Source organism: Hoeflea sp. CAU 1731, from assembly GCF_039888615.1.
Lineage (GTDB): Bacteria > Pseudomonadota > Alphaproteobacteria > Rhizobiales > Rhizobiaceae > Flavimaribacter.
The window spans coordinates 1-57671 of the sequence record NZ_JBDQQS010000023.1 but is presented as its reverse complement, the minus strand read 5'-3'; the positions used below and the strand labels follow the sequence as shown (position 1 = coordinate 57671).

General features: G+C 60.1%; 49 protein-coding genes (1 of these 49 running past the window's edge). 23 read left to right on the top strand and 26 right to left on the bottom strand.

The window, feature by feature from the left end; all coding sequences use genetic code 11:
* Both AAFN47_RS25295 and AAFN47_RS25290 read left to right on the top strand, forming a co-directional pair.
* Positions 1-58, top strand: the 3' portion of a protein-coding gene (locus AAFN47_RS25295; protein WP_420406570.1) for a multicopper oxidase domain-containing protein. Its footprint begins 1073 nt before the window's first position; 58 of the gene's 1131 nt are visible here — the last part of the coding sequence; its start codon lies beyond the left edge, outside the window; its stop codon occupies positions 56-58.
* On the top strand, positions 55-1263 hold the full coding sequence (locus tag AAFN47_RS25290; protein WP_420406569.1) for a ZIP family metal transporter: 1209 nt from the start codon (positions 55-57) through the stop codon (positions 1261-1263). The genes AAFN47_RS25295 and AAFN47_RS25290 overlap by 4 nt, the downstream gene beginning before the upstream one ends.
* 165 nt (positions 1264-1428) lie before the next feature.
* Here the strand turns inward: AAFN47_RS25290 and AAFN47_RS25285 are convergent, their stop codons facing one another.
* The 5 genes from AAFN47_RS25285 to traA all read right to left on the bottom strand — a co-directional run bounded on the left by AAFN47_RS25285 (position 1429) and on the right by traA (position 9688).
* Entirely contained in the window at positions 1429-1593 is a 165-nt protein-coding gene (locus AAFN47_RS25285) for a hypothetical protein (RefSeq protein ID WP_420406568.1), read from the bottom strand.
* Between the two features lie 116 nt (positions 1594-1709).
* Positions 1710-4262, bottom strand: coding sequence for an NAD-dependent epimerase/dehydratase family protein (locus AAFN47_RS25280; protein ID WP_420406567.1), 2553 nt, complete (start codon positions 4260-4262; stop codon positions 1710-1712).
* A gap of 446 nt (positions 4263-4708) precedes the next feature.
* On the bottom strand, positions 4709-5848 hold the full coding sequence (locus AAFN47_RS25275) for a conjugal transfer protein TraB (RefSeq protein ID WP_499812040.1): 1140 nt from the start codon (positions 5846-5848) through the stop codon (positions 4709-4711).
* A 1-nt stretch (position 5849) separates the two neighbouring features.
* Positions 5850-6380: a conjugative transfer signal peptidase TraF gene (traF, locus tag AAFN47_RS25270; RefSeq protein ID WP_420406565.1), complete on the bottom strand. Its 531-nt coding sequence runs from the start codon at positions 6378-6380 to the stop codon at positions 5850-5852.
* A complete protein-coding gene (gene traA / locus AAFN47_RS25265; RefSeq protein ID WP_499812039.1) occupies positions 6377-9688 on the bottom strand; it encodes a Ti-type conjugative transfer relaxase TraA in 3312 nt (1103 codons plus the stop codon). Before traA ends, traF begins: the two co-directional genes overlap by 4 nt.
* Positions 9689-9944: 256 nt before the next feature.
* Between traA and traC the strand changes: the two genes are divergently transcribed.
* The 5 genes from traC (at position 9945) to AAFN47_RS25240 (ending at position 13276) form a co-directional block, all read left to right on the top strand.
* Complete coding sequence (gene traC / locus AAFN47_RS25260; protein WP_420406563.1) at positions 9945-10208, top strand: conjugal transfer protein TraC; 264 nt, start codon at positions 9945-9947, stop codon at positions 10206-10208.
* Between the two features lie 4 nt (positions 10209-10212).
* Positions 10213-10428: a type IV conjugative transfer system coupling protein TraD gene (traD, locus tag AAFN47_RS25255; RefSeq protein WP_420406562.1), complete on the top strand. Its 216-nt coding sequence runs from the start codon at positions 10213-10215 to the stop codon at positions 10426-10428.
* A complete protein-coding gene (gene traG, locus AAFN47_RS25250; protein ID WP_420406561.1) occupies positions 10415-12322 on the top strand; it encodes a Ti-type conjugative transfer system protein TraG in 1908 nt (635 codons plus the stop codon). The genes traD and traG overlap by 14 nt, the downstream gene beginning before the upstream one ends.
* A 133-nt stretch (positions 12323-12455) precedes the next feature.
* Entirely contained in the window at positions 12456-12893 is a 438-nt protein-coding gene (locus AAFN47_RS25245) for a VOC family protein (RefSeq protein WP_499812038.1), read from the top strand.
* 116 nt (positions 12894-13009) lie between these two features.
* Positions 13010-13276 carry a WGR domain-containing protein gene (locus AAFN47_RS25240; protein ID WP_499812037.1) on the top strand — a complete coding sequence of 89 codons (267 nt, stop codon included), beginning with the start codon at positions 13010-13012 and terminating at the stop codon, positions 13274-13276.
* 53 nt (positions 13277-13329) lie between these two features.
* On the opposite strand, the gene AAFN47_RS25235 is transcribed toward AAFN47_RS25240, so the two are convergent.
* The 4 genes from AAFN47_RS25235 to AAFN47_RS25220 form a co-directional block, all read right to left on the bottom strand.
* A protein-coding gene (locus AAFN47_RS25235) for an IS3 family transposase (RefSeq protein WP_499812036.1) occupies positions 13330-14714 on the bottom strand; the annotation gives its coding sequence in 2 pieces (ribosomal slippage) (positions 13330-14237 and positions 14237-14714; 1386 coding nt in all).
* Between the two features lie 75 nt (positions 14715-14789).
* Positions 14790-15110, bottom strand: a complete 321-nt coding sequence (locus AAFN47_RS25230; RefSeq protein WP_420406558.1) for a DUF736 domain-containing protein — start codon at positions 15108-15110, stop codon at positions 14790-14792.
* A gap of 620 nt (positions 15111-15730) precedes the next feature.
* Positions 15731-16597 (bottom strand): hypothetical protein, encoded by an 867-nt coding sequence (locus AAFN47_RS25225; RefSeq protein ID WP_420406557.1) that lies wholly within the window; start codon positions 16595-16597, stop codon positions 15731-15733.
* Positions 16597-17526: an ArdC family protein gene (locus AAFN47_RS25220; protein WP_420406556.1), complete on the bottom strand. Its 930-nt coding sequence runs from the start codon at positions 17524-17526 to the stop codon at positions 16597-16599. The genes AAFN47_RS25225 and AAFN47_RS25220 overlap by 1 nt, the downstream gene beginning before the upstream one ends.
* Before the next feature lie 121 nt (positions 17527-17647).
* Between AAFN47_RS25220 and AAFN47_RS25215 the strand changes: the two genes are divergently transcribed.
* Positions 17648-17791 carry a hypothetical protein gene (locus AAFN47_RS25215; RefSeq protein ID WP_499812035.1) on the top strand — a complete coding sequence of 48 codons (144 nt, stop codon included), beginning with the start codon at positions 17648-17650 and terminating at the stop codon, positions 17789-17791.
* 13 nt (positions 17792-17804) lie between these two features.
* Here AAFN47_RS25215 and AAFN47_RS25210 read toward each other — a convergent pair whose 3' ends face one another.
* The gene (locus AAFN47_RS25210) at positions 17805-17990 is read right to left on the bottom strand and encodes a hypothetical protein (RefSeq protein ID WP_420406555.1); all 186 of its coding nucleotides are present in this window, start codon (positions 17988-17990) and stop codon (positions 17805-17807) included.
* Positions 17991-18418: 428 nt separating this feature from the next.
* Here AAFN47_RS25210 and AAFN47_RS25205 point away from each other — a divergent pair, with 428 nt between their 5' ends.
* Positions 18419-19066: a VOC family protein gene (locus AAFN47_RS25205; RefSeq protein WP_499812034.1), complete on the top strand. Its 648-nt coding sequence runs from the start codon at positions 18419-18421 to the stop codon at positions 19064-19066.
* 108 nt (positions 19067-19174) lie between these two features.
* Here AAFN47_RS25205 and AAFN47_RS25200 read toward each other — a convergent pair whose 3' ends face one another.
* The 8 genes from AAFN47_RS25200 to AAFN47_RS25165 form a co-directional block, all read right to left on the bottom strand.
* On the bottom strand, positions 19175-19762 hold the full coding sequence (locus AAFN47_RS25200; protein ID WP_420406554.1) for a hypothetical protein: 588 nt from the start codon (positions 19760-19762) through the stop codon (positions 19175-19177).
* 356 nt (positions 19763-20118) lie between these two features.
* Positions 20119-20466, bottom strand: coding sequence for a hypothetical protein (locus AAFN47_RS25195; RefSeq protein WP_499812033.1), 348 nt, complete (start codon positions 20464-20466; stop codon positions 20119-20121).
* Complete coding sequence (locus AAFN47_RS25190) at positions 20463-20924, bottom strand: UCP036055 family protein (RefSeq protein ID WP_420406552.1); 462 nt, start codon at positions 20922-20924, stop codon at positions 20463-20465. Before AAFN47_RS25190 ends, AAFN47_RS25195 begins: the two co-directional genes overlap by 4 nt.
* Before the next feature lie 86 nt (positions 20925-21010).
* Entirely contained in the window at positions 21011-22690 is a 1680-nt protein-coding gene (locus AAFN47_RS25185) for a ParB/RepB/Spo0J family partition protein (RefSeq protein WP_499812032.1), read from the bottom strand.
* Positions 22691-22959: 269 nt separating this feature from the next.
* Positions 22960-28065 carry a helicase-like domain-containing protein gene (locus AAFN47_RS25180; protein WP_499812031.1) on the bottom strand — a complete coding sequence of 1702 codons (5106 nt, stop codon included), beginning with the start codon at positions 28063-28065 and terminating at the stop codon, positions 22960-22962.
* 86 nt (positions 28066-28151) lie between these two features.
* A complete protein-coding gene (locus tag AAFN47_RS25175) occupies positions 28152-28550 on the bottom strand; it encodes a DUF3085 domain-containing protein (RefSeq protein ID WP_499812030.1) in 399 nt (132 codons plus the stop codon).
* Between the two features lie 8 nt (positions 28551-28558).
* Positions 28559-29155 carry a DUF1419 domain-containing protein gene (locus AAFN47_RS25170; RefSeq protein ID WP_499812029.1) on the bottom strand — a complete coding sequence of 199 codons (597 nt, stop codon included), beginning with the start codon at positions 29153-29155 and terminating at the stop codon, positions 28559-28561.
* A gap of 208 nt (positions 29156-29363) precedes the next feature.
* Positions 29364-30257: a DUF3991 and toprim domain-containing protein gene (locus AAFN47_RS25165; RefSeq protein WP_499812028.1), complete on the bottom strand. Its 894-nt coding sequence runs from the start codon at positions 30255-30257 to the stop codon at positions 29364-29366.
* A gap of 309 nt (positions 30258-30566) precedes the next feature.
* Between AAFN47_RS25165 and AAFN47_RS25160 the strand changes: the two genes are divergently transcribed.
* Positions 30567-31550: an IS110 family RNA-guided transposase gene (locus tag AAFN47_RS25160; protein ID WP_499812027.1), complete on the top strand. Its 984-nt coding sequence runs from the start codon at positions 30567-30569 to the stop codon at positions 31548-31550.
* A 623-nt stretch (positions 31551-32173) separates the two neighbouring features.
* Here AAFN47_RS25160 and AAFN47_RS25155 read toward each other — a convergent pair.
* Entirely contained in the window at positions 32174-32797 is a 624-nt protein-coding gene (locus tag AAFN47_RS25155; protein ID WP_499812026.1) for a hypothetical protein, read from the bottom strand.
* Positions 32798-32824: 27 nt separating this feature from the next.
* A complete protein-coding gene (locus AAFN47_RS25150; protein WP_499812025.1) occupies positions 32825-33784 on the bottom strand; it encodes a DUF2971 domain-containing protein in 960 nt (319 codons plus the stop codon).
* Positions 33785-34022: 238 nt separating this feature from the next.
* Here AAFN47_RS25150 and AAFN47_RS25145 point away from each other — a divergent pair, with 238 nt between their 5' ends.
* The 8 genes from AAFN47_RS25145 to AAFN47_RS25110 all read left to right on the top strand — a co-directional run bounded on the left by AAFN47_RS25145 (position 34023) and on the right by AAFN47_RS25110 (position 43356).
* A complete protein-coding gene (locus AAFN47_RS25145) occupies positions 34023-34766 on the top strand; it encodes a DUF6088 family protein (protein WP_499812024.1) in 744 nt (247 codons plus the stop codon).
* On the top strand, positions 34747-35856 hold the full coding sequence (locus AAFN47_RS25140; protein ID WP_499812023.1) for a nucleotidyl transferase AbiEii/AbiGii toxin family protein: 1110 nt from the start codon (positions 34747-34749) through the stop codon (positions 35854-35856). Before AAFN47_RS25145 ends, AAFN47_RS25140 begins: the two co-directional genes overlap by 20 nt.
* A gap of 171 nt (positions 35857-36027) precedes the next feature.
* Positions 36028-36678 carry an RNA polymerase sigma factor gene (locus tag AAFN47_RS25135; RefSeq protein ID WP_499812022.1) on the top strand — a complete coding sequence of 217 codons (651 nt, stop codon included), beginning with the start codon at positions 36028-36030 and terminating at the stop codon, positions 36676-36678.
* On the top strand, positions 36668-37216 hold the full coding sequence (locus AAFN47_RS25130) for a hypothetical protein (RefSeq protein ID WP_499812021.1): 549 nt from the start codon (positions 36668-36670) through the stop codon (positions 37214-37216). Before AAFN47_RS25135 ends, AAFN47_RS25130 begins: the two co-directional genes overlap by 11 nt.
* Positions 37140-40634 (top strand): UvrD-helicase domain-containing protein, encoded by a 3495-nt coding sequence (locus tag AAFN47_RS25125; protein WP_499812020.1) that lies wholly within the window; start codon positions 37140-37142, stop codon positions 40632-40634. Before AAFN47_RS25130 ends, AAFN47_RS25125 begins: the two co-directional genes overlap by 77 nt.
* Positions 40635-40683: 49 nt before the next feature.
* On the top strand, positions 40684-41538 hold the full coding sequence (locus AAFN47_RS25120) for a multiubiquitin domain-containing protein (protein ID WP_499812019.1): 855 nt from the start codon (positions 40684-40686) through the stop codon (positions 41536-41538).
* A complete protein-coding gene (locus tag AAFN47_RS25115) occupies positions 41538-42929 on the top strand; it encodes a ThiF family adenylyltransferase (protein WP_499812048.1) in 1392 nt (463 codons plus the stop codon). The genes AAFN47_RS25120 and AAFN47_RS25115 overlap by 1 nt, the downstream gene beginning before the upstream one ends.
* 1 nt (position 42930) lies before the next feature.
* Positions 42931-43356, top strand: a complete 426-nt coding sequence (locus tag AAFN47_RS25110; RefSeq protein ID WP_499812018.1) for a ubiquitination-like system serine protease family protein — start codon at positions 42931-42933, stop codon at positions 43354-43356.
* On the opposite strand, the gene AAFN47_RS25105 is transcribed toward AAFN47_RS25110, so the two are convergent.
* The gene (locus tag AAFN47_RS25105) at positions 43331-43576 is read right to left on the bottom strand and encodes a WGR domain-containing protein (RefSeq protein ID WP_499812017.1); all 246 of its coding nucleotides are present in this window, start codon (positions 43574-43576) and stop codon (positions 43331-43333) included. The two genes, AAFN47_RS25110 and AAFN47_RS25105, sit on opposite strands and share 26 nt — an antisense overlap.
* On the bottom strand, positions 43576-44385 hold the full coding sequence (locus tag AAFN47_RS25100; protein ID WP_499812016.1) for a BrxR family transcriptional regulator: 810 nt from the start codon (positions 44383-44385) through the stop codon (positions 43576-43578). Before AAFN47_RS25100 ends, AAFN47_RS25105 begins: the two co-directional genes overlap by 1 nt.
* 71 nt (positions 44386-44456) lie before the next feature.
* On the opposite strand from AAFN47_RS25100, the gene AAFN47_RS25095 reads away from it, so the two are divergent.
* The 4 genes from AAFN47_RS25095 (at position 44457) to AAFN47_RS25080 (ending at position 53521) form a co-directional block, all read left to right on the top strand.
* Positions 44457-45599: an exonuclease SbcCD subunit D gene (locus AAFN47_RS25095; RefSeq protein ID WP_499812015.1), complete on the top strand. Its 1143-nt coding sequence runs from the start codon at positions 44457-44459 to the stop codon at positions 45597-45599.
* Complete coding sequence (locus AAFN47_RS25090) at positions 45599-48658, top strand: AAA family ATPase (RefSeq protein ID WP_499812014.1); 3060 nt, start codon at positions 45599-45601, stop codon at positions 48656-48658. The genes AAFN47_RS25095 and AAFN47_RS25090 overlap by 1 nt, the downstream gene beginning before the upstream one ends.
* A gap of 57 nt (positions 48659-48715) precedes the next feature.
* Positions 48716-49417, top strand: coding sequence for a competence protein CoiA (locus tag AAFN47_RS25085; RefSeq protein WP_499812013.1), 702 nt, complete (start codon positions 48716-48718; stop codon positions 49415-49417).
* 126 nt (positions 49418-49543) lie between these two features.
* Complete coding sequence (locus tag AAFN47_RS25080; protein WP_499812012.1) at positions 49544-53521, top strand: NACHT domain-containing protein; 3978 nt, start codon at positions 49544-49546, stop codon at positions 53519-53521.
* A 31-nt stretch (positions 53522-53552) separates the two neighbouring features.
* Here AAFN47_RS25080 and AAFN47_RS25075 read toward each other — a convergent pair whose 3' ends face one another.
* Both AAFN47_RS25075 and AAFN47_RS25070 read right to left on the bottom strand, forming a co-directional pair.
* Positions 53553-54161, bottom strand: a complete 609-nt coding sequence (locus AAFN47_RS25075) for an RES family NAD+ phosphorylase (RefSeq protein ID WP_499812011.1) — start codon at positions 54159-54161, stop codon at positions 53553-53555.
* Positions 54161-54850: an XRE family transcriptional regulator gene (locus AAFN47_RS25070; RefSeq protein ID WP_499812010.1), complete on the bottom strand. Its 690-nt coding sequence runs from the start codon at positions 54848-54850 to the stop codon at positions 54161-54163. Before AAFN47_RS25070 ends, AAFN47_RS25075 begins: the two co-directional genes overlap by 1 nt.
* 80 nt (positions 54851-54930) lie before the next feature.
* Here AAFN47_RS25070 and AAFN47_RS25065 point away from each other — a divergent pair, with 80 nt between their 5' ends.
* On the top strand, positions 54931-55899 hold the full coding sequence (locus AAFN47_RS25065) for an HNH endonuclease (protein WP_499812009.1): 969 nt from the start codon (positions 54931-54933) through the stop codon (positions 55897-55899).
* 102 nt (positions 55900-56001) lie between these two features.
* On the opposite strand, the gene AAFN47_RS25060 is transcribed toward AAFN47_RS25065, so the two are convergent.
* Both AAFN47_RS25060 and AAFN47_RS25055 read right to left on the bottom strand, forming a co-directional pair.
* Complete coding sequence (locus tag AAFN47_RS25060) at positions 56002-56952, bottom strand: hypothetical protein (RefSeq protein WP_499812008.1); 951 nt, start codon at positions 56950-56952, stop codon at positions 56002-56004.
* A 140-nt stretch (positions 56953-57092) separates the two neighbouring features.
* Positions 57093-57671: hypothetical protein (locus AAFN47_RS25055; protein WP_499812007.1), on the bottom strand; the 579-nt coding region annotated here is incomplete at its 5' end.

Here is a 57671-nt window from a genome sequence, read left to right as displayed (position 1 = left end):
GGAATTTGCCGAACTTGGCTGGATGAGCTTTTTTGATGTCCGGGAGGCTGTGGCATGAACGACGCGCATCCCTTCGACGAAGCAGCATCGACTTCGACCGAGGCGCCGCGATCCCGCGCGACTCTCGTCTGGCTTCTGCTGCCGCTCATGGCGCTGGCGCTTGCAACTGCATGGCTCGTTACGGCTGACCCGCTGAGAAGTTTCGACAACGGTGCGCCACCAGTAGAGAACCTGACATTCGAGCGAACGGTCTTGTCGCAGGAAGGTATCGACATCCTCGTCCGCGCTGGCGGATCGGAGCCGATGATCATCGCGCAGGCGCTGGTCGACGATGCCTACTGGGAATTTGTTCAAGAGCCGTCTGGACAACTAGCGCGGGGTGAAACCGCCTGGATCCAACTGCCCTATCCTTGGGTTCAGGGTGAAGCGCATGTGATAAAGATCATCACGAGCACGGGCGCGACCTTCGAGCACGAGATTCCTGTCGCCGTTCCGACGCCGGTGCCCACCACCGGAAGCCTTGTCAATCAGGCGTTCCTCGGCGCCTTTGTCGGTATCGTCCCCGTTGCGATCGGGCTCATGTTCTATCCGGCGCTGCGCGGTGTCGGGCGCGCCGGCATGAACTTCCTTCTCGCCATGACGGTGGGCATGCTCGTCTTCCTGATGATCGACGCTGCGGGCGAGGCGTTAGAGCTTGCAAGCGAAGCCGCAGCCATCTTCCAGGGCCAGGTGATGGTCGTCCTTGCGGGCGCGGCGAGCTTCCTGCTGCTCATGGCCGTCGGCCGCCGCAGCGGTACACCGGCCGGTTTGACACTTGCGACGTTCATTGCGCTCGGTATCGGCCTCCACAATCTCGGTGAGGGACTGGCCATCGGCGCCGCCTTCGCTTCGGGAGCGGCCGGGCTCGGCACGTTCCTGGTGCTCGGCTTCACCATCCACAACATCACCGAGGGCATCGGCATCGCGGCCCCAATACTCAAGTCGCGGCCGGCCCTGTGGGTGTTTCCGGCACTAACGCTGCTCGCCGGCGGCCCGGCAGTGCTCGGGCTTTGGGTCGGGAGCCTCGCCTATGCGCCGCAGTGGTCTGCACTTGCGTTGGCCATCGGTGCGGGTGCTATCCTGCAGGTGGTCGTCGAAGTCATAGCCTATCTGATGAAGGCTGACGGGCGCGGTGTTGTGGCACTCTCTTCCTGGCCGGTCGTCTCGGGTTTGGCCTTCGGTGTGGTGTTCATGTATGCAACGGCGATGCTGGTAAAAATCTGATCGGACCTTGAAGAAGGAATGCGCCCGACCTGCGAGCCGGCTCCACCTGTCCATGTCAGCAACCGTATCGCACTCATAGTGTCAAGCACCGTTGCCCCATGTCGATCAAAATTGCTGTTCAGAAATGAGCGACGTCCGCCACGGGCGTCATCAGGGATAGAGCTTTCAATCCGAGAGCTCTCCCGATGTAATGTTGTGCATCAGAGCATGGGACAGGCCGATCATCAGGGCACCGTCCATCACCGGCCATGCAATGGCCGACTCAAGGGCCACGTCCGCGCGGTGCGCCACCATGGCGATGCCGATAAACGAATACGAATGCGAACACACTTCGCTTCATTCATCGTGCCCAGAAACTGAGATTGCGAAAGATGTACGCCGGCTCCTGGGAGTGTGGAAGAATGACGTTTCGGGCGTAGTCACGCTTCAAAGCTTTGTCGGGTACACTATGCGATGATGCGGTCCCAGCTTCCGTAGTGTTCCTCGCTCCTGCGGCCGCGGGGCAGGCTGAGCGCCACGAGGACGATCCCGGAGATGACACCGATCAGGCTGCCCGCAACCGCCCCGCCATCGAGCAGCAGCGGTGCCACAATCAGCCAAAGACCGAACAGGATATTGAGAAACCTCAGCGGCCGGGCCACTTCGGCCCAGGCGATGACCGCGGTCGTCAGGACCAGCGCACCCACGAGGTGATCGCTGCCTGCCAGCGGCATCGTGTTGCCAAGGATCGCGCGACTAAGCATTAGGAAGGCACCGATCGCAGCAGTCAGCGCAAGCGTCCACGGCACCGTTACGCCCCGCGCACTCTGCCGGAAAATTGCCAGCGGCCGCGCGTCAAAGCTCATCTCGCCCCCGGTGGACGAGCCCGGCAACGCATCGCCCCGGAAGAAGGCGCGCCAGAATGGCCGACCCCGGCGCGTGTTCCAGACCATGAATTGGACCATGGCAACGATCTCGTCCAGCGAGAAGGGAATCATAATCAGCATCGCCAAAGCGGCCAAGAGACAGATCGTGCAATAGGTGCCGATGGCGATCGGCTGAATGATGATGAAATAGATGCTGACGACACCGAGAGGTCCCACGACGATGCCGAACAGTGCCACCATCCACGGCATGGTGCGCCAACGCAGCCGGCTGCCCATAACGCCCATCAGAATTTCGAACATGTAGCTCAAGGCGCCCAGACCGCCATCGGCTATTGGCCACGCCTTGGAGACATCCGAGGTGATGATGTACTCGGTCCCGTTGAGCGCCGAAGGGGACGAGAAGAACGGTTCCCAGACACTATCGATATGGCCAAGTTGGTAGGCCGACAGGATGCGCGACAGGATGAAGCCGACGACGCCGAGCGCGATGATCGGCAGGCGCTGAACATAGGTCGAGGGGCAATAGGTCCAGCCGGGCGGAATATCGCCGTCGTCCATCATCCCTTCCCGCGACATCCCCGGCATCATCGGAATGAGGATCGTCAGTGCGATCACCAAAGCGCCGACAAGGGTATCGTTGGCATAGACTCCAGCATCCGGCGTCCAGAAGACCAGCGGGGCGGCCAACAGCCAGACGCCGAGCGCGGCATTGGCCCATTGCGCCCAGCCGTTGCCGGGCCGCAGCGACAGGGCCGCAAAGAACATGATCGCCAGGCCGGTGAACACGTCGTTCCAGGCCGTCATCCAGCTTCGGGTTGCCGCCTCCATGAGGCCGCGATCTTCAGTAACGCGCTGCACCGCGGCGCTGAAGGCTGTCTGGTCGAACGTGCCGAATATCGAAGGCGCGGTAGCCAGCCAGAGACCAAGCGCCATGACCAGCCAATGCACCCAGAGCATCGAGAAATGCATCTGCTGCATATGGGCGTCGTGTTCGCGCTCGGCTTCGTCCGCTTCGGCCTTGGACGGATTTTCCTCTGTCGCTTCCTTCGCAGCTTCTAACGCGACTTTCTGCCCTGAAACCCTGGCGGCGTTCAAACCGTTTTCGCAGTACCACGCGTGGGGATCGTCTTTCAGGCGTGCAAGGATGCGTGGCATGTCCTCGCGCAAGGAATGTTTCGGTTTCCAGCCGAGCTCCTTGCGGGCTCTGGACAGATCCAACTCGTAGTGATCGCTTGAGATGTCGACCATCCAGGCACGGATAAAGGCTTCTTCGCCAAATACCTTGTTCTCTGTCCAGGCACCCAGTTTGGCCAGCTTCGGCGGCACGTTCCAGGTGATCCAGTCCTCGCCGTGCAGTTCCCCCCCGATCAGGCGCTGCAATTCGCCAAACGGGATCGGTTGTGCCTCACCGAGCAGAACCGGAAACGTGTCCGGCAGGTCGGCGCGCCGGTGAACGACACGCTCCACCGCGTCGAGAAGATCATCCAAGTGCAGAAATGCCTGACCGCGCTGCAGATCGCCGGGGTAGACCTTGCCGCTGAACCGTCTCTCGTAAATGCGCGCGATTTGATGCGCGAGGAACGTCGAATGCCCTTCGTCGTCGTAAATGCCGGCCGGGCGAAGGAGGACATGCTTCTCGTCTCCCTTCTCATCCCGCAGCATCGCCTCGGTCCGAATTTTCGACGCACGATAGGGCAGCTTCGGATCCAAGGGATCGTCTTCCGAGATCGGCTGCCCAGGCTCGGTTGGAGCGTGCGCCAGCATAGTCGAAGCGAATACAAACTGCTCAAGATCGAACTTCTGCAGCCCTTGAAGAAGTCGCTTCGTGCCCTCGACCGTCACTGCCTCGTAAGCCGGATGTTGTTCGCCGGTCAGGTCGAAATAGGCGGCAAGATGGATGCAAGAGGCGATCCTGTTTCCGTAGGCGTACCGGATCCGCTGCAGCGCCTTGTCTACGCTCGCTTGGTCCGTGATGTCGAAGCACACGCATTCGGCCATGTGGGGTGGGTGGGGCGGCGTGTAGCGATCAAGGCCGACGACCAGATAATTTTCGCTCAAGCGGCCCGTGATGGCCGCGCCGAGATATCCGCTCGAACCGGTGACCAGAACGACCGGTTTTTGCTCTTGGTTCAAGACTGAACTCCAAAATCAGTCCTGCGTCATTTACGCAGATATTTAATGAGGGCGGCAATGACGAGTATCAGTGCAACTACGATCAGTATCCACACCAACCCCATTCCGATCATCATTCCGCCGCCCATGCCTTCACCCATCATCATTATTGAGTCGTGCTCCAGAATCGGTTGGCTGGCCCATTTTCTTCAAACACCTGAGCACAGTATTCGTTCCAGTCTTCTTCGACGGGTTGGTGAGGCAAGTCGACGCCTCCAGAGGGGATTCACGCAACACCATCGAGCGAAGAGGCATCCAATGGCGTTCGGTGACGAAATCCATTTGCGACGCTTCGTGGCGTCACCAAGGCTACGCACAGCAGCATATAGCCGTCGTTGGAAACACCGCTCCGAATTGTTTGGGAGCTCCCTTCACTCAGCAGCACTTGCGACCAGATGCCCGCGCTTTCACAAATTGAAGGCGGTAACCAAAGGCACATGGAACAGCGACGCCCACGCCTTGGCGGTCGCCTTCTGGATCGCGACGACGTTAGTGCCACCGGTCCACCAGCCATTGCCTGTCGCCACGATGACATCCGGCCCAAACAGCATGGACTGCAGGATCGGCCACACGATGAGCTGCTCATAGCAGATCAAGGGTGCGATCGTCGTCCCGGCAAATTTGCCGGTTGGATTGCCGAAGAACTGCGCCGATGCACCCCCAGATGCCCAAGGCCGCCACATCGAAACCGGAACCGGCATTCGTTCCCGGTAGAGTATGCGGGCTCCCTCGCCCATCACCTCGATCATCACATTGTCATAACCGCTCTCGTTGACGACGACGGCCCCGCCGATAATGACGACATCAAGTGTGGCGAGGTTCCGGACCCAGAGGCGCTCGGTGATCGGCGTCCAGATTCCGAGCGCGCTTTCGGGAAGGATGATTGTCGTGGCGCCGTCCAATGCTGCACGCCTGACAAGCGCGATCGTGGCCAGATGCTGAGCATAGTCGGCATGGTTTCCGGCAACCTGGTAATCGAACTTTGTGTCAATTCCGACCCATCCATTTGGTAGCTCAGGATCTGTCCAGGTGATTGCTGAAAGGGCAAAGGCCACGCCCATTGCGACACCGGCGAGCGGCCAGGCGCGTGTGGTCATGGCCGAAATGCCGGCGGCTGTAGCCGCCAACCCAACCCAACCCCAACCGGGAAAGAGCACGCCAGCCGCGGTGATCGGGCTGGCCCACCCCACGATCCCGAAAGGCGGCACGCTCATCAGCACCGACGCCACCAGATATCGCAGCGGCCGATGCCACCCAGGCTTCGGCGACCAAAGGACCGTATGCACCACAACGAACAGCAGTGACGCGGCGAACCAGAGTCCGAGCCCGACCCAGATATCGCTCGCGTAGAAAATCGATACGCCGACAGGCAAGCCTCTCGACGCCGCCATGAAATATGCCATCGAGACCAGGCCTGCGGCCAGCCGCGTCGGGGCGAACGCCCAGAGCGCGGGAAAGAAACACGCGACCGGGAGGAGACGCACTTCGCCGCTCCATCCGATTGCGCCCACGATGGTGGCGGCGATGAACATGACCGCGGTGACCATGCTACGGCGCGAAGGTGAAAACCGGTTTCGCCAACCCGAGAACGCCGGCGGCCGGGATCGGCCCAAAATATCGTGAGTCATAAGAACCTCTGAATGTCGAAAGAAGAAACAGCGTGTCTGGCGGCACAACACCGCCGGGGTCGGGCGTCAGCTCCCGACCCGATCCGTCACGCGATTGAATCGTCGATTGGGGCATCGCGAGACCGTCGATCGCGACGGACCTGCCGATCTCAACCGACTGCCCGGGCAGCGCCATGACGGTCTTGATCAAGGGGCTGAGCCAGCCGGGGCAGAGGCCCCGCCGCACATAGCCGCGCTCACGTGCCTGGCGAAACGCGTCGGTCAGTGGCGGGCAAATGAACACCCGATCCCCGGCCCGCACATCGCGGTTCAGTGTTTCGATCCGCCAGAGACCGAGCGGATAGCTCGGTGTCAGATTGATCCGAAAGCCGGCACCATATCCCAGGCCGAACAGCGCAAGTGGGATGCAAGCGAGAGCGGCGACGATGACGGTCCGGCGCCGCCAGCTCACTGTTTCAGCCCCTGGCTCTTGGTCTGGGTTTGCCGCATCGCCTCGGACTGCTTCAGGGCCTGCTGGGTGCGCTCGTGCGCGGCAAGTTGCTGGCCGGCACGCATGGTCGGCCAGGCGGTGCTGAGTTTTTCCCGGTCACCGGGCGACATGCCTGCTGCGGCCTTGTCAAAGGTCGCCCCCGACGGAGTCTTGGCTGCATTGCCGAGCAACGTCCGCTCCCCGAACCGCTCAGAGACCGCCTTGTTGAAGGTGTCGAGTTCGGCCTTCACCATGCGGTCGGCCAGCGCAAATCCGAGCGCAGCCGGCAGATCGTTGCGATCGATGGCGTCGCGGACCTTTTCCATGGCGCGCGCCGCCGCGGGCGACAGGGACGGGATGTCGATCGAGGTGCGTTTGCGATGCCCTTCCTCTTCCAACCTGTACTTGGCGGTCGCCCTCTCCCTCATGTCGAGATAGCGTTCGAGGTCCTTGCGCAGTGCTGGCACGTTGACTTCTGCCACACGACGATCCTCCCGATCCGAGCGGCTCGCCAGCAACCCTTCCCGACCCTTGAGCGCGCCGAAGCTCGCCGCATTCCGTTCGATCTCGCCGAGGCGCTGCCTCGCAACGTTCGGGTCTTCGACAACGGCCTCCATGCGCATCGCCTTGAAGGCGCTTTCGGGATCCGCATAGACGAGACGAATGCGGTCGGAGAAATTGTCCCACTGCGTTTGCAGGGCCGGATCGGTCTGCAGTTTTTCGTCCGCTGCATCGGTCACCGACATGGTGAAACTGGATATGCCCTTGACCATCGGCTCGGCCTTTCTGACTGATTGCGGGGATTGATGAAGCGGTCGATCGGCAAGCCCAAGGCGCGCGCCGGCGGTCCGAAGCCGGAGGCCGAGATCGACGAGTTTCTGTTTCTGCCGGATCGTCCATTGAACCCGGTCGCGCATCAGCGTTCGCGCGACACGCACGAGGTGCAGACCGCGATTATTGGCGAAGCGAAGCGCATGGGCGTAGAAGCGCCCGCCCGCATAATCGAGCGTGACCTCCTTGGCGTTCTTGCGGGAGAGCAGCTTCTCGAGCCCGCCGGCGAGATGGAAGGACCGGCTGCCGTAATAGAGCGCCATGTCTTCCCGATGCCGGGTCATCGCAACGTAGGTCAGGTGCCGGTCGAGCGAGAGCGAGGCGAGCACTTTCACGCGGTCGACGGTCGCGCCCTGCGACTTGTGGATCGTCGTGGCATAGCCGTGATCGAGGTTGCGATAGAAGCGCTGGTCGACAGTGACGCGGGATGCGCCCTCCCCGTCTCCAATCGTCGCGATGATACGGCCGGGCGCCGCTTCCACGACCTTTGCAATCATGCCATTCTTGACGCCGAGCGAGCCTTCGTTCTTGAGGAAAACAATCTGATCGCCGGCGGCAAACTGCCTGGTTCCATCCTCGGTCCTGAAGGCGTGGCCGGTTTCGATCAAGCCGCGCTCGACGAGCTTTTCACGCGCCATCGTGTTGAGCTGACGGACATCGCGGCGCAGATGCGCGAGGATCAAAGTCGACTTCTCCGGATCGTAGTCACGGTTCCAGTCGGCAATCAGCGTTCCGATGGCATCGGCTTTCAGCGTCTGCGCGATTAGATTGCCTTTCGCGCGATACGCGGCGAGCGCTTCCTTCACCCGACCCCGCGCCAGATCGAGTGATGCCGCTCGCATCCAAGGTTCATTCTGGCGATAGATGGTTTCGAGCTCGGCATAGCCGGTGCGCTCGACGATCGCCCGGAATGCCGCGCCCGCCTCGATCGGCTGCAGCTGCTCAGCGTCACCGACAAGGATCAGTTTGGCGCCGGTCTTGGCGGCCGCTTCAACGAAAGTCGCCATCTGCCGGGACGAGACCATGCCCGCCTCGTCGAGAACGAAGACGGTCTTGTCATCGAGACGCCGGCGGCCCTGTTGCCAACCGAGCTCCCAGGAGGCGAGCGTGCGGGACGGAATGCCGGCTTCCTTCTCCAGACCCTCGGCCGCCTTGCCCGCAAGCGCGCCGCCGACCACTTTGTAGCCGGCCAGTTCCCAGGCTTCGCGGGCGGCCTTCATCATCGTGGTCTTGCCGGCCCCTGCCCGGCCGACGACCGTTGCGATCCGCTCCGGACCCGCCACATGCTCGATGGCCGTCCGCTGCTCCTCTGACAGCCGCTCATGGTGCCCAAAGACGGCTTCCAATACCTTCGCCCGGACCGCAAACCCGCTCTTTCCCGAAAGCCAGTCCGCGCGGCTGACCATTTCGGCCTCGAGCCGAATCATCGCCCGGGTGGTCAGCCGCGCCGGAACACGCGCGCCTGTCGCGAAATCGATGGTTTCATCGGCGAGCTTCAGGCATTCAGGGCTCTCCGTGATCCGCGCGAGAAGCCGCTGGAAGCGTTCGGGATCGTCGATGTAGCGATGCAGGACCTTGGCGATGTCGCGCTGATCGAAGACGCTTTTTTCCGAGGTGAGAATGTCGAGCACCAGCTCGGGACGGGCCTCGATCCGCACCGCGTTCTTCTGCCGTTGCGCCTCATGAAGGGCGAGACGTTCAAGATCGATGGCGCTCGCCTTGGTCTCGGCCTTGCGCTGCAGCGCCTTTGCCGCAACACCGATATGGGTGGTCGGCTCAATGTCGATGCCCCGCTCGGCATAAGAGCGGCCATCGACCCGTACCTCCAACCCGGCAAGTGCCAGATGGTGGTTCTGAAGATCGAGCCATCTTCGCCGTTGCTCGAGGAATTCAGGCTTCTCACCGGACCAGAGCTTGTACTGGATTTTGCCGGTCTTGGTCCGAACCGGCTGCCCGTCCGGTCCGAGCACGGCGACCTTCTTGGACCCGAACCCGTCTTCGGTCAGGGGGCGCAGCGTGGTCATCAGGTGGATATGCGGATTGCCCGGATCGTCGTGGAAGACCCAGTCCGCCACTTGCCCTCGCGAAAGCACCTGCTCGGAGACAAATTGCCGGACCAGTGCGATGTTCTGGTCCCGGCTGAGCTCGACCGGCAGCGCAATGATGAATTCCTTGGCGAGCTGGGCATCGCTGCGTTTCTCGAAGGCTTCGACCGTGTTCCAGAAGGCTTCCGCGGCGGCCGCCACGGACCGATCCGCGATCATGTCGCAGGCCCATTTCGGGGCATTGGGCGGCAGGAGAAATTCTTCGTGGGCCAGGTTCTTCTTGTTGGAATAGTCGACCGTGCGAGCTTCCGCCTCGTGGCTCATTTTCGCGCAATGCCGATAGGCAGCGGACAGCACCGCGCTGCGGCCATTTCCGCGCGAAATGAGCTGAGGTGTGAAATGCGTGATCGCCACGGGCCATCGAGCTCCTGAGAAACAAGTCCAACTTGTTCCGCAGAACGGCGGCCTACCCCCCGGAAGGGCCGCCAGCAGCACGTCGCGGTTCGCGACGTATTACTGCGCCCTTGGACGCATTCCTTCGGAACGCTGGGATGATCTCCCAAAGAGACGGGTCTCTCGACCCGGCATTTCTGCCGGGATGCGCTGAACGCGCACCCGGGCGATTCTGCTCATGGCTTTCAGCCATTCGCCAGAACAGGGAGCACACGGAATGAGAAAACCCTCATCTAAGATCAAGGAAGACATCGCCAAACTGCAGGAGCAGCTCAAAGTCGCCGAAACGCGCGAGGCCGAACGGATCGGACGGCTCGCGCTCAAGGCCGGTCTCGGAGAAATCGAGATCGACGACGCCCAGCTCGTCCAAGCCTTTGAGGATTTGGCGAAACGGTTTCGTGGCGGCGGTAGCGAGACCCGGAAATCTCCCCTCACGCAAAACCCGGCTGGCGCGTCTTCGGGCGCGAATAGCGAGGCTTGAGCGCATGCGACAGGCAAGCCGGTCCGACGCGCGCAAGAAGGACACGCGCGAGAAAATCCAGCTTGGCGGCCTGATCGTCAAAGCTGGTCTTCGCTACGAGAAGCGGGCGCTGCTGCTCGGACTGCTGATCGACGGCGTCAGCCGGATAACAGCGGACGAAGCGGAGCGGGAGCGGCTGACGGCGATCGGAGTGGAGGCGTTTTCCAATGACCCTGAATAAGCTCCTCCTCGTGATCGCTCCGGTCGGTTTGATGATCGCTGTGTGTCTTGGGCTTACTGGCTCGGAAACCTGGCTGGCACGGTTCGGCAATTCGGCCGAGACGCAGCAAACGCTGGGGCGGATCGGCATTGCCTTGCCCTATGTGTCTGCCGCGGCTATCGGGATCGTCTTCCTCTTTGCAGCGCGCGGCGCCATGGCGATCAAATCGGCCGGCCTTGGTGTCCTGGCGGGCGCGGCCGGCGTGATTGCCGTTGCGGGATTGCGCGAGTTTTCGCGTCTCAGCGGCTTCGCGGACGCGGTCCCCGATGGGCACCGGCTGATCGAATATGCCGATCCTTCGACCGGTATCGGTGCGATGGTCTGCTTTGTTGCCGGCATGTTCGCGCTTCGGGTTGCGCTGCGCGGCGATGCCGCCTTCGCGAGCATGAAGCCACGCCGTCTGACGGGCAAGCGCGCCATTCACGGATCGGCGGACTGGATGTCACTCGGCGAGGCGAAACGGATGTTCGGAGAAGATGGCGGGATTGTCGTCGGCGAGGCCTATCGCGTCGACAAGGACAGCGTTGCGAGCCACACGTTTCGGGCTGATGGCAAACAGTCCTGGGGGGCTGGCGGGAAGTCGCCGCTCCTGTGTTTCGACGCCTCTTTCGGATCGACCCACGGCCTGGTGTTCGCCGGGTCGGGCGGTTTCAAGACGACGTCCGTCACGATCCCCACAGCGCTCAAATGGGGCGGCGGACTTGTGGCGCTCGATCCATCCAACGAGGTCGCGCCCATGGTCATCGATCATCGGCGCAAGGCCGGGCGTGAGGTCTTCGTGCTCAGCCCGAAGGATGGCTCGGTCGGCTTCAATGTGCTCGACTGGATCGGCCGCTATGGCGGCACGAAGGAAGAGGATGTCGTCGCGGTGGCGAGCTGGGTCGTCACCGATGTCGGCAGGCAGACGTCCATGCGCGACGACTTCTTCCGCGCCTCCGCCCTGCAGTTGATCACCGCGCTGATCGCCGATGTCTGCCTCTCGGGGCATACAGCAAAGGAAAAGCAGACGCTGCGCCAAGTGCGCATGAACCTATCGGAGCCGGAACCGAAACTGCGCGAGCGCCTGCAGACGATCCATGACAATTCGGAATCCGAGTTCGTGCGGGAGAACGTCGCCGCCTTCGTCAACATGACGCCGGAAACCTTTTCCGGCGTTTATGCAAACGCGATCAAGGAAACCCACTGGCTGAGCTATCCTAATTATGCGGCGCTCGTATCCGGTTCGAGCTTGTCGACCGACGATCTGGCGAATGGAAAAACCGATATCTTCGTCAATCTGGACCTCAAAACACTTGAGGCCCACCCGGGCCTTGCCCGCACGATCATCGGCGCACTGCTCAACGCGATCTACAATCGGAATGGAGAGACGAAGGGCCGGACGTTGTTCCTGCTCGATGAGGTGGCGCGGCTTGGGTATCTGCGCATTCTGGAAACCGCGCGGGACGCCGGCCGCAAATACGGGATCAGCCTGCTTCTTCTCTTTCAGTCGATCGGACAGATGCGCGAGACCTATGGCGGCCGCGACGCCACATCGAAATGGTTCGAGAGCGCGTCCTGGGTCTCCTTCGCCGCGATCAACGATCCGGAAACCGCCGAATACATCTCGCGGCGATGCGGCAATACCACGGTTGAAGTGGATCAACTCAGCCGGACATCGCAGATGTCAGGATCGTCGCGAACACGCTCCAAGCAGCTTGCGGCCCGACCCCTGATTTTGTCCGAAGAAGTGCTGCGCATGCGCGGTGACGAACAGATCGTGTTCACTTCGGGCAATGCGCCGCTTCGGTGCGGGCGTGCGATCTGGTTCCGGCGCGATGACATGAAGAGCGTCGTGGCTAGCAACAAGGTTTCATGAGAGCTCGAAATCATGTTCGTGATGCCGGCTACCACCATCTGCGCGGGGCCATGCTGTGCAGATGATGCCATTGCGGCTTGCGGAAGGAAGCTGCTCGCTTGTTGAGCGGAACCACTCCTTGTAGTCTGACGAAATGGCACTCAAACGGATGGACAATGTCGGCATCGTCGTCGAGGACCTCGACAGGTCGATCGCTTTCTTTGTCGAGCTCGGTCTCGAACTCGAAGGACGAGCCATGATTGAGGGGGAGTGGGCCGGACAAGTCACCGGGCTCGGCGACCAACATGTCGAGATCGCCATGATACGGACGCCCGACGGCCATAACCGCCTCGAACTTTCGCGCTTCCTTAGGCCGACCGTTGTCGCGGATCACCGCAACGCGCCAGTCAATGCCCTGGGCTACCTCCGCGCGATGTTCACAGTGGACGACCTTCGCGAAACACTTGAAAAACTCGGCAAGCACGGTGCCGTACTTGTCGGCGACATCGTTGATTATCAGGACGTGTATAGGCTCTGCTACGTCCGAGGGCCTGAAAGGCTGCTAATCGGGCTGGCTCAGGAACTCGGCTGAGCCCCATAGACGCCCATCCCGGGCTTTGTTCCGCCATCAATTTTATGAATCGATCCGTGACTAACGATTCACGGAATTCGTTGGACGCCGCTTCCGCAGGAAGCGAGACTCCTCCCATGCCTTCACGCGAACCCGAGCCGGTCCATCTTCGCCGCATCGACCCCGCACAGAACATGCGGCGCTTTTATAGCCTGAGTGTTCAGCCGACGCTGTTCGGCGGTGCATCTCTTATCCGCGATTGGGGAAGGATCGGCACGCGCGGCCAGACAATGATGGAGACCTTCGACACCGCCGATGATGCCGACCTGGCCTTCAATCGCATCGAGAGAAGCAAGCGTCGCCGGGGATACCGCGATGCCTTTCTGGTCGAGCGGCGCCGGTAGCCGCGATCGATGGGCGTGAACATGAAAAAGGCCCCGCCTTGTGAACTGACCCCTTAAAGTTGGACAGTTTGAAGCAAGGTCTGATTTAGGGGCTGGGTCCTGTATTGTACAGGGCTCAGCCCTTTGAGTTTCAGTTTTATGCGGTCATTGTTGTAATACCGGATGTATTCGCCGATGCCTGCCTCCAGAGTGTCGATGTCGTCAAAGCGGTCGGGATGGAAGAACTCTGATTTGAGGATGGCAAAGAAGCTTTCCATGGCGGCATTATCCAGACAGTTTCCCTTTCGCGACATGGATTGGGCGATGTTGCGGCTTTCAAGCATGCGGCTCCATTTCGGCATCTGATACTGCCACCCCTGATCGGAATGCAGGATTGGCTTGTCATCTTCGCCGATCCGGTCGAGCGCCTTGGCCAACATGTTGCGAACCAGCTTGAAGACGGGCCGCCTTGCTGTCTCAAAGGCGATGATTTCGCCGTTATAAAGGTCCATAACTGGCGACAGATAAAGCTTCTCGCCGGATACGGAGAACTCCGTGACGTCCGTGGTCCATTTCTGGTTCATCTGATCGGCGCTGAACTGCCGCTTTATAAGGTCCGGGGCGACGCGCCCGACCAAGCCCTTGTAGGAGCGGTATTTCTTCGGACGGACCAGGGATTTCAGTCCCATCTCACCCATCAGCCGCTGGACGGTCTTGTGATTGACCTTCTTTCCAAGTCCTCGCAGCGCCGCCGTGACCCGGCGATAACCGTACCGTCCCTTGTGTTGGTCAAAGACCGACTTGATGGTCTCTTTCAGCACGCAATGCCTGTCGGGCCGGGACAAAGCTCTATGTCTGTAATAGAACGTGCTGCGGGGAAGACCCGAAAGTCTCAACAGCCCTTCAAACGGATAGAACGGCCTTAACGCCTGGACGGTTTGCGTCCTGTCGGCAATTGACGCGCCTGCGTTAAGGCCTCCAATTTTTTTAGGTAGGCGTTCTCCATGCGCAGTTCGCTCAACTCCGCCAGCAGCTCTTCACGGCTTTTGCTCTCATCGTCATGAGGCACATCCGTCTTTGCGGGTATCAGAGGTGGCTCTGGCATCGATCGCCGTCTTCCTTTGCGACGTGCTGCAAGCGCATCGATTCCGCCGCGTTCATAACATCTCTGCCATTCCGAAACGCTACTGGCGTTGCGTATGTTGAAAAGCGCGGCCGTCTGCCGAAAGGACAAACCATCATTCCACATTCGCTGCAACACCGATAGCTTGAATGCTGCATCGTAGTGGCTGAACTTTTTCGTCAGACCCGCCAAGCCATGCTCGGCATGAACGGAAACCCATTTGCGAACCGTCCCATGGTCAATCCCGAACCGCGAACCGACATCACGAAAACTCAGATCCCCATTCAAATAACAGGAAACAACAGAATGCTTAAATGACGTGCTGTGCCTGGTCATGCAAAACCCCCGAAGTTGGTGTCCAACTTTCGGGGGTCAGTTCACTTGCGGCGAGGCCCTTGTCGTTCGGGAAGATCAGTCGCGGTTGGTGTTCGGGCGCGACCAGATCAGTTGCATGCCCTCTTCACCTTCCACCTCGACCAGGGTGGCGTAGATCGGAGCCGGGAAGCTCGGGTCGTCCAGCTTGACCGAGAGATAGTCGCGTTCGGTTCCCTTGACCTGCTTCTGCCAGGCGGCGCCCAGTTCGACGGCGCCGGAGAAGATGCGAAACTGCGGACCATTGTCGGAGGGGTTCTCGACGCGCTCGAAGCGGGCCTTGACGTTGAGTGCGAGGGTCTTGATCTGACCGGTGAAGCCGTTCTTGGTGGTGGTGGTGAAAGTGCCGATGTTTGCCATTGTCCTATTCCTTTTCGATGTTTCGGGCCGCGCCCATCGCGGCCTCGATGGCTGTCGAAGAGACCGGTAACGATCGGCGCGCACCTGAAAGGCCGGAATGAAATGGAGGACGGCGGTCCGGGGCTTTTTTGCATCGCGAGGAATGGCGGCGCAGCCGCCAGGGGAAGAAAGTTCCGGCCCGCCGTTGCGACAAGCCGGGCGAGGCGAAGCCGGTTGCCGGTCAGACATGCCAAATCGAGACCGCGTTGGGCGAGCTCCGTTCGAGACGACGGAAAAAGGGATAGGCCATGACGTGGCGAACATGCTCACCGCCACCCGTCACGGACGCACAATCGGCAGATCGATCTCGACACAGTCGAAGGCAGCCCAATTGCCGGATCGGGAATCCAGGCATTCTTGGCCAGCCATCTGCCAATCTTCGGTGACCGAACGCGCGACCGGAAAAGAGAGAACAGGCATCCGTCCGAATGTGGCCTTCGGCTGATAAGCTGTGCGCCTGTCGCCGCGGTTCTGCTTTGGCGCCGCGTGTTGTGGGCAGGCAGGTTTCGCAGGTGCTCCGTCGTCCCGGGCCATCGCACCGAACTCTGATGACGAGAACGTGCTGCCAAAGCGGCCTGGCATCAAACGCCGCACATCCCTTCACATTCATTGGGCCAGAGATCGAGCTGGCCGTGATCGGCCAGCGTCGAGAGATCGGCCTCCTCGAGGGGAACACCGGACCGGTGCAGATAGACCTCGCCACGAATACCCCGGATCCCCGTCCGGATCGCACGGTCGACATCAATCGCATCGCGCCAGGCCTCTTGATCATGATCGCGCATGGCGCGCCATCGGGAATTGTCGTGGAAAGGACATCCGATGCAGGCGGATTTTGGTGGATCGGGATAGCCGCGCTCGCGCAGCCAGGCGAGGCAATCGCGGCGGGTCATGCGCTCCTCGATCAGCGGCCAGCGGTTGCGCTGCCAGGCCTCGCGGCTCGGCTTCATGCGGATTACCTCGTCAAAGGAAATCCCGATCCATTGCTCGACGACCGCGAAGGTTGGCGAGCGTTTGCGCGTGAGGTGGACGAGTTCACGGACCTTGCGGCGGATCGGCTCGATCTTGTAGTCGCCCGTGCATTGGCGACGGATCATGCCGATGGAGACATTGCCGCGCCGGTCGACCGACCGGGCGAATGCTGGGATCGACGCCCACCGCTCGCCGCGCCCGGCGGCAAGTAGATTGTCCCGCATGTTGCCCGGCCCGACGACGAAGACCGGGAACGGCAGCACGTTCGGCGACATGAGCCAATCGAGATGCTCGTATACGGCTCTCGGTTCCCAGCCGGTATCGGCAAAAATCGCACAGTCCGGCATGGGCCCGACCGCGCCGCGCGCTGCCATCAGGGCGAGCGTCGTCGACTGCACGCCGGCGCCGAGCGACAGCGCGCGCAGCCGAATTGCGGAGGGCGGGTCGCCCACCGCACCTGCATTCGAAAGGGAGAGCATCAGGCCGCCTCCCGCTCTTCAACCACCTCGGCGGGTTGAAGGCCGTGAAGGTAAGTCACCGCGCGTTGCGCGTGCGCCGCCGCTTGGAAGATTGCCCGCTTGTCGTCTTTGAGGACACGCAACCACGAGTGAAGGTAGCTTGCGTGATCGGGCCGCGGCTCGAGCTCTGGCACGATGCCGAGATCGGCGCACAGGAAGCAGCTCCCGAGCTCGGCAATGAGTTCTTCGCGGGCACGTTCGGAGCGATCCTTGTGATAGCGGGAAAGATCGCGTCCGACGCGGTGTGCCGGCGCTGTCCAGTGGGTGGCCTCATGGCTGAGAACGGCGACGTACGATTCCGCATCCCGGAAGCTCTCGAAGGGTGGCATCTGGATGTGGTCGCTGGCGGAGGCGAAGAAAGCCTTCGTGCCGCCATGGCGGATCACCGCGCCGGTGTTCTCGAAGAAGCGGTCGGCGTGCTCGATCCGCAACACCGGATCGATGATCCTGTCCGGACGATGGTAATAGTGTTCGGGAAGGCCGTCGATCTGATCGCAATTGAAGACGGTGTAGGTCTTGAGAAACGGGATATCCCGCTCGACCTCGTCGCCACGGGAATCCGTTTCGGTCTTGGTGAAGCGGCTGGCATAGACGACGGTCGCGCCGGTTTCGCCTTTGCGCACCTGGGCTCCGATCTGACTGGCCTGCCGATAGGTCATCCAGAGCGGCGCTTCGAAACCTCGGGCGATGCTCTCCGACCAGAGGAGGAGCACATTGATGCCCGTATAGGGCTCGCCGGTGTGCCGGAGGGGCCGCGTGATCCGGCCTTCGAGGCCGCCCGCGCTCCAGGGTTTCATCCAGGGCCGGACGCCTTGTTCCAGATCGGCGACGATCGTCTCGGTGATCCGCGCATAGATATCGATGCGCGGGCTTTTCTCTTTCCTTTTCATTTTCAGACCTCCTGATTTTCAGGACCGCGCCGATCGCGGTCCGTCACGGGGTCCGAAAACGGCGGGGCTTCAGGCAGGAGCGGCACCCGAGACGGGACCCTGGCGCGCGCAGCGCGGCGGGGTGGCGAAGGGCCGGAACGAAGAGGAGGACGGCGAAGCCGTTGCCGCTGCTGCCGGCTCCGCCCGGACCTTGTCCGGGACGGACCACGGTCGGGGCATCCGCGCAGCGGAAAAGGCGGCGCATTGCGCCGCCTTCGAGGAGTGAGAGGATTGATCGGTCAGTGGACCGACTGTCCACCTGAGTATGGGTCGTATTCGAAGAGGATGACGATTTCGGCGTCTTCGACTTCGTCGGCGGGAAGGACGCCGTATTCATCGTCGGACTTGAAGAGGACGATCGGGGTCATGAGTGTGCGGGCGAGGTTCCAGGCGTGTTTCTGGGCGAGGGAAAGATCGTGCTGCATCTGAGGGCTCCATCGTTGGAGCGGGCCAATCCCGCTCTTGATGGCTCCGTCAGTGTGCGGCATAGCGGACGCGATCACCGCGCAGGCCAAAGCCAAGCGGCCGCCGCTTGCGAGCGGACCCTTCATGGGTTGATCGTGGAAGTCCGCGCCGCACTAGGAATGCCATCTCTGAAAGAGCGGGGTTGGGCTGCGTCCGAGATAGAGGACCGTCTATGGACGATTTGGTCGCCTAGGTGCGCGGTACGCTCAGGCGCGAAAATCAAGCTATAATCGGGACTGTCGCGACAGAAGATCGCGGAGAGCTACTAAAGTGTGGTTCTTGACGATCTCACTTGTATTTTGCGATACTGATATTGCGCGCTACGTAGGGTGCACCGGCTCCCGGCCGACTAGGCAATGCCCGCCTGCGAACTTCAAAGGTAGCGCCTATGCCAAACCTCGAAAACCTTAAGAAACAAGCCAAGCAGTATTTGCGCTGGCATCGCGAGCGATACTATCCGGTGGCGGCCCATATCCGGGCTGCTTTGCCACGATTTCATCACCTCAGCGATACTCAGATACTTGAATCCAGCTTCAAGCTAATGGACGCGCAAGAACTTATCGCACGTCAATTGGGATTCGAGGGATGGCAGGCGCTCAAGTCCGGAGTCCATGCCATGACCACTCAAAGTAATCAGACCGCACCTCGCCCCATTCTGAGTTCCACCTCCGCGCAACTGTTCGTCTCCGACATCAATGCGTCGTGTGACTTTTTTGCGGACAACCTCGGCTTTGCAATCGACTTCGTTTATGGGGATCCACCGTTCTACGGACAGGTTAGACGTGACAAAGCGCAGCTCGCGCTTCGGCTAGTCTGCGAACCTGTGTTTGTTGATGATATACGAGAACGCGAACATTTGCTCTCCGCCTCAATTACGGTCGATACCGCAAGCGAGATCAAGCAACTCTTTCTGGATTTCCAAGCCTCCGGTGTGGGTTTTCACCAGAAGCTTAAGAAAGAACCTTGGGGTGCTCGAAATTTCATTGTTCTGGACCCAGACGGAAATCTCATACTGTTTGCTGGTCCGGCCGACTGAATATCCTCGAATCTCTGCCGTCGAGCAACGCATCTTTGTTCGGTTGGGGCTCAAAGTCGTTAGGCAAATGTCGAACAACGGGCGGAGCCGAAGCTCCGCCCGAGCGGCTCAGCCGAGAGCTGCCATCTGGAGTTCGGCCGCCTTGCGGTCGACGGTCTGGCCAGGATTTTCGACTTGCCTTTGGAATGGCTTCCAGGCCTCACCGACGACCTCTTCGTATGCGGTCACGACGCCCTCGGCCGCGCAGCGGAGCGCATGGGCCTGAATGCCCATATCGGCCGCGAACTCGCGCTTGCGTTGGGCATTGCTGTCGAACCCGACCGGACCGTCGAGATCCTCGTCGCGGGTGTCGTTGGCGGACTTCGCAGTCGCGTCCCGAGCTTCTGAGACCGCGCGGGAGTAGAACTGACCGGCACCATGGGCGGAGCCGACATAGGAGCCCACGATGCGCTGTAGGTGGATCTGCATGGCCCGGTCACCGAGGCCTTCGTTCAGGGATTCGGCCGTGTCGACGATGATCTTGTGGTGGAGATCGCGGATGCCGTCGGTGTCGATGACGGGAAGGCCGAAACTTTCGGAGATGAGGGAGGCCTGGGCGCTGTCGGGGCAGGCGAGCCGGACCATTTCGAGGGAAGCGCCCTTGCGGAGCTGGACGATCTTGCCGGATTGACGGGAGGAACGAGCGTTGCTGGTCATGTGAGGTCCTTTCCTTCACGGTTTGACCGAAGGCTCGAGCCGGCTCCTGCCGGCCCTCCCTTCGGGCGCGGGCAAAAGAAACCGGCGGAAAGACGGGGGCTTCAGGGTCCGCGCGGACCAAGACGAGCGAACCTGTCCTGCGGGCCAGCAGGGCTTACCAAGCCCTCGCGCAGTCCCGCGGGCCGGTTTGGCGAGGATGGTCCGGGCGGCCGCAGCGCGGCGCGTCAGCGGCCTTGAAGGCTCCGGCCGCCGGTTTACGACCGCGACCAGAACCGAAGGGGGGCCATCAGGGGTGGCATTCCACCGGCGCCGAACTTGAAGGAAATGACCGTGGCCTGCCGCACATGCTCCCGCTCTCACAATACGGCTTGCGCACCCGCTTTGCTGGTCGGCCCGTTGCTGATGGTCTTTGCCCTGACGGCTGTGATCGCATGCTCCTGCCGGGTGAGCTTACGACTGAGGGCATCGATTTCGCCGCGCCGCTCGAAGCTGAGCTGCTCGACATAGGCCCGAAATGTGGCCTCATCCGACCGCGTCCAGCGCGATCGCCCGCAGGGATGTCTTCGGGCCTTCGCCTTGGCTGTCGTGGTCATGCGTTCCGCCCTGGCCGATATCTGGCGTTCGATCAGTTCGAGATGCGCCTTCGTCTGGCGGTGCGCTGCTTCCATCCGAGAGAGCTGGTTTGTTCCCCCGGGGACAGTCACGCCGCCCTCCCTGCATCGGGTGCCGGCGAAGTGACATCCTGCAGTTCGGCTTCGGGATAGCCGTGCCTGGTGAGCCAGTCTTCGGCGGCGATGCGGTTTGCGGCGAGATGGACGAGCTCCCCGAGGTCGCCCGGCCGGCTCATGACGAGGACCGAGCCGGGTTCAGGCAACTCGCGCACCGTGAAGTCACGTGGTGAGTTCACAACGAATGTCTTGTAGACCCGCATGACGACCGTGCCGTTGGACCCGAAATCGCTCTCATGCAGGGTGAAGGAAGCGGGGATCGTGTGGGCGCCCCGCTCGACAGCCGCACGCTTGCAAATCAGCCGCCCGACCCCGTTGCGGTTTTGCCAGTCGGCAAGTTTCCTGCGGTGACGCTCCGGCGGCCGCGGCGTGCCGTCCGAATAGGCGATGATCGCGCCTATCGGCGCATGGTCGAAAATGAGTTTGGCGGACATGGTGTCGTCCTTGTTTGGAGAGTGGGAACGAAAACGCCGCCGGACGATGCCGGCGGCGTGATGTGCATTCGGAAGGGAAGAGGTCGCTATTCGGCGGCTTCGCGGAAACCCTCGGAGACGGCATCCGGGTCGATGTCGCCCTCCTCCGGGTCCTCGACGGAGCCGTCGGCATCCCCGGCCTCCTCGTCATCGACGATTTCGTTACTGGCCTTCCAGTCGGCGAGTTCGTTCGCGTCCGGCGCGAACAGCGCCGCCCCGTGGACGAAGCGCTCCTCCTGGAAATGCTCGACGAGCGCGGCGCGGGTGTCGCGAACCTTGTTGCGGGGCAGAACCGAAGTGTCCGCGCACGCGCCTTCGAGGGCCTGCCGGGAGAGGCAAAGGAGGAAATCCTCCCTCCCCATGTTGGGCAGGAAGCTGTCGGCTCCGACGACCGCGCCGGCAATCCGCGAGACGATGCCGCTGTTCGACATGTTGCGGCGGCACGACAGCACCTCGATCAGCACCGAGCGGACCGCGACGCGGAGCGTGTCCTTGTCGAACGGGAGATTACCGGTCTCATCGACAAGGGCCGCGGCATGGGGTGCGATCTGGCTGCGGAACGAACCGGTATTGCCCGAACCGGAATCGACGCGAACGTTTTGACCGGCAAAGGCGATGACGAGCAGCGCCATCAGGGTGTCATCCTCGATCGGTGCGCGTTGAAGCGCTTCGTGCAGCGCATCGGTGCGGAAGTCGCCGATCATGTCCTGGCCCTTCTGGGTGACGTCCGGGCGCTGCGCCGGCGCGACGGCGCCGCCCTCGCCACCCTTGCCTTTCACCGATATTCCGTTCGCTGTTTGGGGCTCGGGCATCCGGTAGACGACCGATTGCACCTTGCCCTCACGGTCGAGATACATCGCCGTATGGTCGGACTTCTTCGGCTTGCCGTAGACGCGCTCGGCCTTCTTGGGCAATTCCGGCTGGCCCCAATTGTTGGACTCGGTGATCAGGCCGTTCTTGGGCAGGTTGTTGCTCATCCACTCCTGCTGGGCACCGAGGAAGGCCTCGACATCGGTGGTGTAACGGCTGTCCTCGTCGGCCGGTGCGAAGAGGTCCTCGACCCAGGCGATGCCGTAGGCTTGTGCCAGCTCGTCGTCGAAACTGGCGTCGCGCGCATACATGCGGGTCTTCGAGAGGCCGTTGGCGACCGACCACCAGGTCGTGGTCTCGTTCTTCTTTGGCTTGTGGGCCTTCCAGACTTCTTTCTGGTCGGCGATCGAGGCGGCGGCGATGGTCCTGAGCTGCCGCTCGTCCGGCATGTCGCCCTTCGCCATCTGGTCCAGCATGGCCGGAAGCACATTGGCGAGAAGCCGGAGCTTCTTGATCTGGCGCACCGAAAGCGACAGCGCCGCGGCGATGCCTTCCTCGGTCCAGCCGAGCGCGACAAGCCGCTCGATCGCGCGCCACTGATCGACCGGGTTGAGCGGTTCGCGGGCGATGTTCTCGACCATGGAGCGCATGGCGCCGCCATCCTCGGCCGCATCGGTCACAATGACCTCGATCTCCTCGAGCTCGACCGCGATCGCGCCCCTGGTGCGGCGATGACCGGCCTGGATGATGAAGCCGTTGCCGCCATCGGCCTCGGGAGACACGACGGGCGGCTGGATGATACCGACGGCCTTGATGGTCGCGGCCAGCAGCGCATCGCCCTGCGGCGTGGATTTAGATTTGCGGGCGTCGTCGGGATTGTCCTTGAGCGCGCGCGGGTCGATCTTGATGATATGCATGGGAAGCTCCTGTTCGAGGATTGTGGGCCCGGCATGCCGCCGGTTCCCTTTCTCGTCTTCTTCTCGAAGACATCCCCGGGACCGCAGAGCGGGCGGGCCGGTGCAACTTCGGCCGAGCATCCCTGCCCGGCCAAACGAGCAGGGATGGCAAGCGGGGCTCACAAGCCCTGCGAAGGACGACGGGCCGGGATGGCGCAGGCGGCGGTTGAGCGTCAGCGTCTCCGGCCCGCCCGCTCCGCGACCGGTCCCCCTCCCGCTCTTTTCCTTTCTCAGGCCGCCTCCATGGCCTTCTTTCCCTCCTTCAGGACCTCGTCCGCCAGATCGGCCTCGATGGCGTCGAGCTGCCGGAGTTTGTCGGCAAGCTCCTCCTCGAAGCCGAATTCGCCGCCCTGGCGGGACTGGTAGGAGGCGAGCCGGCGCTTGGCGTCATCGAGCCGGAACCGATACTGCGACCGCTCGTCCTCGAAACTGGCCAGGACATGTTCGATGCGCGAGACGGCGCCGAGCGGCGTGACGGTCAGGGCGAGATCGATGTCGGTCTCCGCGCCGGTTCGGGCGAGCGCGACATCGTATTGGAATTCGTCGTTTCCGAAGCGCTGGCCGGAGAAGACCAGATCGAAGCCGCCGATCGCGGCTAGGGTCTTTTCATCCTCCTCCCGCAGATGCACGAGGGTCATGATTTCCTTCATCAGCGCGCGGCCGGCGGGCTTGCGCTCGGTGAAGGATTGCCCGGCAATTGTCATGGCGAAGGCGTCGCCCGCTGTCGGAATCCTGCGCTCGATGTCCTTGCCGATCTCGGCGATCCGCCGTGTGTCGTGTTCGATGTCGCGTTCGGCGTTGCGGATCTGGCGGCGGACGGCGAAGAGATCGTCGCGATGCGCCGCGCGCAAGCGTTCGAGCCGCGCGATATCGGCTTCGAGGCCAGCCTTTTGCATCAGCCGCTGATCGCCGGACGCGATCGCTTTGGCCATGGCGAACTGGTTGGCCTGGCCCTCGCCGAGATCCTCCAGCCGGCGCACGGAGGTGTCGCCGGAGAGCGCCGCGGCAATGAACCGGGCCTTGCGCTCGTTGTTCTGCCACATCTGCGCATCCATCGAGCCTTCGGTGGCGTAAGCGAAGATATCGATCTCCTCATGCGGATTGCCTTGCCGTTCGATGCGGCCCTCCCGCTGTTCAATCTGCGAGGGGAGCCAGGGCACGTCGAGGTGGTGGAGCGCCTTGAGGCGAAGCTGGGCGTTGACGCCGGTGCCCATGGTTTCCGACGAACCGATCAGGAAGCGGATCTTGCCGGCATTGACGTCGGCGAAGAGCCGGTGCTTGGCCTCGGTCTTCTTGTAATCCTGCATGAAGGCGATTTCAGAGGCCGGAACGCCGAGCCGGACGAGTTCGTCGCGGATCCAGCGATAGGCGGAGAAGCCCCTGCTTTTCTCGACGCTGATCGTGCCGAGATCGGAGAAGATCATCTGGGCTGCGCCTGGCAGATCGAACGGCTTGCCCTCGCGAGTCAGATAGATGTTGGAGCCGGTCTCGCGCCAGATGCGATGGGCATTGGCGATCAGCTTGTTGAGCTTGTTGTCCGGCTCATTGTCATTGTCGGGATCGACCAGCCGGAGATCGATCGCGGCATGGCGGCCGTCGGTAATGACCGAGAGCAGGATGTCGTCGCCGGGCTTGGCAGGGCTCTCACGCTTTTCAATCGCCTTGATGCGCGCCTCGAGCACCTGCTGGTAGAGCTTGAAGTCATCCTTCGGCTTGGCGGTGACGATCTGGCGCTTGCCGGTCGAGACGGCGGGGATTTTCACATATTGCTTCAGGTCCTCCGGCAAGACGACGTCGGCGAACGAGCGGAACATGGCGATCAGTTCCGGCACATTGACGAAGGTCGCAAAGCGCGAGACGGGCCTGTATTTCCCGGATGGCTGCAATTCGAGCTCGGTCGCCACGTCGCCGAAGGTCGAGGCCCAGGCATCGAATTCGTGCAACCCGCGCTCCTTCAGCGCGTCGAAGCCGAGGAAGCGCTGCACCGAGAACATTTCTCCGAGCGTGTTGGTGATCGGCGTGCCGGAGGCGAGTACGAGCGCCCGGCCGGGGTTCTTCGTCTCGATAAACCGCGATTTGACATAGAGGTCCCAGGCCCGCTGCGACCCGTTCGGATCGACGCCTTTCAGGGTCGACATGTTGGTGGCGAAGCTGAGCTTTCTGAACTCCTGCGCCTCGTCGACGATGATCTGGTCAACGCCGATCTCGGAAATCGTCAGGAGATCGTCCTTGACGGTCGCCAGCGATTCCAGCCGGTCCTTCATGCCCTCCTTCAGCCGCTCCAGCCGCTTGCGCGACATCCGGTCGTCACTTTCAATCCGGGAGAGCAGCTCCTCGTAGAGCGTGAGTTCATCCTCGATCATCTGCTTTTCGAATTCGGTAGGAACGGCGATGAACTTGAAGGCCGAATGGGTGATAATGATCGCGTCCCAATTGGCCGTCGCGGCGCGCGACAGGAAGCGATGGCGCTTGTCCTTGGTGAAATTGGTCTCGTCGGCGACGAGAATGCGCGCGGTCGGGTACAGCGCCAGGAACTCGCGGGCGGCCTGCGCCAGGCAATGGCCGGGCACAACCAGCATGGCTTTCGAGATCAGGCCCAGCCGGCGTTGCTCCATGATGGCGGCCGCCATCGTCATGGTCTTGCCGGCGCCGACGGCGTGGGCAAGATAGGTGGCGCCCGACGAGATGATCCGCCAGATGCCGCGTTTCTGGTGGCCATAAAGAACAAAGGCGCCTGAGGCGCCCGGGAGTTGCAGATGGTCCCCGTCGAAGGATCGGGGCGCGATATTGTTGAAGCGGTCATTATAGACCCGCGCCAGACGGTCGGTGCGATCCGGATCGGACCAGACCCATGTCTGGAAGGCGGTCTTGATCTTGGTGAGCTTTTCCTTCGCCGCCTCGGTGTCGACGACATTGAGCACTCGCCGTTCGCTATCGCCGTCCTTCACCGTATCGAAGATCTGCGGGATGCGGCTGTTGAGGGCATCGGCGAGCAGCTCGCCGGCATGCCGGCGCTTGGTGCCCCATTCCGACGTGCCCTCGGCGCGATAGGCCAGCATACGCGCATCGACCGTCCAGGAGGCAAGCTCCGGCATGTGCCGGATCGTGATGTCCGTTCCCATCGTCTCCTTGACGAAGTCGACGACATCGGAGGCGGGGATCCAGGGTGCACCGAGCCGCGCGGTAATCTCGGACGGGCTGAGGTCGGCCGGTTGTACCGCCTCCAGAGCCTCGACATTGCGGCTGTAGGCCGGGTCGAGCTCGACGGCCGCCTCGGCGATCGCCAGCTTGTCGCGGACCGGCCCTGAAAGGTAGGCGTCCGATGTCTGCCAGGAACCGTCGGCTGGGTCTCGGTAGATGGCGCTGCCAAGTTCCTCGATGACCGTCTCGCGGTCTTCATGCAAAAGCTCGGCGATGTGGTCGGGATCGACATGACCGCGTTCGTTGAGAACGACGGCAAGTGCATCGGTGGCACTGGTAATTACCGGCGGCGACGGCGGCGCAATCACCCGTTCGGAAAAGATCGGGCCGGGCTTCGCGGTATCCGTATCGAGATCGTAATTCTCGATGGAGGCGACCAGCCAGCAGTCGGGATCGTCGAGGAAGGGCTGCAGGTTCGGTCGGCGATGCGTCTCGCGCGTCTCCCCCGTCCCCTCGTTTTCCGTGATCGACACCCTGGTGTGATTGATCGGACCGAACTCGCGGACGAAGCTCGACCAGGCGATGCGCAGCTTCACCTGCAGGTCGCGCCATGGCTGATCGGTCTCCTGGGCCTTGAGGACCGCGCGCACGGCGTCCCGCACGGGGATCAGCTTCCTGACGATGTTGATCTGCTTCTCAGAAAACCCCTCGCCGGACCGGCCCGTGCGGACGGGAACCGGAGCGGGTTTGCCGTCGAGGACCTGCATCAGGCCCCTCGATGCATCGTAGACAAAACTGCCCTCGCGGAGATGCGCATCCTCGGTTCTGACGATATCCGCCAGGCTCGCCCCAAGTTCGAGATCGATATCGATTGCGTCAGGCTCCCCGTCATATAGGTCGTCCGGAAGGGAGAGGATGGCCGCGTCCAGATCGTCCGCGAGGTCGCTGTCACGGGCGAGGCACGTATAGGTCTCGCCGAAGGGGCCGGATGTGATCGCGTGGCGGCCAAGGATATGATCGGGGTGGTCGGCGAACCAGCGATTGACGCGCATAGCTTCGCTGTCCTCGCTGGCGGGAACGACCTCGGCAAGATCGAGCCAGCTTGCGTCGTCCTGCGGCTCGCCCGGCTTGCGCTTGCGGAAGAACAGGATGTCGACGACGACATCGGTGCCGGCATCGGCGCGAAAACTGCCTTCGGGCAGACGGATGGCGGCGATCAGATCGGCGGATTTGGCGATGTGCTCGCGCGCCGTCGCGTCCACCTTGTCCATCGTGCCCGAAGAGGTGACGAAGGCGGCGAGCGCGCCGGGTTTCAAGAGATCGATCGACCGCGCGACGAAATAATCATGCAGACGCAGACCCATCGACCGGTAGGCGCGGTCAGACCGCACGGTCCGGTCGGAAAACGGTGGATTGCCGATGGCCAGATCGAAATGCGCCGGCAGATCGGTGCGCGCGAAATCGCCCTCGATGATGCGGGCGACCGGCTGCAGGAGCCGGGCGATGCGCGCGGTGACCGGATCGAGTTCGACGCCGGTTACAAAAGACGCATCGTGGAATGCCTCCGGCATCAGTGCCGGAAACAACCCGATCCCGATGCCCGGTTCGAGGACGCGGCCGCCGCGCCAGCCGAGCCGTTGGAGGCCTTTCCAGATCGCGCGGATGATGAACTCCGGCGTGAAATGGGCATATTGCGTGCAGCGGGCGAGCGAGGCGTAGTCGGCCTCGTTCACGGATGCCTGCAGCTCTTCACCCAACTCTTCCCACCCCTTGGGGAATCCCTCCTCGCCGGGCCGAAGGAAGACAGTGTTGGCCAGGTCGGAGGCGCCGAAGCCGATGAAGCGGATGAGACGCGCCTGCTCGGCTGGCGTCGCGGGCCGATCCTCGGCCGCGATCGTCGCGGCAAGCGCAATCGCTTCGAGATTGTCACGTGCGCGGGCTTTCCAGCCCTTCGCGAGATCGCGGCTTCCGAAGAGATGGAAATTGCTGCCGCGCGCCGGCTCATCGGTAGCGGGCTTGTGGGAAGGAGCGGCCGGAGTTCGGCTGTTGGTTTGGTCATCGGATGGACGATCGGGTTCGGCCGTTTCGGTCTTCGGATCGGGGGAAAAGGCGGTCACGCCGAGGCCGAGCCCGGACGATAAAGCGTTCTGCGAACTGCCGAACATGTCGAGGGTGAAGGGATCGTGGTCTGACATAGCGATGTCTCCTGTGAGGCGGGCGCACGAAGCTGCGCCGCCGGGCGAGCCGGTAGCGTCGGGGAGGTGCGGAAGTGGAAGTGCGGTTAGCGGGTGATCAGCGAGAACGAGATGTCGTTCTCGGTGAGCTGGATGCCGAGGTGTGTGATCCCGAAACTCCGGTTGAAGCTTGGAACCAGCAGATCGGCGTCGATGAATTCGATGCCGTCATCGCCCCCGAAATGCCGACGCTTGTAGTCCCACCAGTCGGTATCGCCCTTCGGATGGCACTCGGTCGAATAAACGACGAGCGGTTTCTGACCCTCGGCGAGTTTGCCGTTGGAGATGATGTAGACCCCCTCGTCGCCGACGAGCCAAAAGCCGGGCTTCTCGCCCTCTCCCGGCCGGGTGCCGTAATAGGGATTGCGGAAGCCTCCATTGGCGGCGGCATCGGCTTCCCCGCGCGCGATGACCTTGCGCACCGCAAGAATCGGAAATGTGAACATGGCGGGCCTCACGCGGCTTCGGGCAGCAGGAGGTGACGCAAATGCATCGGCAGCTTCTCGGAGATCTGCTGATCGCTCAGGCTCTCGAGCAGTTCGAACCGCGTGCCGGGATTGCCGTAGACGATGACAGTCCGTTTGCCGCGATGTTCCGGCCAGAAGTCCGCGCCCGCATAACCGCGATAATCGTCATGAGTGGCGCTCCAGATGTGCTCGATGCGCTCGGCGCGGGTCATCGCCCTAACCGGCTGCCGTTCGCGCTCGACGATGGCGTCGCGCATGTCATAGGGCGAGCGCGGATCGGACAGATCGCAATAGGCGTGGAAGTACCGTGTCACGCCATTGATGCTGAGCGTATAAAAGACGCTGGTGATGCTGCCGGTCAGGAATTCGCGCATGGCGAACATTTCGCCGCGCATCCACAGGGGCGGCAGGATTTCCAGCATGTAGTCGTGCTGGGCAGCTGAGATTTCGAACCACTCGCCGGAGTAAAGCGCGCCGTTATCGGTCTGCCAGCGGTTGGGTCGCTGCGCATGGCGGTCGAATAATCTGAACATGAGATGGCGGTCGGCGATTCCGAAATAGATCTTGCGGATGGGAGAGGTCATGGCGGGCTCCTTTGGGGCCTGTCACGGGCTGGAGCGCGGCGCACCCTTTCGGCATCACCATCTTCTTCAGCCCTTCCGGACCCCTTCTTGGCGCCGCCTCTCCGTCCGGCCGGGTCAAGGGCCGGCGTCAGCCGGGCGGAGCTTCACCCTTGAGGCGGGCGGCGGGCATGCGGCAGCCGTCCCTCTCCTCCGAGCTTCCATCCTTCTTTCATCTTTTCGCCTTCAAATCCTCGTTCCAGTCCTCCAGCTCCGGCCGCAGCCGCACGAACCCGCAACCGGCATCGTTGGCGAGCGCCTCGAGCCTTTCGGCAAAGGTTTCCCCTTGCGCATTGTTGTCGGTGGCCGCCACCAGGAGGGCGTCTTCCCGAACGGCGAGATCGAGCAAGGCCTCGAAACTCGCCGGCGACCAACCGCCGCCGGTGCTCAAATAGCGCGTGTCCGGACGCTGGTCCTCGAGCGCGGCAAGGCTCATGGCGTCGATCGCGGCTTCGGTGACACAAAGCCGCGGCCCATCGACGGGTCCGAGCCGGAAAAGCACTTTCGCGCCACCGGTCGCAAAACCACGCCAATCCGGCCCGCGCTCTTCCCAGCCGGTTACGGCGCCGGAACCGTGCCGATGCGCAGCCCACATGCTGCCCTGCGGTCCTTCGCGGAGAAGGTCCTGGGCGACGGCTGCGCGTAGAACGCTGTCAGGAAGCGCCCGCTCGTCCTGCAGGTAGCGCCAGGTCGCGGAGCCAGGCCACGGCTTGCGGCGCGCCGACCATCGCTCGGGAACCGAGAGGTCGGGTGCGCGCTCGCGCGATTGCCGCTTCCATTCCGGTTCTGAAGGAACGAAGCCGACCAGATCGGCAACGACATAAAGCGCCGCCGCAAAGGGCAGGCCGTCGAGGTGTTCGACGAGGCGAAAGACGTCGCCCTTGGCCTCCGAGAGGGGATCGAACCACCCCTGACCGTCATGAATGACGATGATGATCTCGTCGCCGCGGCGGTATTTGACCGCGCGGCGCGTGCTTTCCTTGGGGTCGACGGCAAAACCCGCCGTTTCCAGCACCGCGCCGCAGGCGACCTTTCCTCTCAGCTCTTCCAGGTCTGCTTTTTCCATTTACTCTCCGCGTTTCGCGCGGTCCTCTGCCCAGTTTCCGCTCCCTATTCTGTAGGGGCGAAACCCGGAGGCCGCGAAGAGCAAGGCAGGACAAGGGCGCTTTTGGCAAGCCGGCATTTGTGCCGGGTCGCAGTTTTCGGCGCCCGGAGCGGCGAAGCCTCCCTTGCCGGCCGCAGCGCGCAAGCGGCACCCATGAACTTTCCGGTTTTCCCTGATCCTCCCGGTCGCCCCCCCGCGTCAGATGGGATAATCGGACCCCGGACGTCTGCTACCATCGTGCCTGGTTCGAACATCATGGAGAATCTGGCAATGAAACTATTTATCGGATTGGATCTCGGCCTCAATAAAACGGCGATATGCGCAATTGATGAGGACGGCTCAAACGTTCTCCAGGTGACCGCTCGCTCGGAGCCGGCAGAAATCATCGCGAAACTTTCGAAATTGAAGGGGGAAATAACCCTGGTCGGGCTTGAGGCCTGTCCGCTCTCGGAATGGATATACAGCGCGTTGCAGGATGCGGGCTTCCCGGTGTTCTGCCTTGAGACGCGGCACACGCAAAGGTTCCTCTCAACGCGGCCGAACAAGACCGACCGCAACGACGCGCACGGGATCGCCACCATGATGCGTGTCGGACACTTCAAACCCGTGCATGTGAAAAGCCGGCCGTCGCAGTTCGTCCGATCCTTGTTGATCGGCCGCCGCCAGTTCATGACGACGATGCTGCAGATCGAAAACACGATCCGAGCCCTTTTGCGCACCCAGGGACTGAAACTTGGAAAGGTCAACCGGTGCAAGTTCAGCGAGCGGGTCAAAGAGCTCTGTAGTGAGGAGCCCATGCTGCTGCCGGCAATCGAACCGCTTCTGGCGGCGCGCGACGAAATGCGGGCACAGATGCGCAAGCTGAACAACGCCCTTGAGCGCGCCTCACGCGCCGATCCAATCTGCAAGCTATTCCAGACGATACCGGGCGTCGGCCCACTGACAGCTCTCGCGTTCAAGGCGACCATTGACGATCCCGGCCGCTTCAAGCGCTCGAAACTTGTTCCGGCGCATCTGGGACTGACGCCGCGGGTTTATCAATCGGGAGAGATCGACCGGTCGGGGCATGTCTCCAAATCCGGCGACAAGCTCATGCGCTATCTGCTGGTCGAGGCCGCGACTTCGATGATGCTGGTGTCGAAGAAATGGTGTTCCCTCAAAGCATGGGCGATGAAGGTCGCAAAGCGATCTGGGACAGCAAAGGCGATTGTTGCGCTCGCGCGCCGCATTGCCATCGTCATGCATCAGATGTAGGTCACAGGCGAATGCTTCCGCTTCGGCGATGATGATCAACCTGGCGCCGTGACCACCTGACCTGAGATTCCGCCGGAGACGTTCAGCTCCGAGGGGAAACGTCAGTCCGTCGCGATCCCTGTGCCGGTCAGTCCGAGGCCATCCCTGTGACACCAGAGCACGTGCCGTCAGCGTGGACGACCACCTCATCGAAACCCATCATGGAGCGCAACATATGCGACTCCGAATAGAAGAGTGATGCGGACTGTCCGGCAGAGTGATCGTAACCCGAATGGGCCGAAACCGTTGCAGACGGGTTTGGTCGGAAGCCGGCTCGCCGGCTGGAGGTAGAGCACGGTCGCACGATACGCGCGGCTGCCCAAACTGCTGGAAATCACCCAGGCCATGGCCTCGGACAAACCTCCAAAATCCGCAAAGATCGTGCCTTGACGTCCGGGGTCCGATTATAGAAGGGATGGCAGCCCGGATGGGGGAAGACCGCTTGCGGGCTTCCGCTTTGCCAACAGCCCGGCCCGAAGGGCGACGCCGACCTCCCTTCAATGCGAATACCGCCTACCGATCTGGAGACCGAAATCACAGCCTGCAGAATCGCCCGCATCACCTCTCGTTCGCTGGCACCTTCGTCACGGGCCTGCTTTTTGCAGATCGTCCAGATACCCATCACAGCCGGAGAAATAGCCGTCGAGCCCGTGCATGACATCAGCCAGCCGGTGAAGGTCGATTTCCTGATGCGCAAGCAAAACGGGATCACCCTTCGTATCGACGGGGTAACGATACGAAAACGATCTCGGATCCACCTTTGCAAAGTCCAAGATAATCTCTCCGACGATTGCGTCAGTGCCTTCGGCATCGTCGTGACCATAACCCTCCAGGACCTTCAAGAAGGTCTCCCAAAGGGATTTGAGGTCATGGGTGCTCCATTCGGCCTGGATGCCGACGGTGTGACCGTAAGTGGCGATCAGGAACTTGAGCGACAACTCGATGAACTGCCGGTAGTTGAAAACGACCGGAAAGACGAGGACGTCGCCGTCGTGTCGGTCACGGGCGACCTGGGCAACCATGAGGTCGCCGGCCATTTTGTAGCCGTTCATCATCATGATGATCCGGCCGTGACCAAACCGGTCGATGTAAGCGTTTTGCTCCCAGTTTTCCGATTGCGTGAACGGCGCGTCCCCTTCCGTCGGCCAGCGGAAATCCGTGCGCAGAAGCGACTCGAAGTCCGGTTTTTCCGGAATGTCGTCAGCCATGGGTTCGGGCCTCCAAATTTGCCGCGATCAATGAGACCCGCCGTGCGGGGGCTCTTCGATATCGAGGTTGTCGAAAGCGTCGAAGACGTCGCGCGACCGCCGCGGCAGCGACGCCCCGAGCTCGCCGAAGTCGACACGGCGTTTGAGGAGCCGGAACGTGCCGTGCTGCTCCCGCATTTCGTAGAACTTGACGGACCGGTGGCGGTCCTCCAGCGCCTTGAAGATCGTGTATTTGAGGGCTGAATCGCATCTGATCCCGAAGACGACCTCTTCGAGCTCGAGCGGAGAATCCTGCAGGCCGCGCGTACCGATCAGTCGCCACTCCCGTTCGTAACTCCAAGAACGGGCCTTGCGGAGCAGAACCGCCTCATCGACCCGCCGCCGCGCGGCGGGGTCTTGTTCCATAACGGCAACATCACTTGCCTTGACGTTTCGGCTCCCGCCGTACTCGATCTTGTTCAGCTTGTCGGAGGCGTCTTCGGGAACCGAATAGCCGGCGCAGATGCCGCGGTGCTGGTCGCCGTAATGGCTCCACATCAAGGGGCAGGTCGTGCGGGCGCCAAACGAGACGATGCCTCTGTTGTAGCGCCTCAGAAGCTCTTCTTCGAGATATTGGGTCAGGAGGAAATGCTCTGGGTCGTCCATTTCGTAGGCAGGATTGCCGGCGTTGTAGCGGATTTCGTTGAGCAGGCTGTCCGCGTGTTTGCGGCTGTGGCGCGCGATATGATCGATGGTCTTGGGGCCGCGATATTTGAGCGACTTCGCCGCCGTCGTCATTTCCGCCTTGATGCGCTGCTCGACGAGTCGGCTGAGGATGTGTTCCAACTCGTGATCGGTAATATCGCCCTCGACATTGGGCCGGCTGTCCAGGGGATCGTTGAAGTCCGCTGGGTCGGAAAAATAGAGCTGATCGGCAACCAGCATATCGAGGACCCGGCTGCTGAAAGCACGGTATTTGTAGATCCTCTTTGGTAATTGTCGCTGCAATATCGTCTCCAGTAGTATGTCTTTTTATTCTGGTCGATCTGCCGGCATTAGGCCAGGAATCATTCACAACCTGGCCGCAGTGCGGTGCGGTATCGGTAGCAGTTCGATATCTACGTTCAGCTTCCCGCATCCATATACTGACCAAAATTTATATAGAAACTTTGGTCTCCAATCACTATTAACATTGCTACTGACCAAAATTTGTATATAATCTTCGGTCACACAACGAGGGAATCCAATGCCTGACCCCACGTCTGACACACTTAATCGCGTTCACGCGCGTATCGCAGCGGGTGCTCCCGCTGGCGTGTGGTCGCGAGCAGACTTCCTCGACATTGCAAGCCCCAACGGGGTCGAGAAAGCCCTGCAAAGGTTGGCCAAAAGTGGAGATATCCGGCGCCCGTGCCGTGGCCTGTATGACAAACCGACCTCAAGCAAACTGACCGGCAAAATGGTGTTCCCTTCGATCGCATCCTTTGTCGATGCAATCGCGCGGCGCGACAAGCTGCGCGTGCTCGTTGACGGAATGACGGCGGCCAATGATCTGGGGCTGACGACGGCAGTCCCGGCCCGTAGTACGATCTACGCCGACACCTATCCGAGGACGATCGAGATTGTCGCCAACACCGGTGACCCGAACGCCAAAGAACCTGTCATCTACAAGCTCGACTTCAAGCGGATCTCTGCCAAGACAGCGTTCTGGGCCGGCCGGCCGGCCATGCGCGTCGTCCAGGCTCTGTCATGGTTTCGCGAGGATCGCGCGAGCCTCGATGCGGCCGTCAACGGGATTGTCCGACGGCTCTCAAGCGCTCCGGAGCGCGAAGCAATTGTCCAAGACCTAAGTCAGAATATCCAAGCGGTTCCCGCCTGGATGTATCCGGTAATCGAAAAAATCACGCGAGCACTGTCGACCGACGAAAGTCCGGACGACGCATCGCGGCCATCAGATACGACGGGGGCACATGCAGAAAGCCTTCGCTGAAATCCTCGGCTCGAGCGCAGATGAACGCCAAGCCCTTTATTCGGCGGTCGCGGCCAAACTCGAGACACGCGCCGAAAATGTTGAGAAGGACCTTTATGTCTGCTGGGTCCTCGATTTCCTGTTCAACCGACGCAAGGACGATCCGGTCCACCTCTACTTCAAGGGCGGCACAAGCCTGAGCAAGGCCTATGGGCTTATCAGACGGTTCTCCGAAGACATCGACATCGGAATATTCAAAGCTGACATCAATGCCCCGCTTGAGGCCGACATCGCCGCATTGCCGTCCATCACCAAACAGCAAAACGCCCTCGCCGAGGAGGTCGATGAAGCTGCGCGCAAGTACATATCCGGCACGCTTCGTGACCAGCTGCTGAAAGAGATCGCGGCTGTCGAGGGGCTGTCAGGCAGGAGTGGCCATTTCACCCTTGGTTACGGCTTCGATCCTTATCGGAACAAAGATGCGCTCGATGTCCTGGTAGTCAGCTATGACAGCGTATTCGGATCGGGAGACGGCTATGTCCAGGCCGCGGTACGGATAGAGGGCGGCGCCCGGCCCGATCCTGTTCCAGTCGAACCGCGCGAGATTACGCCCTATGTGGCAGATGAGCTTCCCAATGGCGTTGACCTCAAATTCGGCGGCGTGACGACGGTCAAGCCGGAGCGCACCTTCTGGGAAAAGGTGCTGATCCTGCACGCAATGACCGAAATGACGGAAAAACGCGCCGCGGATCATGATCCCGGCCGCCCAGTCCCCGATCTCAATCGCTATTCCCGGCACTACTACGACGTCCACCAGATATGGCGGCATGGCGAGTACGGCGAGAAGGCTGCCTCTATGCGCGATCTGGCCGAGGCATGTCGCCAACACAAGCAGCTCATGTTCCGTGCGCCTGATCATCGGTACGATCGGGCAGAACCGGGCTCGTACCGCCTGATGCCAACCGCGGAGATGAGCAAGAAGCTGGAGACCGACTATGAGCGGATGTCCGCCATGATATTCGGGATCCCGCCAAAATTCGAAGAAGTCATGGACAGTATTGAAGCGCTTGAAATATTCATCAATGAGACACAAAGCAGGCAACCGACCTGAATTGAGATTCGGCGCAACATGCATATCGACCCACTTCGAAAACGGAAAGAAAGCGGCGAACTTTATACGCGCCGGCCGCCTGTAACTCACTTCATCGAAAAGAGCCTCGATTGGCCGTTCGATGAGTTATTGAGGCGAGCCGAAATAAAAGATCGGCGGCACGGCGAATATGTGCCGTCAGAGGTGCTTGTGCATCACTTGCGTCAGACCAAGTCCGACAATTCGGACGGTCGGTTTGTTGCACTCTACGATATACTGCGCGATCGGGTCGAGGCGGCCTGTCCACGCCCGAACCGTCATGTAGACGACAAGGTCTATGAAGACAGCCGTATTGCCGAGATTCGCGACGCGACTATCGACCATGTCACTGAACTAATGTTCACCGACCGGCAAGGCTATGACGAGCAACTCGATATCTATGAGGTTGTATTCGACAAGGCAGTACGTTCGGCGCGCATCACCAAACTTCGTAAAGTGAACCGGCGAGAAAACGCTACTGAAGAGGTGGAGGACACCGTCAGCGGGGAGGTCCGCACCGTCGTGGAGGCGGCGTTGGATCGCTACAAGAAGACCGGCCTCACGGCTGAAGAAGATTTCGATTACCGGATTCACCTGCGCCGCGCGATTGACGCCTTACCGACAGACGAACGAGAGGTGATTGATTTGTTGCTCGCAGACATTCCGATTGAAACCAGCAAGGATGGCGAACCGTCGATGACGGAACTTCTCGGTTGCGTGGAAAAGACAGTTCGGAACCGGCGGGATCGCGCCTATGCGAAAATAAGGCGAGCACTGGATTTGGAGATCGACGATGGCGAATAGAGACGACGTCCTAAGCGATTTCACGATTGAGGAAGAAATGTCGCCTGCGGTTCTCAAGAACTACCTGCAGCGCTATCCCGAGTACACCAAGGACTTGCTGGCGCTCTTTAACGAGCTTTCGCTGAGCGACCTCGAGGCGACTGAGGCCAACCTGCCGCTTGAGACAAAGGCGATGACGGCGGAGGCTTTGAGGGTTCAACACGTTCGACAATCGTTGTTTGGCAATGGGGTCAAAGAACTTGCTCGCAAGCTGGGACTCCCCCGCGCGTTCTTCATGGGATTGAACGCCAATATTGTTCATCTCGGCTCGATGCCCGCGGAATTCCTGAAAGGCCTCGCGGCAAGCCTGGATGTCCGGCTGCAGGACCTGATCAGTGGAATGCAGCAGGGCGACGGCCAAGCCGTCGCAATGAAATCCGATTCAAAGCCAAGCAAGGAAGCGCCAATCGAGTTCTGGGACTATGTCGGCCAGGCCGGGCTTGCCGAGGAGGAGCAACGCGCTTTGCAGAAGTTGCTTGCAGGCGATGGATCGGATTGAAGCAACACGAGCCCGCGCGGCGGATCTTCACGCGGAGCGCACAAGCAAGGGCGGCGACCCGACAAACCCGTATGAGTTTGCCCTTCACGAAGCCAGGGATCGCGATATTGAGGTCAGGAAACTTCCTGCCGGGCATCCACAACTGACCGGCGGTCGGGCACTGTTCCAGAGACATGCCGGGGTAATCCTGCACGAAGATACCGGAAGCGCCTTCCTCGATGCGTTTCTGGTCGCCCATGAACTAGGACATGATGAATTCGGCGGCTTGGTTGACATTCCGCCGGTCATGAGCATCGATCCGGCGCGTTCGGCAGACCCATCATCCGTGGGCGCTGATCGCGTCGTCGATTACAGCAACCGCGCCCGGCAAGAAGTTCAGATGGACCTCTTTGCGCGCGAGTTCCTTTTTCCGCGAGCATTGGCCTGGTCCTGGCACATCGACGGGGCCCTAAGCGCAAAGGCCATAGCCGAGCGTCTCGGAGCGCCCTATGACATGGTGGCTGTCCAGCTGTTCGATGCACTCCTGTTGCCGCAGACTGAATCGAATGAGGAGGCGGCACCGGCCCCAAAGCCTCTAAATGACGAGCAGAAGCGGGCTGCCGAGCACGACGGCAAGGCGCTGCTCCTCAAGGCCGGACCCGGCACTGGCAAGACGCAAACCCTCGTCGGCAGATTGTCTGTTCTGAAGGACCGCGGTGTCGATCCGGAGAGCATCTTGCTCCTGACCTTTTCGAACAAGGCGGCCGGCGAAATGACGGATCGCGCCATGGCAGCCTGGCCGGAAGCGGCCGGTTCAGCCTGGATTGGTACCTTTCACTCCTTCGGGCTCGATCTGCTGCGCCGGTTTCACGATCGTGCAGATTTGCCGCCCGATCCGCGGTTAATCGATGCCACCGAAGCCATTGCACTGCTTGAGGACGAGTTTCCGCGACTGCGGCTGACGCATTTCAACGATCTTTATGACCCAACCGACAATCTGCGGTCCATTCTCTCAGCCATCTCACGTGCAAAAGACGAGGTTGTCGATCATCACCAGTACCGTGCTATTGCCCAGCAAATGGTCGATGTGGCGAAGACGGAAGATGAGCGGATCGCCGCCGAGAAATGTCTCGAGATCGCTTCGGTCTACGACCTCTATGAACAGCTCAAGTCTGATCGGTGCGCGGTTGATTTTGGGGATCTCGTGGCTCGTCCAACGGCATTGGTCGAGACCGATGACGCAGTGCGTGCACAACTTCAAAGTCGGTACGAACACATCCTGGTGGACGAATACCAAGATGTGAACCGGGCGAGCGTGCGGCTCCTGCGCGCGCTCAAACCAGAAGGCGAAAACCTCTGGGTCGTCGGTGATGCGAAGCAATCAATCTACCGTTTCCGTGGAGCGTCCTCTTACAACATCGACCGGTTCGAGACTGACGACTTTCCGGGCGGGACATCGGCGCAACTCAGTACAAACTACCGGTCATCGCAGGAAATTTGCGATGCGTTCCGCGAGTTCGCGAGAACGCGTATGGACGCCACCGATTTCGAAGCGAGCGCCTTTAAAGGCACGAACGGTGTGGCCCCTTCCTTCGTCTCGGTTGAATCGAAAGATCACGAAATCGATGAGATCGCCGCACGCATAACCGCCTGTATGGGCAAGATCCCGTTTCGGGATCAGGCGGTCATCTGCAAAGGTAATGCGCGGTTGGCAGAGATCGCTTCGGGTCTGGAGGCACGGGGTATACCGGTTCTGTTTCTTGGACCTTTGTTCGACCGTCCTGAGATCAAGGAGGCCTTGTCGCTCTTGTCGCTGGTGATCGATCCGCGAGCAATGGGACTGACGTGCGTCGCCTCGATGGCGCCGTTTCAGATGGCCATCGAGGACGTTTCGCTCGCAATCGAGGAGATCCGGGGCGCCGACAAACCTCTTCCACTTGATTGGCGAGACATCCTGACAGCAATCCCGGGGTTGACGGAAGGCGGACAGGTCTCTGCCAAAGCGCTTGTCGATGCGTTCGCCGGGATCGAACCTACGGCTACGCCGTGGCAGATCATAACGAAGATTTACCTGGATCGAACGCGCCTTGCTGCCGATGTCGCCACGCAGGCTCGTGAGGGCAACGCCAACCCTGCGCTTGCCCTTTGGCAGTTCCAGAACTTCCTCCGCTCCGCCCTGCCCGAGAAAAGCGGCTATCCCATCCGCGACCTTCTGGAGCACATTCGGCGGCTCGTCATCCTGTCCGACGAGCGGGATTTGCGTGATCTCCCAAACGCCGCCCAGGGCCTGGACGCTGTCCGACTGATGACAATCCATGGGAGCAAGGGCCTCGAGTTCAAAGCTCTTCACCTGCCGGCTTTGACGAGTGGCTCGATTCCTCGTTCGGCCAATCAGAGCCGTGGCCTTGCTCCACCGGACGGGATGATCGAGGGCGCTCCATTTCGCGGCAGCGAAGCTATCAAGGCTGGACATGACGAAGAACAGCGTTGCCTGTTCTTCGTGGCATTGTCCCGGGCGGAAGAGCACCTGACACTCTATGCGCCGAACAAACAATCGAATGGACGCCGGCAGAGCCGATCGAGTTTCATCGACGACATTTCCGGCACGCTGTTCGAGGCATCACCAATATCGACACCAATCAATGCATCGGTCACAAGTGAGCGCTTCACGCTGGAAGTCGATGGCATTGCCCGCGTGTCGCCGTCCCAGCTTGCCACATACGACAAGTGCCCCCGAAGATTTTTCTTTGCTCACGTGCTGCAGGTTGGCGGTCGGCGTACGGAGTCGGCTCCCATGCGGATGCACAATGCTATCCAGGTCGTCATCGATGAGCTTACAGGCCGTCTGAACGACGCGCCGGACGAGGCCGAACTGCAGGCGATCATGGATGCCGCCTGGACGGCCCATGGACCGACTGAGCATGGCTATGCCTCGGAATACCGGCAGATCTCCGACCAACTGCTGCAATTCTTCTTTCAGCTGAGGGAGGGTGAGACCCGGCGCACGCCGCAATCCCTTTCGCTCCGGTTTGGCGACGCTGAAGTCGTCGTGACAGCTCACGAAGAAATCGAAACGGAACACGCCACAGTGTTCCGGCGCATCCGTACAGGCCGCAAGACAAGCACTGCGGTGACCGCGCTAGATGCGGCCGCTTTTCAGATTGCTGCCGAGGGCCGAGGTGAAGCGGAATTCGTCTATTTGACAGGCAGATCGCAAGACCGGTTGGCAATGAAGGTTGGGCAGCTGGGAAACAAGAAAGCCGCAATCGCTGACGCTGCAATCGCTATCCTTGATGGCCGGTTTCCGCCAAAACGTAGCGACAGATGCGCCCGCTGCCCGCACTTTTTCATCTGCACCCCCCCCGCCCTCCGGCACGCTCAGAAAAAAAATCGGAATCGGCTTACCGGATTCCTCCTGACGCCGCGATTGTCCTTGTGAAGGCGCAGACATGGTGTCTGCGGCCTCATACAACACAAGGAAATCAAACATGAAACCGCAAGGAAACACTCCTCGCTTCCCGGTTCTCATCGCCGATGAGAGCCTCAACTTCAAAAAGCACATCTTTGACGATCCCAAGGTTTTGGGGCGGCAGTTGATCGAGGCCACTGGCGGACATCCCGTCGATGAGCATGTGGCAATTGCCATTCTGCCCAATGGGGACTTCGAAGACATCCGCCTTGACGAAAGCTATGACCTGAACGGTCGCGGCGCCGAGAGGGTACTGGTTACTCGTTCGGATCGGAGCTTCAAGTTCAAGATCGACGACGCCGATCTTGAATGGCCGCGGGCCTGCATCAGTGGCTTTGTGCTGCGCAAGCTGGCCAAGCTGCCGGCGAACTACAATCTCTGGCAGGAGATCCCCGGTCAGCACGACAAGAAGATCACCGATACCGATGTGATCAACCTGGCCGACGTCGGGGTGGAACGCTTCGTGTCGCTTATTGATCAGACGACGGAGGGGGACGCCCTTCCGTCGAAAGATCAGACCTACCTTTCGGATCACGGCTACGAGTTTGAAGTCGTGACGGAAGGCCGCAATACGGGGATCATCCTGAAAGCCCTGCCCTTGCCGGAGGGCAAATTCGACCATGAGACAGCTGATATTCTGATCCTGCTGCCTAGTGGCTATCCCGACTGTCCGCCCGACATGTTCTATGTGTCGCCGAAGGTGACGCTGGCCGGGACCGGGCAGGTGCCGAAGGCATGCAAAAAGGAGCATCATTTTGCGGGACGTGTCTGGCAGCGCTGGTCGCGGCACAACAATGCCTGGCGCCCCGGCGTCGATGGTCTTCAGACCATGGTCGCCCGCGTGCGGACTGCTTTGATGGAGGCCCGGGCGTGATGAAAACACAGGATCTCGTCCTTCTGGACCCGCACGAGACGCAAATCCGGTCCCTGCTGACGCAAGGGGCCGGATCAGAGCGATCGGCCTACATGCTCTTTGGCATCGCCGACATCGAATCCGACCCGTGGACCAAGGCGTCGCGCCGGCGTTTGATTTCGCATCAGTTCGACCAAATCGATGACGACGCTTTTGTCTCGGCCTCGGGGCGGCATGTCACTTGGCAGACAGACGGCTTCATGCGGCTGTTGAATGACGCAAAAATCGCTGGTCTCGTGCCGGCCCTTGTCCACAGCCATCCGAAAGGCGATGCCAGATTTTCCGAACAGGACGATCGCAACGAAGCCGAACTTGCCCGTACCGCTCTTATGAAAGGGATGCCCGGGCTGATCAGTATCGTCATAGCCGGGGATGGTGACATCGCCGCACGCATTTGGACACAGGCGGACACAGCAATCGACATTGGCAGGATCCTGCATGCCGGACCCCGCTTGCGTATTTCGGGTCTCGAGGGAACTCCGGAGGATTTCTTGGACCGCCAGGTTCGGCTGTTCGGGAAGGAGGCGTCGCGGCAGGTGTCGGGCTTTCGGTGTGGAATTGCTGGCGGGGGTGCCACCGGGAGCGCGCTCCTGCCTCTCTTGTTAAGGCTTGGCGTCGCCGAGGCCGTTCAGTTCGACAAGGACATCGTGGACGAGACCAATCTCAACCGCCTCCATGGTGCACGGCGCTCGGATGTCGATGCGAAGATGCCGAAGACCTCCATACACACACGGACTGTATTGGAATCCGGCCTCGGCATGACGTTGGTGACAATAAATGCCTGGGCCGGACATCCGGAAACGTGGGATGCGCTCAAAGCCTGCGATGTGATCTTCTGCTGCACGGACGATCATACCGGCCGACTGTTTCTGAACCGCTTTGCCCGGTTCTACGGTATCCCCGTGATAGACGTGGGGCTTGCCATGCAGCGGCGGACGGGCACCGCATTCGATCTCTTCGCCCGAGTTTCAACGCTCGTGCCTGGCCATCCTTGTCTGCTCTGCGGCGATTATGTCGATCCGCGCCGCGCGCGTGAAGAGGCGCTTAGACGGAATGATCCTGACGCCTATCAGCGTCTAAAAGAGGAAGCATATGTCCTGGGAGAAGGCGACCCATCTCCGGCAGTTGTTACTTTCACGACCGAGGCGGCGACCATGGCGGTAAATGAATGGCTGGCGGGCGTGACCGCACTTGCCGGTGAAGCCGGGATGTTGCCTACACGCATCCGGCGCTTCCATGCACGAGACGAACGCAGGCCTTTGGTAGAGTCACGATCCGGCTGCCCGTGTTGCAGCCAGGCAGAGACGCTCGGTCGCGCGGATGTACGGCCATTTCTGGACATGGTGAGCTGACATGAAACGCCAAATTTCGAAGTTTCTCCGCCATCTCCGTTTGCTGCGCTATGACCTGTTGACCGACATTAGCCCGTCATTTCCGGATAGATCACAGGTCGCGGACCAATGCGTCACGCTCGTGGAAAGTGGTGGCATCAGGAAATGGGCCTGCCTTAAGTGCCCGGGGGGCTGCGGAGAGGTCATAAACCTATCCTTGAACCCCACCCGGCGACCACGCTGGACGATCTCGGAAGACTTTTGGAGGCGACCAACGGTCAAGCCGTCAGTGCATCAGCAAAACGCGTGCGGGTGTCATTTCTGGATCAACCAGGGTCAGGTTCAGTGGTGCAAGGGCGGACGACCAAAGTTACCGGCCAACGGCAGCGGCCACGAACTCGAAAACTCAGCAGTGCTGACCTTTATGCATCAGGGACCGGTGCCTTAAGCAGATAGCCGCGCGCCAGTTTTTGTTTGACCAGATCGGATAGAGCGCGCTCGGCCTCGGGTAGCGATTTGTACCAGTCAAACCGGTGTCGTCCCCATGTGCCGAACCGCCCCCACTGACGATGTACGCCATGAGCACCGAAAAGGTCTTTAGTCAACTCCACGGAATAGAAGCGGTTCATATTGCGTGACGGGTCGACGCGACGCATGTCAAATTGCATCAGTTTTCCTCCGCACCCATGACGACATATTCCGTGGAAACGCGCTCGAGCCTGGGCTCCTTCTGTTCGAGCCCCCATCGGCGCTCGGTGTAAAACTCAAGCGCTTTCCTGGTTCGGACTTCGAGCACGTCGGCCGTGAACCCGAACTCGATCCGCACAACACGCTGTTGGGCATCCGTCAGTCGAGAATGGGGCTGGAGCTTCAATATGGCCCAGGTGAACCAGTCTTCGTCAGTTGGTACGGCTTCGGCAGGCCTTGTCTCCTTAAACGATCGTTTGGGGTCTATGCGCGCCGGGTGGAAATCCCGAAAGGCCTGTCGGGTGTAGCACCAGGCACGGACATGCAGTCGAACACCATCCGAAGCGAAGCGAACTGGAGCGATCCAACGCGTCATCGGCTCTGGATCACGCATCGATTGGTAGACTATTTTCACCGCCTGTTTGGCCTTGAATGCCCGATAGAGCGGGCGCAGCACGCGCATATCCTGAATCCGCTGAAGGTCTGGCAATCTGTCATACGCCGCGGCGGAATCGGTGGTCAGCAGTTGCGTCAGTTCCGCCGATGTGGCCTCCCCGCTCAGCCGGCGAAAGTCTTCCTGCGCGAGGTATTGGCGTGATGAGGGGTCGTAGCGGAGCGCATCTTTTTTTGCCTCGGCGAGATAAGCGCGAAAGTCGAGTGCAGCCTGCGCGTTTGAAATACCAAACTGCTTGATCAACGAAGTGCGGGTTGCCGCACCGTCCCAAAAGAAAAGTCGGTCGAGATACTCCAGGCGGGCGCGTTGTGCGTGTTTCAGGTCATCAAAGGCCATGCGCAGAAACTAGCTTGACTCCCTCCTTTTGTCCATCTAATTTTTACACGTGTATTAATTGACGGTGCAAGATGAAGATCCTTCATACAGCAGATTGGCATCTGGGACGCTCGCTACGCGGGGTGTCGCTGCTTGAGGACCAAGCCCATGTTCTGGATCAGATCTTCGAGGTGATTGTTGCATCGAACATCGACGTTCTCATCGTGGCCGGTGATGTCTATGACAAGGCGTCGCCGCCGGAACCGGCTGTTAAGCTCTACAGCGATTTCATTGAACGAGTTTACGAAGAGACAGAGACAGCGATCGTCGTGATCGCCGGTAATCATGATTCAGGCCAGCGCCTGGGCGCGGTCACCAAGCTCTTCGACAAGCGGCGTATCCTCATCAGAGGTCCGCTCTCGAAGGACGAGACGCCGCTCGTGCTTGAGGATGAGCATGGAGCTGTGGCGTTTTCGGCTCTGCCCTATGGCGAAATCTATGCAGCGAGGCGCGAGTTTGAGGACGAGACCATCCGGACGCCGGAAGATGTGCTCCGAAACCAGATCGAGGCGGCGCGGCGCCTTAAACCGGAAGGCGCCCGCTGGGTCATCGTCGCCCATGCCTTTGTCGCCGATTGCCAACCGAGTGACAGTGAGCGCCGCCTGGCTATCGGGACCGTCGAAATGGTATCTCAGGCGATCTTCGATGGCGCCGACTACGTCGCATTGGGGCACCTTCATCGCCCACAAGCGGCTGGAAGAGACGGAATTTTCTACAGCGGATCGCCTTTGGCTTTCGGCTTTGACGAAGCGAACACATCAAAGTCCATGATCGTCTTCGATCTCGCGGTCGACGGAAGCTTGGTCGATTTCGACCAGATTGCGTTCAAGCCTTTGCGCCGTGTCCGCGAGGTGCGAGGATTGCTGGCCGAACTGGTCGCCGAAGCACAAGCCAACCCTAGCGAGGATCTGATCTGCGCCGTTCTTTTAGACGAAGGCGCACTGGTCGAACCCGCCGCGCAGCTGCGGCCCTTTTATCCAAACATACTTCAGACGCTTCGCGAGAAAAAACAGGATCTGGTGATCACGGCTTCGGGACGAGCGCATTCGAAACTGGACGATCCGGTCAGTGTGATCGCGGAGTTTGTGACCTATGTGCGTGGGGAGAAACCCACCGAAGTTGAGCAGGGCGTCATTGCGCAGTTGATCGATGAACCCATCAGGGAGGAGATCTGATGCGACCGATCCGGCTAACCATGACGGCTTTTGGTCCATATGCGGGCAGAGAGATCGTCGATTTCACAGTTGCGATGGATGCCGGCATCTTCGGCATCTACGGCGACACGGGCGCAGGCAAGACGACAATATTCGATGGCATCTCGTTCGCTCTCTTTGGCGAGTCCTCCGGGGCCGAGCGATCTGCAGAGGACATGATCTCTCACCATGCCGGCGCAACTGCGTTGACAGAGGTGGAGCTTGTGTTCGAGCTTGGCGAAGAGCGCTATGTGATACATCGGGTGCCTAGCCAGACCCGCGCCGCAAATAGAGGGGCGGGCACGGCACATCAGCCCCACGAAGCTTATCTCTTCAAGGCCACGGGCATGGCGCTTGATGAGATCACTCCAGACCACCGTGGCGCCGTCCTGGCTGAGAAAAAAGTTAAAGCCGTCGACGGAATGATCGAAGAACTGTTGGGCTACAATGCCGCCCAGTTCCGACAGATTGTCCTGCTGCCGCAAGGGGACTTCCGCAAGATCCTGACCGCCAGCTCCGATGAGCGCTCCCCCATCCTGAAGCGGCTTTTTGATGTGCAGCTCTATGAGGGATTTGTCGAAAGAATAAAACGTCAGGCTGCTAACCTACGCCAAGAGATTCATGATGAGCGGCTCAAGCGGGAAACACTGCTCAATCACGAAACAGAAGATGCATTTCGGGCTGATACTGCCAAGGACAAGGCGGCCATAGACGCGATCAATGGTCGGATCGAGTCGCTCGAAACGACCCTCGCTGACCATCGCGAGGCGCTGGCGGCAGCTGAGGCACTATCTCAGAAATTCTCAGACCTTGAGGATGCCAAACGGGACAAAACTACTCTCGAAGGCCGAGGTCAGCAAATCGAGAATTTGCGGGCTCGATCAAAACGGGCGCGGATTGCCGCGACGCTCATGCCTCTCGAGAAGGCAGAGGCAGGCGCACGCAGCAATCACACTGATGCGGCAACCGCATATGCGGCAGCTGAAGATAAGTTAGCCGCTGCGGACACCGCGCGCACGGCCGCGCGGAATGCGCTTTCGCGTGCAACTGAAAACGCCCCCCGAAGGGAGGCCGCAGACCGCAAAGTGCAAGAGCTCGATCGCTGGAAGACAACGCTCGATCAGACCTCCGAGCTCAAGAACGATCTCACCGAGAAGACCGACGCGGTTGCCGGTGCAAACAACCAGGCGCTCGCAGCGAAGCAGGCGGCCGATGATGCCGGCGAGCAGCTGGGTGCCCTTCGAGCCCTGCAGAAGCTGCAACCTGGACATGACAAGGCTCTCAGCGATGCGGCGGCCCAATTGGTGGACCTGCAAAGAGAAGCTGAAGTTCTCGGCGACTATGAGAAGGCCGTTACCCGCAGAGATCAGCAGAAAGAGAAGGTTGGGGCTTTGGCGGAGGCACATCAGCGAACCGCCGCACACCTACAGAGCTGTACTGCCACCTTTGCGTCCGCCGAACAGGATTTGACCGACATCCAGGCGCTTCATGTGGCCCGCAAACTTCGTGATAACGAGCCCTGCCCGGCTTGCGGTTCAACCCATCACCCGGCGCCGGCCACCGGCGATTCCTCGCGTCAGGGTCGCCATGAGGCGTTCGACACGGCGCAAAAGGCATTGGAACTTGCAAAGGCGGCTGAACAGGAGGCCCGAAGTGCCTTACGCTCGGCAGAGGATTTGTTGGAAGACCGGGAGCGCGCGCTTGCGGATCACTCGGCACCTGCTCGCTCTCGCGAGACATTGCTGCCGCTACTTGCGGCGGCGGCCGAAAAGAAAGCCGCTCTCGATGCGGATGACCGGTTCGCGAATCTGGCCGATCGCCTCAATGAAGCCGAGACCACAGCAAGTGACGCTGTTCGGTTCCATGAAGAGGCCAAACAAGCCCTGCTGGATAGTAAGGCAGAAATGTCGACCGTCCAGACCAAACTGGATGCAATGCTTCGAGAGGTTCCGGTGGCGTACCGCGAGGCAAACCACCTGACAGACGCCCTCGGGGCCGCCGTTGCCGAACGAGATGAACTGGCCAAAATGCATCAGGCAGCTCTCGATGCTGACAAGGAAACTGCCGTTGCGCTCGCCGCCGCATCGGAAGGCCGCATCGGGGCGGAAACGGCACTGGCCCGCGCCCGCGACATTCTGGAAGATGCAGGCAGTACACTTGCCAATGGACTCGCGAATGCGGGCCTTAGCGCGGAGTTGTTTCAGTCTGCCAAAACGGATCTTGACCAAGTCGACGAACTGGAGACGGCTGTCAAGGATCATGAGCAGAGCCTCGCGGCCAACACAGATCGGTTAAAGCGTCTCGAAGCGGAGATCGGCGAGCGTGAACATCCGGACATGGATGGCCTTAAGGAAAAAGTGTCCGGCTTTGCCACCGAGCTGGAAACCAACCAAAATGAGCGGACACGACTTCAAACGGAACTGAACCGCAAGGCAGCCGTGCTGCAGTCAGTGGAAAAGATTTCCGAGAAAATCGCTTCCTTGGAGGAACGCTACGCACCGCTAGGTGAAATCGCAAATCTGGTGAATGGCAACAATGACCGGAAGGTGCGGCTGCCCGATTTTGCCATCGCGGCCATGTTCGACGAAGTGCTTGTCGCGGCCAACCTCAGATTGGGACCGATGTCGAGCAATCGCTATCAGCTGCATCGGCCTGAAGAGGTATCGGGGGGCGTCAGCAAACGCGGCCTCGATATCGCTGTTCACGATGCCAATACGGAGAAGTCTAGATCGACGAGGACGATGTCGGGAGGAGAGGGTTTTCAGGCCTCGTTGGCACTGGCACTCGGACTCTCAGACGTCGTTCAACAAAATAGCGGCGGAATCAGGCTCGACGCCATTTTCATCGACGAGGGATTTGGCACTCTCGATGACGAGACACTGAACATCGCTCTGGAGACGCTTTATTCGCTTACTAACGAAATGCGGGCGGTAGGTCTGATCTCCCATACCGAACAGGTGAAAACCCTGATCACAGCTGGCTTCGATGTCGAAGTCACACCGACCGGATCGCACATTCACTCGCGCACCGAGGCACACTAGACCGGCTATGCAACACGCGCGTTTAGAACATCAGCGCTTCTATTTGGTGTCATAGCAATGCGTTTTGCCATCAATGACGGCCAGCGAATTGAAGCGACACCGCGGGCAACCGGCAGATGTCCGGGATGCGATGCAGAGCTCATCGCCAAATGCGGAGCGAAGAAGGTGTGGCACTGGGCGCACAAGGGCCTACGCCATTGTGATCATTGGTGGGAAAACGAGACGCAATGGCACCGTGACTGGAAGAGTCACTTCCCCGTAGACTGGCAAGAAATCGCCGCTCGCGACGAACATGGAGAGCTGCACATCGCAGACGTCAAAACGCCCAAAGGCTTGGCTGTCGAGTTTCAGCACTCATATTTGAGGTCAGATGAAGCTCGGAAGAGAACCAGGTTTCATCAACCAATGTTCTGGATCATTGATGGGCTGCGTCGGAAGACCGATCACTCACAATTCTTACGTGCCTTGGCTGACGGTTTCAGACACCCGACAAAAGATGGTCTCGTCCACCAAGTTTGGATCCATGACTCAAGGTTGTTGAAAGAATGGGTTCATGTCGGCGTCATTGTCGCGTTCGATTTCGGCGAAGACAAACTCTGGGTTCTCCGGCAGATTAAAAATGACTGGATCTATGGCTTTGAATATCCGAAGCGCAAGCTGGTCGAGCACATTCTCGAAGGTACCGCAGTCCCTGATGTGTTGTTCGGAAGGCCAGCACAAAGGACCGTGAGATACCGTCGGCGTCGCGCTAGGTTCTAATTTGCGTTCGTACATATCGAGAAGTCGTGATGTAGGTTTTCAGACAGGACGTCGAAACACTATCTTGTCGAGATGGAAAATGCGCATCTAGACAGGCGAGTCGCCATCCAGGTTCAAGGTGAGAATGTGGTTCAACTGCTGAGCCAGCTGCGCGGCGAACCATATGTTGTTTTGCTCGGCGAGCCCGGTGCGGGGAAGTCGACTGCATTGGAGTACGAGGCGATTGCCGAAGGCGGCGAAATCGCGACTTGCCGGGAAGTGATGAACGGTTCACCGATCGGCGAATCTGGAACAGCCTATCTCGATGCCCTCGATGAATATCGCTCGGGTGATGGTGGCAAAGACAAACTCATGCGTCTCGCCAACGCGATTTCGAAGAGCAACATACGCAGGTGGCGCCTCACCTGCCGCGCTGAGGACTGGCGCACAACTGCCGACATCAACGCGATGCGGCGTGCGGCGAACAACGAGACCATCATTGTGGCCCATCTCCTGCCACTGAGCGACGAAGAGACACAATTGGTCTTGGCCTCTCTGGGAGAACCAGATCCAGAGCGGTTCGTGGGTGAAGCGCGGAACCGGGGTGCCGGTGCATTCCTGGAAAATCCGCTTAGTCTGAGATTGCTTCACTCTGTTGTTGTCTCAAACGGCGTATGGCCGACATCTCGTTTTGATTTGTTCGAGAAGGCGACGAGGGCGCTTGCCCACGAATACGACCCGGAGCGCGAAACAGATCCACGACCGGGAGCGGACGAAATCCTCTCCGCTGCCGCCGCCATGAGCTTCTACCTTCTCGCTTCCGGGGCGAAGGTGCTCTGGCGTTCAAACGCGTTGCCGCCTGGTTCAACCGAAAACGAGTATATCGCTACGCATTCCCTGGGGCTCGAACCGCGCGTCCTTGAAGCCGCATTGGACACCCCGCTTTTCAGGGGCGAACGAAACACTTTCGCGCCGTTACACCGAACTGTCGCTGAGTTTCTGGCAGGCCGTTTTCTGGCAAGAAGAGTAGTGGGCACTCGCGAAGCGCCCGTTTTTCCGTTGCGGCGCGCGACAGCCCTCATCACCGGGAGCGATCAGAAGGCTCCGAGTGAGCTCAGGGGACTATATGCGTGGTTTGCCGCCCACCTGCAATCGGAAGGAGATCGCGTCGGGGCGAGACGGCTCATTCAACATGATGCAGCAACGGTGCTGGCATATGGCGATGCGGCGGCGTTCGACACGGCCGGTCGGCGAGAAGTCCTCTATAACCTGGACCGTGACGACCCGTACTTTCTGTCTTCGCAGGATGACGCGACTGTCGTAGGCGGGCTTGCCGGCGATGATCTCGTTGACGATTTCAAAGCCATTCTCGACGCCGAGGTCCGAAGTCACTTGCAAGTCACCGTTCTTCAGGCACTCGCGGACGGCCCGCCTGTTGAGCGCATGTCGGAGAAGCTGCGGGAGATCGTCCTCGACGCTGCGCGGCCTCTATGGATGCGGGAGAGAGCGGCGGAAGTCCTCGCTGCAAAAGCCAGCGACAGGGTTGGAATGCAACGTGGCCTATTGGACGACCTGGCCGCCATGAAGGTGGATCGAGGCCAACTGGCAATCCGTGCCCGCGTCCTGGCGAGCAGGTCAACGCCGGATGTTGAGTTTTCCGATCTCCACGCACTGCTCGAGGATTTCGACAGCTTGTCTGCCAAAGCCCGCGATGGAGAGGATAACGACGACACTGGATCGCTGGTCTCTCTCAGCATAGCGATTGCGCGATCTCCGCGACCGGAGTTCTTCGATCAGGGTATTGGAAGAAGCGATGTTGCGCGGCGCCACAAATCACAAGTCCAGTCGCTCCTAAATCGCGCGTTTGTCGCCGCAGTTGAAGCCAACCCGGATATATCCGCCGTCCGACTTCTATCGTGGCTCGGCAATCTCCGAGAACATCGATGGGACATGCTCGACAGCGATGTTGGTGAGGCCATTGCAAGATGGATTGACCACGATTCGGATCGGCGGGAATTGGAATTGTTCCTCGCCGTCGAGGACCAAAGCTCCTCCGACGAAGGCCCGTGGGTGGTGTGCAACGAATATATCTCGACCGCAAGAAGGCTACCCTCCGACGCGTTGATCCGGGGGTTGTTGGACATCGCTCAAGCGACGAATGAGCGCAAAGCCAGAAAACGAATATTTCAGATTGCCGCGTATGGGGCCCGCAGCGAAACACTCTGGCCGAAATGGCAAAAGCCGATCTTATCGCTGCTGGAGCAGGAACGAGGTTTCAAGGGGTTCATCAAATCTCTACTCTCCGACCCGAACGCGGGATGGAAAAGGAAGGAGGCGAAGCGAACGGCTAACCTGGAAAAGAAGACGGCAAACTCGCGTAAGGCAAACATCGCCGCGCTAACGCCGGTCATTGATGTAATCTCGAGTGGCGCACCGGAGCAATATGGCGTCTTGAATTGGGCTGCCGGGCACTACCGCAATGCCAGGATCAGCAAAGACAAATCGCCGTTCGAAGACATCATCAAATACACAAATGAGGAGATCGCCGCGGCGATCGCGGAAGGCTTCGTCCAGTTTGCAATCCATACCGACATCAAGGTTAGTGTCGAAGATCTCGGCAAGGCCCAAGCCAAACTAGGGACATACTCCCAAGAGTATGTCGTAGCGGCGGGGTTGCACCAGGCGCTTTTGCATGGCCGTGAAAACGACATCGAAGCATCTCCGTTGATCATCGCCTTGGTCGGGCTTCGCGAAGCCCAGTTCAGTGCCGACGACGATCCTTCGATTGCCGTTTGGGCAGTCGACCGCCTGGCCAACAAGCCAGAGCAAGGTGCTGACATGATGTTGCGGTATTGGAACGCCGCTCTCGATGCTGGCGATGAAGACCTTGATGCTATCCATCATCTTACGAATGCAGATCAACCGGCATTCGTCTCCCTGTGCATGCTTAGGCTGCTTGACAAGAGGCCGGGCCTGCCAGATCTCGCCCTTAAACAGGCGATCGGAGCATGCGCCGGCAGCTCGACTATCGGTGAGATGGTCGAGTTCGCGCGCCGCACCTTGGAACGCGACGACCTCGAGCAGAACCAACGGGATATCTGGTCATTCGTCGGCCTGGCGCTGATGCCCGAGATATTTGCCGATCGGCTCTCGGAAGAAGACCTTGAATCTGCTCTTTTGGCTCCGAACGGAGACCTCGCCAAGACATTCAACGAGCTATGTCCGGACATCGACCTGCTGGACAGAATCAGGATTAGCGTTCTTGGTACAAAACACCCGGCACGCGAAAATGATTGGCGGCACTCTGGTGGAGTGAGCGGGATTGTCAGAGCCGCGATCCGGCGTCTCGGAGCTTCAAATTCGGCTGAAGCCGGCGCGCACCTGAAGGCACTCGCCGAGAGAGTCGATTCAAGCTGGGCACCCCATATTGCTCATGCAGCCGCGGAACACGCCCGCAAACAGCGCGATGAACAATTTGCAGCGCCTTCAGTGAGCCAACTGATGAGCGCACTCGCAGATGGCGCACCCGCTACTCCATCGGACCTTGCGGCCGTCGTTCTGGAAGAGGTCGAGAGGTACAAGAGTACACTCAGGACCGGAAGTGAGACGCCTTGGAAGCGGTTTTGGAACACCGATGAATATGGCAATGCAACCAAACCACAGATCGAAAACGAGGATAGGGACCGCCTCCTGAAACTAGTTCGTCCCCGGTTCGAAGGATACGGCATTGCGGCGAGCCTTCCCGAGGTCCGTCGCGGCGAGAACACCAGGGTCGACGTACTAATGCTGAGCCATGCCGGCAAGAATCTGCCGATCGAGGCCAAACGGCACTACAATGGCGAGCTCTGGACAGCCACTTCGACCCAGCTCGCTGGTTACGCTGCGGATCCAGACGCCTGCGGCTTCGGGATCTATCTCGTCTTTTGGTTCGGCACTGAGTTCAACGCGCCTAAGAGAAGCGATGGCGCCGACAGTCCCGACAGCGTCGAGGCGCTTGAGGCGATGCTTGTCGATGACCTTCCGCTTCACTTGAAGGATAAGCTTTCGGTTGTCGTACTGGACGTATCTCGGCCACAGTCGATGATCGAGGCCACCAACAGGCGGCGTCGGAAAACTCGAACCTGAATTGCAGGCAATTTGAGAATGGCCGGTCTTCTCAGACCAGAGCCACCAGCAATTCCCGCAACACCGATGCCAACCCCGGTGCGCCGATTAAGGGAACCACACGTTTTGGCGCCAATTTTGAAACTGCGCGATCATACACTGCGAGGTTCACGTGGCCATTTAGCCGAGAGGGATAGATAATGCCATCCGGCGAAGATTTGTGCTCATAGAAAGCCAGCGACCAAGCGCGAGCAAGGCTCTGGCGCGAAGCCTTTGCGACGTCGGAAGGCACACCCATACGCACGGCATGATCGTCGCGCAGATCGACGAGACGAAGATCCTCTATCGTCTCGATCTCGGCAAAGCGGCGGGTATGAATTTCTATTTCTTCAATCGGAAGGTCGCCAATTTGTCCGTCCCGGCGATCACGAAGTAGCGCTTCCAGAAAGCAGACTTTCAACGTTTCACCGAGATATAGTACCCCGAACCGGTTTTCATCGATCCGGCGCCTTGGATCGCTGAACCGGCTCGGGCTTTTCCCGAAACCCAGCGGATCCGGAAAAGCATCAAGGTAGATGCGTCCGAACCGCTTTCCGGCAGGAACAGTTTCAATATCGAGCTTTGCGTTCTCGAAGCCGGCGGGCGGCGTAGTTGCTGGCATTACCTAAAGTCACCGTGAGCAATACCCTTGGCAGCTTCGATAACCTCATCAGGCTTCTTACTCCGCAACGCATCGAGTCCGGTTAGCCCGTTGAGACCGCCTTGTGGTGTTACCAGAAACCTATAGACAGCCCAGGCACTGCCACCGAGGATTTGCTGGAGTTCGGGCAGCGCTTCGAACGGACGGCCATCTTCATCAAGTTGCCATGCAGGAAAGCGGAAGCCCCTCTTGGCCCCATCGATGCCTAGAAGCTGGCCATTTTGACGCCGTGAGTTGACCGTCACTCTGGACACACCCAACAAATCCGCAAACGCCTCTGCGGTGAGCATATCGTCTGCGGCAACGATTTCGGAGACACGCTTTTTCCCGCGAGCCCGGGCTTCCCTCAAAGCTGCCTTGAGGTCCGCATCCGGCTCCCCGACCTGTTCGACGGGAAAACCATCCGCGGCCGCGCCTGGCTGCTCCTCGACAACTGTGATGGATTGCGCTCCAGCTTCTGGATCGACATCGACCCGAAAGCTGACCCGGTGCCCAGCCTTCTTGCTGCGACGGACTGCCTCGCCATATTGCTCGATAAGCGCTTTTTTGAACGCCGCAATTCCAGCGAGCTTTGTCGAAAACGCAATGTTGGGTGACCTGACGTCGCCGGACTTTCGACCGCGCTTCTCAATAGCTTTAGCGGTAGACATGATCTTGGTGCTCCTTCGCCGCCAATATGGGCTATTTGTGTTAACTCGTCAAGTTCGTAAATCTCGTAAAGCCTAGTGAGATGATTGACCTGCGGCACGACTGGAGCTGCCGTGACACGGTTCCCCTGCTGGCAACCCTGCGATCGCTCACCTATCTTTGCTGGATGAAGACGAAGACATATGAGATCGACAGGTTCGAAAAGCGACGCATCCCTTCACCGGGCGCGTGCATCTATTGCGGCTCGGCATTCTCTCACACCGATCTCACCGACGAGCATATCATTCCGTTCGCGCTCGGCCACAACACGCTGATCTTCGAGAAAGCGTCGTGCAAGCACTGCGCGGCAACTATTCAACCCTACGAGCAGGAGGTGCTTAAGAAGCAGTTCGGCGATTTTCGGCTGCAAGTCGATGCTCCGAGCCGGACAAGAAGAAAAGACCGGCCAAAGCACGTTGAAATTCCCTTCGTCGCGGTCGATGGCAGCGGCAAAATTACTCGAGATCTGGGTTCACGCGCCTTTCCATTGGAGGAGGCTCCATTGGCGCTCAATCTATGGGAGCTGCCGGAGGCCCGCATCACCCTTGGTGACGCCGGCTCAGACAATGGTCGCGGGCGACCGTGGAGTTATGTCGAATCCCGCGCCTATGAGATCAACCGGCAAATTGCGGAGGAAACTGGCGAAGCCAATGTCGCAATGAAGCTGGGCGACGTAAACCGGAACCACTTCCTTCGCTTCCTTGCCAAGACAGCACACGCCTTTGCGGTGGCTGAACTTGGCATGGATGGTTTCGAACCTTTCCTGAACGATATCATCCTCAACAAGAGCGATGACTTGTCCATGTACGTGGGAGGCACATTCCCGCACGACAAGCAAGAGGTTGAGCCCGCTGAGACACTCCGTATCTTCATCGGCGGAACCGAAGAATTCGTTGCCGTCTACTTGCAGTTCTATCCATTGCTGGACTCACCCGCATACGGAATTGTCGTCGGGAAGCGTAACGGCAAGACCGAAGAGCGTATCGAGGCGATGAAGACGCACTACATGTGACCGTCACCGGCGCCCAACTCCACGAGGCTTTCCGAGAGCAGTTTGGCGAAGTGAGCCGTTCCGTCGTCTGGGCGGACGAAAGCGTAGGTCACACTCGAACGATCATGTCGGGAAAATGCGCGGTTCTGGATTACGGCTTGTGACCTGGTCGCTGTTTTGGTGTTCGAGCCAGAATTCGAAAAGATCGAGCCCGGCGTCGAGCTTTTCAACGTGAACGACCTGGTCGGTTTCCTCCTCATCATAGGGGGCAGCAAGCCCCTCAATACTTGAGGCGTCGCCGACCACAACGTAGTCGAAGCGCTTCAAGCTTGCCTCGTCGGCGGCGGCAATTCCTTTGGCATATGTGAGTGCCACCCCTGGCTGAACTCCGATGCGATAGATTTCGGGGCCGACGACTTCATAATAGGGCTGATCTCCAATTGGCCGATGTATCAGCAAGTGCGGTGGAGCCAAAAGTCCGCTCGCCAAATTGACCAGCAGCCGTGCGGTTCGGCCGGTCGTGTTCTCGCGATAGACAGTGAGTTCCAGAGTTTCTTCTCGAGCGCGGCTGGAGGTGGTCTGGAAGCGGATGATCCCGTCGGAAGACATCGCGATGCGCCGCAAATCCTCCTCCGAGTCTATCGCCGGCAGGCTGGTCAAATAGACATAGGCGACGTTTCCGAGCTCCCTTGTGCCTTGCAAGTTCCATCGGGACGACCACAGTTCTCCAGAACCGACGATACCCGAGAATGCTTTGGGGTTGGTGATATGAAACAGACGAAGATCGAAGTCATCGTCCGACCGGCGCCGGCATCTGCCTGAAGCAAACCGTGTTAGCCGCTTCGGTCCGTCAATGAGGCACGAATAGAGCTGCGCTCCATCGTCGTAACGCTTCACCAAGCCATCAGAGCGAATTTCTACAATCAACCTAGTCAGATCCGTCGCACGCGGACCACCGACGTCGACAGAAAAACGCGCCACATGGATATCCGGCCCGACGTTGAACCCCAGGATCGGAGGTCCGAAAAAACTCGGCTGGAAGAAATGCCAGTCTGAACGCTTCAGGAAGATCATTTCCGGAAGTAGCATGCTCCCGAAGGCCGCATGGCCAAGTCTCAGCTTTACCAGGCCCTCAAATTGCTTCTCAGTGTCGCCGGATAGTGCTGCCGAGCGCCGGACGGGCGGCCCTGCAAGGCGCGGATCATTGGGCGCACTCAAATTCCTGCACCCTTGTCATTGTCCGCCGCCGACGTTTCCGTTTCCGGAGCCGGGGTCTGAATTGCTGGTTCGGCCGGCGTTTGGCCCAGCGAGTCCAAGACGACCTCCGTCATTTTTCGCGCTCCATCGACGAGCAATGTGATGCCGACACCGAATACGGTCGAGAGAAAGAGAATGAGGAGCTCTGCCGCTCCGGAGCCATCGATCCTCATTGTATCGAAGCGGTAGTTATTTGCTGCTTCTAGCCCATAGACCGTCAAGTCCACGCCAAAACTCGTTTCGCTCGGTTCGGAAGTCCAAACCGAGGGGTCTCGCACCCAGGGATACTCGGCTCTTGCGTCAGTCATGCGGACGCCATGCGCGATGAATCGTGCATCTCGATTGTGCAAGATGTTCTGCGAATTCAAAACGACAGTGACAGAACGCTTTCCGTAACTAGTCCGGGCCATTCCTGTCGATTTAGGTTTGAAACCGAGACTCGCGCATTGAGTGTTTTCAATGATTTGCGTGAGACTGAAGTGTAATGCATTACACTTCAAATGAGACGCCAATGAGATTTTATTACACTCCAAATG

Bases quoted from the DNA above. Each gene is read 5' to 3' on its own strand.
- AAFN47_RS25125 (WP_499812020.1), top strand. From the start codon at position 37,140: ATGTCGGCCAGGCCGGGCTTGCCGAGGAGGAGCAACGCGCTTTGCAGA.
- AAFN47_RS25115 (WP_499812048.1), top strand. From the start codon at position 41,538: ATGAAAACACAGGATCTCGTCCTTCTGGACCCGCACGAGACGCAAATC.
- AAFN47_RS25145 (WP_499812024.1), top strand. From the start codon at position 34,023: ATGCCTGACCCCACGTCTGACACACTTAATCGCGTTCACGCGCGTATC.
- AAFN47_RS25245 (WP_499812038.1), top strand. From the start codon at position 12,456: ATGGCACTCAAACGGATGGACAATGTCGGCATCGTCGTCGAGGACCTC.
- traD (WP_420406562.1), top strand. From the start codon at position 10,213: ATGCGACAGGCAAGCCGGTCCGACGCGCGCAAGAAGGACACGCGCGAG.
- AAFN47_RS25290 (WP_420406569.1), top strand. From the start codon at position 55: ATGAACGACGCGCATCCCTTCGACGAAGCAGCATCGACTTCGACCGAG.
- AAFN47_RS25210 (WP_420406555.1), bottom strand. From the start codon at position 17,990: ATGCAGCACGATCTTTCCCTCGCCCAGAAACACGCCTGGAACCTCGCC.
- AAFN47_RS25085 (WP_499812013.1), top strand. From the start codon at position 48,716: ATGCGTTTTGCCATCAATGACGGCCAGCGAATTGAAGCGACACCGCGG.
- AAFN47_RS25140 (WP_499812023.1), top strand. From the start codon at position 34,747: ATGCAGAAAGCCTTCGCTGAAATCCTCGGCTCGAGCGCAGATGAACGC.
- AAFN47_RS25225 (WP_420406557.1), bottom strand. From the start codon at position 16,597: ATGCTCTCCCTTTCGAATGCAGGTGCGGTGGGCGACCCGCCCTCCGCA.
- AAFN47_RS25100 (WP_499812016.1), bottom strand. From the start codon at position 44,385: ATGGCCTTTGATGACCTGAAACACGCACAACGCGCCCGCCTGGAGTAT.
- traC (WP_420406563.1), top strand. From the start codon at position 9,945: ATGAGAAAACCCTCATCTAAGATCAAGGAAGACATCGCCAAACTGCAG.
- AAFN47_RS25130 (WP_499812021.1), top strand. From the start codon at position 36,668: ATGGCGAATAGAGACGACGTCCTAAGCGATTTCACGATTGAGGAAGAA.
- AAFN47_RS25095 (WP_499812015.1), top strand. From the start codon at position 44,457: ATGAAGATCCTTCATACAGCAGATTGGCATCTGGGACGCTCGCTACGC.
- AAFN47_RS25110 (WP_499812018.1), top strand. From the start codon at position 42,931: ATGAAACGCCAAATTTCGAAGTTTCTCCGCCATCTCCGTTTGCTGCGC.
- AAFN47_RS25070 (WP_499812010.1), bottom strand. From the start codon at position 54,850: ATGTCTACCGCTAAAGCTATTGAGAAGCGCGGTCGAAAGTCCGGCGAC.
- AAFN47_RS25200 (WP_420406554.1), bottom strand. From the start codon at position 19,762: ATGACCAGCAACGCTCGTTCCTCCCGTCAATCCGGCAAGATCGTCCAG.
- AAFN47_RS25090 (WP_499812014.1), top strand. From the start codon at position 45,599: ATGCGACCGATCCGGCTAACCATGACGGCTTTTGGTCCATATGCGGGC.
- AAFN47_RS25205 (WP_499812034.1), top strand. From the start codon at position 18,419: ATGCCAAACCTCGAAAACCTTAAGAAACAAGCCAAGCAGTATTTGCGC.
- AAFN47_RS25220 (WP_420406556.1), bottom strand. From the start codon at position 17,526: ATGAAAAGGAAAGAGAAAAGCCCGCGCATCGATATCTATGCGCGGATC.
- AAFN47_RS25155 (WP_499812026.1), bottom strand. From the start codon at position 32,797: ATGGCTGACGACATTCCGGAAAAACCGGACTTCGAGTCGCTTCTGCGC.
- AAFN47_RS25120 (WP_499812019.1), top strand. From the start codon at position 40,684: ATGAAACCGCAAGGAAACACTCCTCGCTTCCCGGTTCTCATCGCCGAT.
- AAFN47_RS25170 (WP_499812029.1), bottom strand. From the start codon at position 29,155: ATGACCTCTCCCATCCGCAAGATCTATTTCGGAATCGCCGACCGCCAT.
- AAFN47_RS25075 (WP_499812011.1), bottom strand. From the start codon at position 54,161: ATGCCAGCAACTACGCCGCCCGCCGGCTTCGAGAACGCAAAGCTCGAT.
- AAFN47_RS25230 (WP_420406558.1), bottom strand. From the start codon at position 15,110: ATGGCAAACATCGGCACTTTCACCACCACCACCAAGAACGGCTTCACC.
- AAFN47_RS25060 (WP_499812008.1), bottom strand. From the start codon at position 56,952: ATGATCTTCCTGAAGCGTTCAGACTGGCATTTCTTCCAGCCGAGTTTT.
- AAFN47_RS25180 (WP_499812031.1), bottom strand. From the start codon at position 28,065: ATGTCAGACCACGATCCCTTCACCCTCGACATGTTCGGCAGTTCGCAG.
- AAFN47_RS25065 (WP_499812009.1), top strand. From the start codon at position 54,931: ATGATTGACCTGCGGCACGACTGGAGCTGCCGTGACACGGTTCCCCTG.
- AAFN47_RS25190 (WP_420406552.1), bottom strand. From the start codon at position 20,924: ATGTCCGCCAAACTCATTTTCGACCATGCGCCGATAGGCGCGATCATC.
- AAFN47_RS25275 (WP_499812040.1), bottom strand. From the start codon at position 5,848: ATGGTCACCGCGGTCATGTTCATCGCCGCCACCATCGTGGGCGCAATC.
- AAFN47_RS25165 (WP_499812028.1), bottom strand. From the start codon at position 30,257: ATGGAAAAAGCAGACCTGGAAGAGCTGAGAGGAAAGGTCGCCTGCGGC.
- traG (WP_420406561.1), top strand. From the start codon at position 10,415: ATGACCCTGAATAAGCTCCTCCTCGTGATCGCTCCGGTCGGTTTGATG.
- AAFN47_RS25185 (WP_499812032.1), bottom strand. From the start codon at position 22,690: ATGCATATCATCAAGATCGACCCGCGCGCGCTCAAGGACAATCCCGAC.
- AAFN47_RS25160 (WP_499812027.1), top strand. From the start codon at position 30,567: ATGAAACTATTTATCGGATTGGATCTCGGCCTCAATAAAACGGCGATA.
- AAFN47_RS25240 (WP_499812037.1), top strand. From the start codon at position 13,010: ATGCCTTCACGCGAACCCGAGCCGGTCCATCTTCGCCGCATCGACCCC.
- AAFN47_RS25105 (WP_499812017.1), bottom strand. From the start codon at position 43,576: ATGCAATTTGACATGCGTCGCGTCGACCCGTCACGCAATATGAACCGC.
- AAFN47_RS25175 (WP_499812030.1), bottom strand. From the start codon at position 28,550: ATGTTCACATTTCCGATTCTTGCGGTGCGCAAGGTCATCGCGCGCGGG.